The sequence below is a fragment of the Xenorhabdus yunnanensis genome (genome assembly GCF_028598805.1).
Taxonomy (GTDB): domain Bacteria; phylum Pseudomonadota; class Gammaproteobacteria; order Enterobacterales; family Enterobacteriaceae; genus Xenorhabdus; species Xenorhabdus yunnanensis.
Window position 1 is genome coordinate 1 of sequence record NZ_JAQRFI010000012.1, and the last position, 57671, is coordinate 57671.

Here is a 57671-nt window from a genome sequence, read left to right on the forward strand (position 1 = left end):
GCAACAGCGCGGTGGTCCCACCTGACCCCATGCCGAACTCAGCAGTGAAACACCGTAGCGCCGATGGTAGTGTGGGGTCTCCCCATGTGAGAGTAGGACACTGCCAGACATCAATTTATAAGTGTTGCCCATTTGGCAACACTTTTTATTTTTAGCATTTGCTGATATGGCTCAGTTGGTAGAGCACACCCTTGGTAAGGGTGAGGTCCCCAGTTCGAATCTGGGTATCAGCACCATGAATAATATGTTCGGCAAGTAAAACAGAATTTGCTTGGCAGCAATAGCGCGGTGGTCCCACCTGACCCCATGCCGAACTCAGCAGTGAAACACCGTAGCGCCGATGGTAGTGTGGGGTCTCCCCATGTGAGAGTAGGGAACTGCCAAGCTTTAATACCCAGTCAAAAGGCCACTCATATGAGTGGCCTTTTGCATTTCTAGGTTTTTCAACAAGATATAAGTATTGGTCAATTACTTGCTTATCTTTCAAATGTAGAGTCTGATAGACTACGCTCAAATTATCTATTGAGTTTGAAGTGAATGTCTGTTTGTCAATCTACTCAGTTAAAAACGTTAAACACATTTTGTATTTCAGCCAGTGCTGATTATATCGGTATAGCCACCTCTATTGAGTCTCTTCTGGCCTTATGGCAAGAAGCAATAGAAAAGAATCATCCTATTTTATTGCTGGGAGGGGGAAGTAACGTCCTCTTTACTGAGAATTTTAAAGGTACTGTGATTCTAAATCGTATCCTTGGTATTAATATACAAGAATCTGATACTGCATGGCATATTCATGTTGGTGCAGGTGAAAATTGGCATGAGCTGATTACTTATTTATTTAAACAACAAATCTACGGCTTGGAAAATTTAGCCTTGATCCCCGGAAATGTTGGGTCTGCTCCAATCCAGAATATTGGGGCATATGGAATTGAGTTTAAACATGTCTGTGAATATGTGGATTTTATCGAGCTAAAAACAGGCAATCCAATTCGTCTGACGGCGAATGAGTGTCAATTTGCGTATAGAGACAGTATCTTTAAACATCAATATAAAGATGGTTATGCTATCACCGCCGTCGGCTTATGTTTGAATAAGAAATGGGAGCCAATTTTAACGTATGGTGCCTTAGCGCAGTTTTCACGAGAAAATGTTACTCCAAAACAAATATTCGATGCAGTGTGTGAAATGCGTCAGAGTAAACTGCCAGATCCTATGTTGATGGGGAACGCTGGAAGTTTCTTTAAAAATCCTATTGTATCGATTGAATTGGCATACAAAATTAAGTCTGAATATCCAGACTGTCCCCAATATCCTTATAATGAGCAAAGTGTAAAGATTGCTGCGGGTTGGCTTATCGATCAATGTCAATTGAAGGGCTATTCTATTGGTGGTGCTGCCGTACATACGAAACAAGCTCTGGTATTAATTAATAAAGGTAATGCAACGGGACAAGATGTCATTGCTTTGGCTGCTTATATATATAATAACGTTGCCGAAAAATTTAATATTTTCTTAGAGCCTGAGGTTCGTTTCATTGGTAGTGAAGGTGAGATAGATGCCGTGGAATGTATTTCATGAAAGATATTAGTACTCCGTTAAAACTAATTAAAGTGTTATCTGATGGTGAGATTCATTCAGGTCAGCAACTTGGTCAAGAGTTGGGAATGAGTCGAGCAGGAATTAATAAACATATTCAAACTATTCGTGAGTGGGGAGTAGAAGTTCTAACTGTTTCAGGTAAAGGTTACCGTTTTCCTGCCCCAATGAATCTCTTGGATAAAGAAATTATTAAAAATTATCTTCCCAATAATCACATTGAAGTGATACCTGTTATTGATTCTACAAATCAGTATATTCTGGAAAAATTAGCAGAACTCGATTCAGGGGATGCTTGTGTTGCAGAATACCAGTATGCAGGTAGAGGGCGCCGTGGTAGGACATGGGTTTCTGCTTTTGGTCGAAATTTATATCTATCCATGTATTGGCGTTTGGAGCAGGGACCAGCAGCAGCAATAGGTTTAAGTTTAGTAGTAGGTATTGTTATTGCGGAAGTTCTTAACCGCCAGGGCGCAGAGAGAGTAAAAGTAAAATGGCCAAATGATTTATATTTGGATGATAAAAAACTAGCAGGAATATTGGTTGAGTTGACGGGAAAAACAGGAGATGCAGCTCATGTTGTGATTGGAATAGGTATGAATATTTCGATGAGTAACGATCAACAGAAATCAATTAACCAGCATTGGACTAATTTACAACAATCAGGAACGATTATTGAGCGGAATAAGTTGGTTGCTGAAATCATAAAGGAACTTAAAGAATCATTAATTCAGTTTGGAAACGAAGGGCTAACACCTTTCATTCCCCGATGGTTTAAGTTAGATAATTTTATTAATCGTCCTGTGAAATTAATTATTGGCGATCAAGAAGTTCATGGTATAGCCCGTGGAATTGATTGGCAAGGTGCTCTGTTACTTGATATTAATGGGGTTATTACGCCCTATATCGGTGGCGAAATCTCCTTGAGGGGTTGCTGAGTATAAAGCCGGAAATATTTCCGGCTTCAGATTATTGGCAACGTGGTGCTGATTTTTCATCCAGATATTTATAAAAAAGGGTAACATGATTTTTTATAAAGAACTCAGGGAAAGACAACCTCTCCCTGAGTCCCTGAATATTTACTATCAAATCGGTTTCTCTATTAAATCATACAGCTTATCAAGTTGATTAATGCGTATATGGTAACTTTGCAGTAAACAGGCAGTATCTCCCTTACATTTTTGGCGCTGTTTCAGCCATGCAGTTTGGCTGTCATACATCTCGCCTGACACTCCCATGGCAAACAATCCCCGCAGAAAGTGATATTTCACGCTCATTTCCACATCCAGATCATTCAGCTTTAAACTTGAACAAATTGCCTTTTCATCCGGTGTCTTGGCTTTTGCACAGTCAAAACTGGCAGCGAAACTCAGTGGAGAGAAGATTAGTAATATAAACCAGAGATATTTCATTTACTTCTCCTTATTGAGAGGAGCGACAGGCCCTGGCCCGGTTTGCAATTTTGGCGGAACAATTTTTTCAAACTGGAATGACTGGGCTTTGCCGGTTGCATCTAATTTGCAGGAGAATCGAATGTCGAGCCAGCCATCATCCATTCTATATGCGCTTGTGCAAAAGCTGATAATAGTAGACAGCTTGCCCCTAAATAAGTTAAGTATTTTGAGTAAAACATAATGGATACTCCTCGTTTGAGACTAAAAAAGTATGGCACAGATTCTGTACAGATGCCATTGCATGAATATATAAATACTGATCAGCAAGAGTAATGCTAATGAGGATATTTTTTCTTATTTAGAATAAGAAAGTACTTTCCAATTAATAGCTAAAGCGAAAGTCGTAGCCACTGTATCTCTCACATTATCAATAAGAATGATATTCGGGTATACGGTATCTGTGATGTGCTGATAAAGATATTCAACTAATTTACTATTTGCTTTATTTGCCAAATGCTTAATGTCAGAGGAAAGAGTTGTAGCACATGTCGATGCTTGTAAAGGATCTTGGGTCAGGATCCACGATAATTCAAAATATTGTTTTGGAGCATAGTCTTTCATCTTTTTAATTTGATCTGACCCCATTTGAAATGCGCTATTTGTATTAGAATAAAGATGATACATATCTAACTCGCTAAGATAAAAAAAGCCATAATTTTTATATTGCTCCAGATCAATATCAGCTTTCTTGTTTTCTATAAAGAATAAAACGGCTGGGCGAGTTCCATTATTGGTTAAGGAATTCAAAGTTAAGTTGGAAATATTTTCCGTACCATTATGATAGTACAAATGTTTAATGTTAACTAATTGACTGAATAAATCAAACCACTCAGTTTTGTTAAAAGGACGATATTTATGCCAGAAACCTACATCTAAATTGAGGGAATGATCAAGTCTTATCATAATTAACTCATTATGAGATTCTGTAAACAGGTTTATTCCATTAACAATAGATTCAATTGATTCACCATTTGCGCCTTCCCATACAATTATATCTCTATAGTGACCAGTAAAAAATTTCCCATCGCTAAGGACAGGTCTAATATCAAAGTATCTTATACCGAGTTTCAATTGTCCTAAGACATCATTAGATTGAGTTAGAGTGTTGCACTCAGAAACTAAAGTGGTTTTCCATGTTACTGTACTCATTCCTGCATCATGGGAACCCGGAATACAAAGTTTATTAATTGGCAGCTCCCCCAGTATATTGCTATAGTCTTGCATCCAAGATTCAGTATTTATATCAGGGCCTATATAATTACCAACATCACCAATAAGAAAGAAGTGAATCAATCCATTTGGTTTCCAACCAAGACTGACTGTAGAGCCTTTTTTATGGCTTCTTGTTTCTAAATTATCTAGGTGAATTTCCAAATCAAACTTTTCAAGTTCGGTTTTATACCTTCCTCGTATTATAAAACTATTGTTTTCTGAATCTATTATTTGATATTTTATTTCAAAATTACAATTGGTTACATTGTCATCAACGCATATAATGGAGAAATAAAAATCTTCTTTAGATTTGATTGATTTTGGAAAGTTTGAGACATCAACATTATGAAATTTTTTTGAAGTTATTTTCCAAACGGAATTGGTACTGTTAACTAGAATGAGATTTGAAATTTGAAACATGTTTATCTCTCCTTGTTAAAGGGCAATTTTTTTTGTTTCTATATGTTTATTTTTAAAGATATCAGGAGTTATAAAGTATCACATTGAATTTAAAGTCTGTCTTTATTATTTGTTTTAACATTGAGTAAATATGATATTTACTTATGTTTTATTCTGGTTGCATAATTTTGTTGATATTTTTAAGTATACTCTATCTCACCTTGTTTTTAGCGAGATAGAGTATCTAAAGTATTTTGTAAACAACATATTATGACAGATAAATCTGCATAAATAATATTATTGTGTGGATATTAAGTATATTGCCTCATAAGGTTTAATTTTCATTTCATGATCAACCTGTTCGGAAGATGGATAATTACTTATTAATACCTGCCATTCTTTGTTTGAAAGAGAAGGTTCTGGAGACCAAAGTTGTGTTTCATCGCTTAGATTTGCGATGACCAGCAAGGTTTGATCCTGCCAACGCCGTATATAACACCACAGTGATGGGTGCTCTGGCAGCAGATCCAAGTAATCACCATATGTCAGGATAGGCTGTTGCTTTCTTAATTTAATCAAATCGTGGTAGCAATAGAAAACGGAATCTTCATTCTGTAATGCTGCTTCGGCGTTGATTTCTGAGTAATTACTGCAAGGCGCAATCCATGGCGTTCCTGTGGTGAACCCTGCGTTTGCAGAATCATCCCATTGCATAGGAGTTCGGCTGTTGTCACGGGATTTCTGTGCCAAAATTGCCAGTATATCCTCTGGTTGCATGCCTTTCTCAATGCGCTCTTGATACATATTCAGGCTTTCGATATCCCGATAGTCTTCAATATGCATAAAGTGAGGGTTTGTCATGCCCAACTCTTCACCCTGATAGATATAAGGCGTACCCTGCATACCATGCAGCACCATTGCCAGCATTTTGGCGGATATGTTGTGGTACTGATGTTCATTCCCAAATCGAGAAACAATGCGAGGTTGATCATGATTACACCAGAAGAGCGCATTCCACGCTTTTTGGTGCATACCTTGCTGCCATGTTGAGAAAATCTTTTTCAATTCAACATAATCTGGTTTTGCGAGAGTCCATTTTTCACCATTTGGATAATCAACTTTCAAATGGTGAAAATTAAATGTCATGGACAATGCTGTTCCGTCCAGAGCAGCATAGCGCTGACAGTGCTCAAGGCCTGTAGAGGACATTTCACCAACGGTCATCAATCCTTTTGGTTGGAAAACATCACGGCTCATTTCTTGCAGATACTCATGTATCAGTGGGCCATCGGTGTAGAATCGGCGGCCATCACCATGATCATCATCAGGGTAATCTTGCTGTTTTGAAACAAGATTAATGACATCCAACCGCAAGCCATCAACACCGCGATCAGCCCAGAACTCACATATTTTTTTCAGCTCGTTGCGAACTGGTTCATGTTCCCAATTTAAATCGGCTTGTTCTACCGCAAACAGGTGAAGGTAATATTGTTGACTCTCTGCATGCCATTGCCACGCATTACCGCCGAATTTAGATTTCCAGTTACTGGGTAGGGAACCTTCGGAACCATCCCGCCAGATATAAAACTGGCGATAAGGGCTATCAACTTCCTGTGCCGCTTGAAACCACGAATGTTGGGTTGAGGTGTGATTGAAAACCATATCCAAAATGATGCGAATGCCACGGTGATGCGCATTTTGCACCAAATTATCAAAGTCTTCCATAGAACCATAATCAGGATTGATAGCGCAGTAATCAGCGACATCATAGCCATTATCAACTTGTGGCGATGGATAAATTGGGGTTATCCAGATGGCATCAACACCGAGTCGCTGTAGATAATCGAGCCGTTGGGTGATCCCGTTGATATCTCCCACACCTCTACCGGCACTATCCTGAAAACTTTTTGGATAAATTTGATAGATAACGCTATTCATCCACCATGGTTTTTGTTCCGTCATAAATAGATACCTGCAAAATTAATTAGCTAGTTCATTGGGTAAGGCCGCTTTGCGTTCATTTCTACGATAAGCCAGAACGGTCAATAGGAACGGCACGATAATTGCGACGAGCATAGCAATAAGATAAATCATCCAGAATTGCGGCTTGATAGAAAGGATTCCTGGGATTCCCCCAACGCCGATACCATTGGCAGTCACATGATTGAGTCCAGAAATCAGCCCAGCCAGAGCCGCGCCAATCATCGCGCAGAACATTGGGTAATGGTATTTAAGGTTGATGCCGTACATGGCGGGTTCGGTGATACCCAGATAGGCTGAAATTGCCGCAGGAATGGAAACCTCGCGTTCTTTTTGTTTCTTGCTGGCCCAGACAATGCCGACAACAGCAGAACCTTGAGCGATATTAGACAGCGCAATAATAGGCCAGATTGGAGTTCCTCCGGTGCTTTGGATCATTTGCAGGTCGATTGCCAGCGTTGTTTGATGTACACCTGTGATCACCAGCGGAGCGTAGAAGAAACCAAACAAGGCGGCACCAATGGGAGCAAAACTACCAGTCATTAATCCTTTGACAGCCCAAGCAACACCGTCCCCGATAGCGCGTCCGGCCGGGCCAATCAGGGCATGGGCAAGGAAGACTGCCAGTAGCAGAGAAGTCACAGGAACAATAACAAGATAGAGGTAGTCTGGCATCCATTTTTTCAGCCGCGTTTCAATCCATCCCAACGTTAGACCAGCTAATAAGGAAGGAATAACCTGTGCCTGATAACCGACTTTAGAAATGGTGAACCATCCGAAATTCCAAACTTCGGGCGCTTGCTGCCCCAGCAGATAAGCGTTCATCAATTGCGGGGAAACCAGCGTAATTCCGAGAATAATCCCAAGAATTGGCGTTCCGCCCATCTTTTTGACCGCAGACCAACAGATACCTACAGGAAGGTAGAAGAATATCGCTTCACCGATGAGCCAGAGAAAATCATAGATACTGCGCCAAACAGGATAGAGTTGAGCGAGCGATTTCCCCTCACTAAATGGGATATCCCCGATCAGATTACGAAAACCAAGAATTAAACCGCCACTGATCAGGGCTGGCAGTAATGGGAAAAATATCTCAGCAAAATGTGAAATTGCATTTTCATACCATCTCATATTTTGACGAGCAGCTTGTTTAACTTCTTCTTTATTAACGGATTGTTTTCCTGTGGTCTCAAGCAGGGCTTTATAATAGACATCCACATTCGTTCCAATCACCACCTGAAATTGCCCGGCATTGGTGAAACACCCCTTAACCATCGGTAATTCCTCAATGGCTTTGGCATCGGCATTTTCTGGTGTATTAAGAACGAATCTGAGGCGGGTAATACAATGACTGACGGAAGCAATATTCTCTCTTCCACCAATCAAGGTGATAAGATTATCAACATCCTTTTTATTTATTTGTTTTTTTTTCATGCCTTTTCTCCTTTGTATGGCAGGAGTTATAAATAACGGAATCTTTCGATTAACCGTGCGATTAACAGAATGATTACTCTCGTGATGAGATAATGAATAGACTGAAATAATAGCAGATTAATCCTAGACAGATTTTAATATTTTGAATATGAAAAGATGCTTTGTTTGAGTTTTAGATCACATTTTATGCCATTAATTTGAAATTAAAGGATTTTTTATATTTGTAACGCTTATTATTGTAGAGTTTTTAATTACTTTGGTAATTAATAGATGTGGGTTATGGGTTTACCCCGTCGTATGGCAATATAAAGAAAGGTTCGCATTCTACTGAGTCGCAACCATGATAAATAATTTCATCTTCACTGTGAGCTGATACTTTTTTTAATGTGGCTTCACACCAGGATGTAGGTTGGAGTTCTTTCCCAAAACCCCCGAATAGTAATTCCATTGAATTAGAGCCATTCTCTAAAAAAGCCGTTGAATTTATACCGCTCGATTGAGTTCCACTTGGAGAGTTTAAATTATCCATGGCAGTCATGCCATTAATACGTACCAGACAAAAGCTTTGATGCGTATTAAATGAAAGTAAATATTTATATTCCATATCCGTTTTCCCTGATGCAGAAGCGCTAAATAACATATAAGAACACAGTAAAACACTACCCCAAAGAAATCCGATAGGGTGATTTATCTTTAGAAAGTGGTTTTTGAAATACCCATTCACGTCCCGTTCCTTCTTTTTTCTCAATATTTACAGTTGAATTAATTTTATCATCATCGCTAGATTCGTTTTTTCCTATACCAAAAGCAAAATCCAAATCCACCGATGCCTTAATTCCATCATGATAAAGCACCAAATCTAAATTTTTAGGTTTTGATTCCAGTGCGACCAGTAATTTTGCATCAGCCTTGGCCGTCGCGTCCACATAACCGCATATTGCAGAGCCTGCTTTTGTTGAAACCATATTTATATCCTTAACCAATATTTACGCTGCCGCCGCCAATGACCACACCACCACAATCAACGGCATCCCCCGTTCTGGCGGCAGGTTTTCCCTCAATAAACACGGAGCCGGATCCCCCCGCTATCGCCCGTGAGTGCGACGAATGGGGAAATAATGCATCGCCTTGTCTTGCCAGATAAGCTCCATCAACTTTAACCGTGCTGGCACCGCTAATAACGGAAGTGGCTGAACAATCCCCGTGTTCTGTACCGATATCACCGATTTTTACTGCGTTTCCCATGCTGTTTTTCTCCATTTTTTATTAGAGGGGAACCTGACCTAACTCCCGAATCAGAACACTCTATGTTGGACACGGTGTTCTATCAAAATGGAGTGACACCGAAAGTTGCGTTGACGGCGACGGATACAGAGATTATCAAACATTATGTGCGACAGGGGCTTGGTGTTGGAGAGTTTGCCTATTCTTTGATATCGCCCTTGAATGATATCGCGTCCGGTTAGCGCTGTTATCACCGGACGCGGAAAATAATTAGTGCGTTACAAGATTGATAAATATTTGCGCTCCAACCAGAAGGCAGTCATCGTCAATAAAATAAGGATTGGAATGCAGGTAGTTATCGATCCCTTTAGCTTTATTGCCACTACCGAGAAAGAACATTGCGCCAATGCGATCTTTAGTCGCATTAATCATATAGCTGAAATCTTCGCTGCCAGTCATGGGATGGCTATTTGAGTTGATATGCTTGACTGGCAGGAATTTGGCTGCGGCTTCCAGAATACGCTGGTGTGCATATGGGTGGTTTTCCACTGCGGGATAACTATTATAGGTGATGGTTGTTCTGAAGCCTCCAGCTTCGCTGCGTGCAATAATTTCCTGAAAGCTGTTTTTCAGAATTTGATCGGTTTCTTTATCCATTGCGCGGATAGTTCCCCGAGCCTGAACGTGATCGGCTACGGCATTGGGGATAGTTCCACCTTTGATCATGCCACAGCAGAATACTGCGGGACTGAAAGGATCGGTTTTCTTGGCGATGATGTAGTCCATGTAATCAAGGATACGGCTGGCTTCACGAATTGCATCCAATCCTTTTTGGGGCGTGGAACCGTGGGCGGAAACACCATATACATCCAGCGTCCATGTTGAACCCCATGATGACATCACTCCGGTATTGAAACTGATATATCCGGTATCCTGTGCGCCATTATTATGCAGGGCGTACACCTCATTAACTCTTTCCATGCAGCCCAGTTCAACCATTTTATCCGCTCCCGGAATACGCATGTCTTCTTCAGCCATTTGGAAGATAAAACGCACGTTGGCATTCATTTCATCCCGATGCTGTGACAAATAATTAGCGGCAGTCAGGGCGATGGTCATATGGGTATCATGACCACAGTTATGGGCACACCTGTCATGAACTGAGCTATATTCATTGTTAGTCATATCAGGCATGGCAAGGGCATCCATATCAGCACGGAATGCAATCAGGGGTTTTGTTGGATCAGTGATTAAATCAGCAATAAAACCGGTATAACCCTCATAGAATGTGATGGCATAACCAAAACCGCTCATTAAGTCACGGCAATATTGGGATGTTTTAAATTCCTGACCGGATAATTCAGGGATTTTATGTAAATCCTGACGTGTCTTTTTGCTGAATGCGTTCAATTCAAACAGTTTTTCACTGACGTTATATTGATTCTTATTCACTAGGTTACCCCTTTTATGCTGAATCCAATTTGAGCAATGATAGAAGCACCGAAGAAACTGCAGGTGGAAACGACCATGAAAATGACGATAACTTTCCAAGACATTTTTTTCAGCTCTTCCAACTGACCGCCGACAGATAAACCAGCAAAAGCCAGTAGCGGGACACAGCAGGATAAAAAAGAGACTTTACCAATGGCGTGGAGAAAAAACGTTCTTATTGCTGTGTCTGGCAGGCAAATTAAAATACCGATAATCGTGGCATAAGCGAATGCTGGTAGTGATGAAGGCAAATAGTGTTTTGCCACAAGAGAGAGAAACACGACGAGGGACATTGCAACAAAGCTATCCCACATATGATGAATGATGATCCCTGATGTTAGTGTCTGGGTAAACATAGCGAGTATGACTGCCACGAAAACCAGTTTCATATCGATAATGATATTTCTCATACGGTTTCCTCTTTGTTGAAGATTTTGTAAATCTTTTCTGAAAGAGGCAGGCCAAGATAGGTCAGAGATAGCGCCCCCAGAGCGGACGATAACAGATTAGAGGCAGCGGCGACACTCAATACCTTTTGTGCCATTGCTTCATCCAACCCATGAATCAGTGCTCCGGATGCGGCACTTAGCATAGATCCTGAACCTACACCGGAGCCGGCTGCCAGTGCCTCGCCAACGGAATGGCAATAAATATCGGCAGTAAGTTACCAATTTCCTGAATAAATAGAGGGATACCAATACTTAATATCATTTTAATATTGGGTACGATCATGCCGGCATATTGCGTTTCCAAGACTAACAGACCAATTCCGACCATTTTCCCACAAAAGTCTTCTTCCTTTTTAGTGAAAAACTTACCCCATAATTTTAATTTTTTGCGAGTGAATTCAGAAGGAATTATCATGCCAATAATTACCGAAAATAACATGGGTAAAATTGGTATGATGGAAATGCCAATTTTTATTTCTCTTTTGCCAATGACATATTGAGAAATGAAAATTAAAAACATAGTGGTAATTATACTGATAAAGAAAATGTTTATCTGGCGTCTGTTATTATCCATTCTCTATCTCCGCCTTATCAGGCGTGGAGATTATTGTATGTCAGGAATAGATCTTTAGCATGATGGCGATCATGTTTATTCCATATCTATTTTTCATGGGGAATGAAATAAAGGAATTGCTACAATGCGTCTAATATTATAGTGTTTTGTTCAGATGTTTTTAAATTTAATTGAATGCCAAATTTATTTTTTATAATTATATGTTTCTATTTTCTTCTATGAAATGTAGAAAAATTTTAGAGCATAACTAATGAGAGAGGGATTTATTGTATGCCATGATGATATAGAAATTTTTTATCTTGAGTATATAACGCTTGACTCAAAATAACACAGGTTATCGATTAATGTATCTTGTATTAAGAGGGCAGTTTCGTGTCCGTTGGTTGGTTGATATTCATGACGAATGGATTAAAAATCTACTCATAAAGATTAAGATGATCGCCATGTGGGCGCAGTGACTATTATGGCTCATGCTGAGGCGATCATCATATTCAATTTGAAAGATTTTCCTGATGAAGCTTTAGCATCTTATAAGATTAAAGCCATTCATCACCACTCGCCTAAGCTCCGTTACAATCGTATCAAGTTGCATTGATGTCACACTGCGGATATCTGCTTCGATTTTGCCTTCATTGGCTTTGTATTCCCGAAAATAGATCGCAGTATTGCCTTGCCGGAGTTGTGCCAGAATATCGAATGTATTTTTACCGATTTTCTGTTCATCAAATATGATCTCAGTACGGGCGATATCGCGGCCTGCACTGTCCCAAACGACCTTGGCGGAGATTCCTGTAATACGATTCAGGCTTTCAATAAATGGTGTCATTCTTACCACCATTTCTGCTCCTGTTTCTTTTGTCCCATTCAGATATTTTTCGATAGCCAGCGTCAGGCCGAGAATACCTTCTTTACCGATCTTCATGGCGCGCCCGATGCCGTGACGTTGCTTTTTGACCCACTCCACATAAGGCTGTTTGCCAATCACCAGTCCACTGGTAGGCCCTTCAATTGCTTTGGCACCGCTGTAAATCACCAAATCTGCACCTTGCTGATAATAGAGCGCTAAATCTTCCTCGGCAGCAGCATCCACAATCAGAGGCAAATTGTGTGCTTGTGCAACATGTGCGGCATCTGCCACGGTCAACATACTTTTTTGCACGGTATGATGTGACTTGATATAGAGAATGGCAGCGGTGTACGGCGTGATTTTATCGGCTATTTGTGCTGCACTGCATTCGTTGGCAAATCCCGCTTCAATGATTTTACCTCCTCCCAGTGTAATCATGGTTTCAACTGGAGCGCCAAAATTTACGTTATGGCCTTTGGGCAGTACGATTTCACGGGGAACTGATTTATCAGACGACTTATGTGAATTGTGCAAGTTAAACAGTAGGTCATTATCATTTCTGACAATAACCGCTGCCACAGATTGGGTGATTCCGGCAGAAGCGCAAGAAACGATAACAGCACTTTCCACGTCGAGTAATTTGGCGATGTAATCACCGGTTTTGTCCACCAAATCATCCATCTCAAAATAGTGCCTCAGTCCTGCTGTAACCTGCTCAATAACGTGATCGGAAGGCGTGGAAACACCTAACGCCGTCATACGTCCGGCGGCGTTGATTACTTTACGTAACTGGTATTTTTCATAGAGGGATGCCATTGATCCTGCCCCTTTTCTTCACGGCATTATTTATAGATATGCTTTCTATACTTCCCGATGCTGTATTTTCTGCTACGACAATATGAACGCCTGCAATGATGGCTGCGATGGGAATAAATTGTTGCGTGCCAATCTTGATGTGACCGTCTGCATCGACAAGTTCAGTGCGTTGTTTTTTCAGTTCAAAAATCGTGATATCACCGTCACGACCGCGTTCCAACCGACCTTTGCGTGGCAGATGAAGTAAATTGGCCGCGTTGATTGTCACGCAGTTAAGAATGTATTCGGCAGACAATCCCATATTGAGGAATTTCGTCATTACGCTAGCAAGGCTGTGAACAGGTCCTCCAATGCGGTTTCTTTGGTAGATATCGGAACTGATCATATGAGGATAGGCACCGAATTTGATGGCTTGTTCAGCTACGGTGAAGCTAAGGCTTTCTGTACCATGTCCGACATCCAGAATAACGCCTCGCGCCAGTGCCCGTTGCATGGCAAGTTTCAGATTGCCATTATCATCCAGAATACGATTTGGCTTGCCGTTAAAGCAGTGGGTGATGATATCGCCTTTGGTTAGCAGATCAGCTATTTCCTCCAGATTGGGAGGAGTATTGCCAATATGCACCATCAGTGGCAATCCGTTCGTTTCTTGCATGGTTTTGGCTTGAATAAGTGGCTGGAGGCTATTTTCACCAACCACGCTTTTACTCATGCGGGCTTTCAGTCCGATAACAAAGCCTTCGTGACGTCTGACGGCATTTTGCAGTTGCTTATTATCAATCTGAACCATGTCAGCTAATTCATTTTGGCAACAGATACCGGTACGGGAGATATTCAGGAAAGCATAGACATTTGTTTTGGCTTTACGCGACACGGCATAAAAGTCATCAATATCATCCGCTCCCGTACTGCCGGCATCCACAACTGTTGTGACACCGCAGGCTGCACCAATTAAATCGGGTTCATCAAAATAGAGGGGAGAGTGTGGGTAACAATGAGTATGGGCATCAATCCAGCCGGCGCTGATATAATAATGACCATGTAAATCAATTTCCTTGATAGATGGCAACCCGGTTGCGGCAGAAGGGCCAATGGCGGTGATCCTGCCATCATTAATCACAATATCAATGAAACCCCCGTTAATGAGCTTTCCTTGTTTAATAATTAAATCATTCATAAGATACCTGTCCTTATTATTATGTTACGACAGGAAAAAAATAGCCGAGTAACATCGCTCCCAGAATTGCACCTCCTGCCACGGGTTTTTTCCACATATAAAACAGCAGTGCGCCAATCAATGAACCCAGGCCAATAGGAATGGAAGCTGCCATAGCAGCCAGAATAATGAGAGGCCCAAGGAAACGCCCTGATGCGTTACCCGCGCCCATCATGACATCTGCGCCAAAAGTAGAGTTTCCCTGTGCAACGGTGAATTTACGGGCGAGAATGATCACCAGACCAACAGCAACACCTAGCAGCATGCCGGTGATCAACGATGCCCAGAAGTTGGTGACTAAAAAATCAAAACCTCCTGCCAGCAAGAGTGCAGGAATACCTAAACCGATACCAGTTTGCAGAGCACCGCCGATATCCAGAATCCCAACCAATGAGCCTTCGACGATACGGGCAAACAGAAAGCTGGCACCAAATGCCGCAACGGCACCATAAACACCGGTATCAATACCGGAACGCAGCATCGCGACAAATGCCACTTCATTAAATGCACCAAATCCGTACACCACATACATATGTGTACCAGCAAAAATTCCCGCTGACAGCAGGCCAACAAACAGGGGAAATGTCCATTCTGCGTACCAGAAATCATGCTTGTTCAATTCAGTCTTCATGGTTATTTCCCACCCAGAAATTGATGGATATGATGCAGCCAGTTTGGTACATCCAACATGAAAGATTGCAGGAACTTTATATCGAATCCCCGGAAGAATCCGCTGAGGATAAACAGCAAAACGACGGCGATCAGTAGGATGCGGGTGATTTTGTTCCAGCCGTTATCATCGACACCTTTGCCGATCAAAATACCCAGTACCAAGCCCGGAATAGCATTGCCCATGATGAGTTGGGCGCAACCGCCGAAGAGAGTAGCCCAGAAACCAGAACGGCGACCGGCATCCATCGCGGCGAGCCAGAACAGCACGGGCATCACGGTATTGACCAGCAAATTGGCGGCCGGGACGAGTACATTAGTGGCGGTGGTCTGCAACGCTGCGGGAACGGCGGAAGCCGTGGTATTCAGGAACGCCACCAACAGCGCCCCGACAATTCCGCAAGCAATCGCCATTTTTTTCGGATTGTGCAGAGTTTCCGCTATGTTGCGGTTTCTGATCATCAGGACCGCAGCACCCCAATTGGGAATGATGCGATGATCCACATCCTGCGTGAACGCGCCGACGGCAACCGATGACGCCCAGGCGTTAAAAAAGAAACCAAGGCCAAAAGAGAAATGGGAGGCCGGATCACCTTCACAGGCATTCAATTCACCTAACGTGCGAAATGCCCCCATGCCCTGAATGGTCGGCGCATGGAACATCCGTGCCGCTCCGGCACCAAGGCCAAAACCGCATAGTCCACCAATAACTAGCGACATGCCCAGTATTTCGATAAAAGAGGCCGTAGTACTCATCGTTTCTCCCTCCATCATGTTCTGCCAGTATGACGTTTTTCTGTGGTGCTATTTTTCTTTGGCATACATGAATTGCTTGAAATGGATGAGCTGAAATGGATAGCCTCGACATCCAGTAAAGTGACATTGACGATCACATCCAGCACCACTGAATAGTGTTCGCGCTGACGGGGAAGAAAGAAGAACAGAAATTTTTCTATGGTGATTTCGCTGGTGGCGCTGACAACAGCAATATCTTTGGGTTCGATGCGCAGGATAATGTGAGCAGTTCCTTGTAATATTGTGCGCTGCACTGCATTCAGGGCATCAGCGATGGCTTTTTGGCGGGAAGCACCGGAGCCACTGACGCGAACAGAGGTTTCAAGCAATTCTTTCATGATTTTTCCCCCTGCTTTTTGATAAAGGCACGCACAAGACGCTCGCCCAGCTCGGCTTTGTCCATAAAGCCAAAACCAAGCACCGTACAGCCTTCACGGATCGCCGTTTCGCCCTCTTCAATAGAGCGCATACCGTAACGAACTGAGTAGCCGTATTTGTTTTGCGCCGTGATCGCACCTGCGCCGCCACTACCACAAAACGAGATGCCAATATCGGCCTGTTCTCGGTGCATGATATCGCCCAGTTTCATGTCTGCCGCCACGCCCGGAATCACAATGGCTTTTCCGCCAGCGGCTTCAATGCCTATGGCAACGTTTTGTCCTTTACCCAAGCGATCACCGATAACGACGACGATTTGTTTTTCGCTCATGGGCTCTGCCTCCAAATATTCAAGGATTGGAACGTGCAATTTCAAAATGCACGGATAGCAGATAAACCTCTTCGACAGACAGATTGGGCAGGGTTTCGACGATTTGTGCAGCCAGTATTATGGACTCTAGTGAAATCTCATCAAACAGTGAAATATCCACTTCTGGCAAGGATTCTCCTGTCTTGGCTCTCTCTACCATTGCCTTAATGTGGGAGACCAGCATTTGTTGCTGAACAGGTGTGGTGTAAGCCTCTTCTGCTGCCAGATATTTCTTTATGAGAGCCAATATTTCTTGGCTGACCGTTTCGGGATCAAGGCTTCCTTCTGCCATATTGAAATGTATTGAGGGATTATTCATAAAAGTTTCCCAATCAAATCGACCACGATAAATCGCTGCCCTATCACAAACGAATACAGTTTTGTTTGCTGAAATGACCTTATCGATTTTATTTTTGGCTTTGGAGTGGGCTAATTTCCGTTTCAAAGTGGAAATTCATTAAAAACAGGGTGGTGCGGCGCAGAATTGTGGGCTTTTTGAGTGAGAAAATGCGTAAAAAGCGGAGAAAATGATTTTCTTAACCTTTGAGGATGGTCACATTATAGCCAATGATTTTCTTTGATATTTTGGCAGTTGATATTTTAAAAATGTAGAAAACTAAATTACCCTTCCAAGGCTGTCTTTTGCGATCACCTGAAAATCATCGAAATTCCGGCTACGTAGCAGCCTTTTGACGGCTTTCTCCCTAACGAATGTGACGAAAAGGTCGTAAATGGACATTGCTTCTTCATAATCTTCTTTGCTGATGGCGAGCAAGAAAATCACGTTGGCTCGCTCTTTGGTTTCTTTACTCCATTCAATTCCATTGGGGGCGAGGATAGTGACGACAACAGTTTTCAGTGCCAGTAATCCCAACGAATGGGGCAAAGCGATATTTTCTCCCGGCATATTCCCTCCCAACGTATTTTTCCCCAACGTATTTTTTCTAAACAACGTGGAGAGAATGGATTCCCGTTCAATTAACGAGGGAAGAAAATCATCGTTGACATAGCCATCTGCTTGTAGTTTTCGGCAGACTTTTTTGAACAGTGCTTCCTGAGTTATTTCTTCCTTAATCACGATGAAATAACGTCGGTCAAAGAAGCGTTCAAGAATGGAAGAACGGGTTTGATCCACCATTGTGAGCCGCCCGATCAACTCTAGCTGGTAAGGGGTAGGGAAAGGGGAAATTTTAACGACAGGTTTATTTTTCTCAGTCAGACGCAGAGTTGTAATGACGAAATTCTCTTCCACATAGGCTAATTTGTTGTATTCATGGCATGGCAGTATGCGCTGGAGCTTGAGTTGTGAGAATTCGCGGGTAATTTGTGCCTCAATCATACGCTGGATTGCGTTGCCTGCATCAGTGACAAGCAAAACCGGAATGGGGCGGTTATTGCCTGTGCCATAATGACGTTCCAGCCCGACACCGATATGTACGGCCAGATATCCCAACTCATCTTCATTGATGATATAAGGAAGCTGATCTCCAATGCGCGTCAGTGCGCTGACGGTGACATCATAGGCGAAAGGGTAATAGTGTTTGATATCCGCCAGCAGGGGATTTTGGGTGCTGATTTGGTGCTGCAACCGACTGATTAACAGGCTTAAATGCATCGCCAAATCGTTTCTCAGCCGGTTGTCATGGCGTAAATCATAGTTATAGGATTCATTGATATCGTTAAGAATATCGTCGGCCCAGCGCTGGCTTTCAAGAATGCTGAAAACGGAATCGCCATGTTGGGGAATACGCTGTACGGCAATTTGTCTGCCGAGGTAATGGATCTCTGTGGGAGGTATTCCATTTTCTACAAATCTGGTAAATGAAGCTGAAATTTCCTCTGCTACCTTCTGAATAGTTTTATCTAGTTGAAATTTATCCAATTGAAGTTTTTTGTTATGTGTTATCGACCCCTGTGTTATCGACTCCTGTGTTATCGGCTCTTGCGCTATCGGGTTCAGCCCTATCATATGATGGCGACGAATTCTCAGCAGGGAAGCCGCACAGTTGAAGATCAGATATTGGCGGCCTGTATTGGTTAATTGGATATCAAACCGATTGAGGTTGTTTTGTAGGGTTTCTTCAATATGGAGCAGGTCTATATGGGGTAAATCTATATGAATCAGATCGATATGCGCTAAGGTATCAATCTTGATTTGATCAAGTGGCAGTTCCATTTCCTGCAAAAAGCGATGTAGTAATATGTCGGTCAGGCAGGCACGAATTAAGCGTTCATCACCATTCAATTTGGTGCCGAAGCGAGGGATGCTTTCCAGTTGCAAGGCGTATTTGCCAAGCCTTTCGCGCACTGTGCTCATATCATGTTGCAACGTACCACGGCTGATGCACCATGCTTCGGCAATATTATCCAGTTTGATGGGATCTGGTTCTAATAATAGTTTCAGCAGCAATGTGTCGGTGCGATCGCGTGCGGTTCTGGGGATCGTCTGGATCGCTTTCCGTTGTTTTGGCAGGGTGGCAAATAAGGTTTGATCATCAACATGGAGAATATAACCGCTCCCTCGTTTATAAAAGATCTGCGCCCCGTAACGGTGCAGAATGTCATTCAATTCGCTGATATCCGTACGAATGGTACGGCTGGAAACATTAAAACGTTTTGCCAACTCATTTTGTGGCAATTGTTCTGCCTGAATCATCTCAAAAAGACGGGCAAGGCGTGGAGAGGAAAACAGAGCCATATGGATACCCTGAATTCATAGTTATTTCGTTAACTTAACATCCATGACGGTTTCAATTGCGCCACTGTGCAAACATCGTTGCTTATGAGGCGTCTTACCTTTGGCTGCGATTTTTGCGTTTTTGGCAATATCCTTAGGGTTTTCTTGAGTGACAATGGCATTAATGTCAGCAGAAATCGTTAGGTTTCTTGAGGAGAGGATAAAGGCAGGAATATCCTGATATGGCCATTCATCTTTTGCATTCTCCATAATCCACTCATAGGTTCCAGCCCCCATAATCGCGGCACCGATATTTTGATAAAATTCTTCATAAGGTGTGGCGTCATCACTCAGCGGACAATCATATAACCAACCTAATTCATGGTTTTCAGTAGCAATGTAACCATCCATTGTGGCAGCGACATAATAAATGAGCTTCGACATGATTTTTCCTTATTTTTACACGTGATTCTTGCATGTATGGCTAATGAATCAGGGTGAGATTACAGTGCCTGATCAGAAAATAATGATGATAAATAAACCTATTACCCTAGCAGGCCGGCAAAAAAATGATTAGTCCTTTTGAGCGATCATGATCGAAAATTCTATCGATATAGCAAAAAGTAATAGAATATTAAATAAAGAAGTTATTGCATGGAGAACAGAGGAGTCTAAATCTCCGGGGCCAAATTTTACCAAACTATTCTCGTTGTAAGGATAAGAATTTTATAAATTATCAGATGATTACCTTAGATGAGAGATTGTATATGAAATATTTCATTGGTTTTATTATTATTTCATTCTCTCTTACTGTTTTTTCAAAGAATGAATTTGAGCGAGTTGTTATTTGTTGGAAAACTGCTAATCGTTTGATTAATTGGGAAATTCCAGATGGAGACTATGATGAATTATATAGGTTAATTATATTCAGTAAGCCTTTTATTGATATAAACGAATATGTTGTTCCTTATTAAGGAAGCCATGAATCATCAGGCTTTATGGGCTAAAGAAGGCATAATTCAACTTATTGATGATTGTGAATTGCATGGGCAGAAAATCATGATAAAGCCTTCTGAGGTGCTTGATATCAAATAATAATGAATCTGCCCGCAGTCTGCGGGCAGTTTGGTAAAGGCAATGATTTGAAATCAATACCTAAATCTATATTTAATGGATTTGGGTATCGGTGACTTATTTTCCCTCTTTTGCCCTTAAAAGGGCTGTCGAAGTAGTTTTTCATAGGGTGTTTGTTATTATTCGGAATCTATTAAAATTAGACGCTCATTCCACTGCGCAATCATTTTTCTATGTAAACTACCAAACCGTCGGTAATACGCTGCGGTGGGTTGAGGTAGTTGACCGATGGTTGTTTCACAACGTTCACTGACGTAACGCGTCGCTGCAAGGTCAATGTGCTGATAAATATTTATACACAAGTTACGGGCAATCAGCCCTTCCCATTGTGTGGGCAGCAGCGCGTCCGGCAGCATTGGATCACGCAGTACTATGCGGCGGTAAAAATGAATTAACAACAGGCGCAATTGGAAACAACGTTCTGGTGTCAGGTCGGCTTCATGGCAATCCCGCAGCAGGGCCATTAATGGGCGGAAGGAAACAATAAATTCGTGATAGTGCTGCGATATCTGTTCCAGTGACCAATTGATAGAGACAAGTTCTTTCAGGCTCTGTTCCGAACGCGGGTAAGGATAATCAGCACGGAAGTAGATGACGGAATCGCTGGCGTTCAGTTCCCCCAGCAGGGCGGGGATATCTCTTTGGGTACTGCTTGGTGCGGCCATCAGGGTGGTGTTGAGTTGCGCAAATCCAAGCCAGTCCAGCTCTTTTTTCAGGCGGTTACGCTCGTTTTTAGCAACTCTTTCGAGTAGCAGTAGATCCCATTTTCCATCCCATTCCGGTTGCTCACTGAGATAAATTTTGCTCTCTGCATAACGAAACTGATTCATGCCTCGTTCAGCGATGCGGTAATAACTGCGTCGTCCCAGCTTTTCTACCGCAAGCCACCCCTCTTTTTGCAGCCTGAATACGGATGTTCTCACAAAACGGTCACTGAACCCCATCGGTTCCAGCAAGAGACTCAAACTGCCAAGCCAGACTTCACCTCCTCGGTGACTGAGCGCATCTCCATATAAGGAGATGATCAGCGATGTTCCGCTGATAGGCTGTGCATTGAGGGCGTGCCGGATAAAATCGTCGAGTTTGTGTGCCATATTTTCTGTGATCTGCTCAAAAGTGTGTCATGACATTAGCATAACTATAAGGCCACCGCCGTTTCACATTATTTAACTTGCGGTGGCAAAAGGTTATTCGCGTGGCCGGTTGTCGATGACCCGCACCGCCTTGCCTTCTGAGCGCGGAATGGCACCACAGTTGACGATGCTGACATCAGTATTGAGTCCTACCATCGATTTTATGTGATGGCGCAACTGATGACAGAGGTTGCAACTTTGTTCATGGTTTAGCAGGTTTGGCTCTTTCAGTTCAACTTTGACTGACAGGCAGTCATGGTTGCCCTTGCGATGTATTTCCAGCTGATAGTGAGGAGAGAGTTCCTTAAAGCGGATAATCTGTTCTTCTACCTGTGATGGGAACACGTTGATGCCACGGATAATCAGCATGTCATCGGAACGTCCGGTGATCCTGTCCATACGACGCATATTACGTGCTGTACCGGGCAATAAGCGTGTCAGGTCGCGGGTACGGTAACGGATCACGGGCATGGCTTCTTTGGTCAGGGTTGTGAGAATCAGTTCTCCGGTTTCGCCATCGGCCAAGTTATTCAGATTGTCAGGATCAATCACTTCAGGGTAGACATGATCTTCCCAAATGGTGGAGCCGTCGGCGTATTCCAGTGATTCCATCGCAACGCCCGGCCCCATGACTTCGGACAGGCCGTAGATATCCAATGCCTTGATACCCATGCGTGTTTCAATTTCCGCCCGCAAAGCGGCTGTCCAAGGTTCTGCGCCAAAGATACCAATACGCAAGGAGCACTTGCTGGCATCCCCACCCATTTGATGTTCCAATTCATCCAGTAAAGTCAGGCAGTAAGAAGGGGTCATCATGATAATGTCAGGCTTGAAATCCATAATCAGTTGCGCCTGTTTTTCGGTGTTGCCGCCAGACATAGGAATGACCGCTGCTCCCAGTCGTTCGGCACCATAGTGCGCTCCCAGACCGCCCGTGAACAGGCCATAACCGTAGGCGACGTGGACTTTGTCTTTGGCGCTGGCTCCCGCAAATCGCAGGCTGCGGGCGACCAGCTCTGACCAAATGTCGATATCCCGTCGGGTATAACCCACCACGGTTGGACGTCCCGTTGTGCCGGATGAGGCGTGAATGCGCACAATCTGCTCCATTGGTACGGCGAAGGTGTCAAAAGGATAGTGTTCCCGCAGATCTTGTTTGGTAGTGTAAGGAAATTTGGTGATGTCATCGAGTTGCTTGAAATCACTCGGATGGACACCTGCCGCATCAAATTTGTGGCGGTACATAGGAACGTTATTGTAGGCGTGATTGAGAGTCCATTTTATCTGTTTAAATTGCCACGCCTGAATCTCATCACGTGAAGCAAACTCAATGGAATCCAGAGGTTGTTCAGGGGATTTTTTTAGATTTTGTACGCTGTTGCTCATAGTTGCCTGTCCTTTTCTTGACTTGTTTGTAACAGGTTGTGTTTATCGTTATGTGCAGGTGCTGGTTAAGTCAGGTAATCGCGTATCAATTGCTGCTAAGAAAATCGGTACAGAAAAAATCGTTGTTATGAAATACGTTCAATAATCATGGCGATGCCCTGTCCCACACCAATGCACATGGTGCACAAGGCATAACGACCGGCGCGTCGCTCCAGCTCAAGGGTGGCGGTTAGTGCAAGGCGGGCTCCGCTCATGCCCAGAGGATGCCCCAGTGCAATTGCCCCTCCATTCGGGTTTACGTGTTCTGCATCATCAGGTAATCCCAGTTGGCGCATAACAGCCAGTGACTGGGCGGCGAAAGCCTCATTCAACTCAATGACATCCATTTGGTTTAGGTTTAAGCCTGTCAGTGCCAGTACTTTGCGGGTTGCAGGCAATGGCCCGATCCCCATGATGCGAGGTTCAACGCCACATGTTACTGTTGCGACGATACGTGCCCGTGGTGTCAGCCCTTGGTGTAATGCTGCTGTTTCTGAGGCGATGATAAGCGCCGCTGCGCCATCGTTGACGCCGGAGGCGTTACCTGCGGTAATCGTACCGTCAGTACGAAATGGCGTTTTGAGCCGTTGTAACTGTTCGAACGTCGTTTCTGGTCGGGGATGTTCATCCTGTGAGACGACGGTTGCTATGCCTTTTTTATGGATTGGGGGCAGAGTGACAGGGAGGATTTCTTCGGCCAGTACACCGCGTTGTTGCGCGCTGGCGGCACGTTGCTGGCTGCGTAAGGCGAAGGCATCTTGGTCATCACGGCTAATTTGAAACTGTTCTGCAACATTTTCTGCCGTTTCTGGCATGGAGTCTGTGCCGAACTGTTGTTGCATCAAGGGGTTGATAAAACGCCAGCCGAGTGTGGTATCAAAGATCTCAGCCTGTCGGCTGAATGCACTGTCTGCTTTGCCCATCACAAAAGGGGCACGGGTCATGGATTCAACCCCGCCCGCCAAAATCAGTTGGGCGTCATCAGATTTAATGCTGCGAGCGGCGAAGGCCAGTGCATCCAGACCGGAGCCACACAATCGATTAACCGTTGTGCCAGAGATTGTATCTGGCAATCCCGCCAGCAATAAGGCCATACGTGCGACATTGCGGTTATCCTCTCCTGCCTGATTGGTGCAGCCGAGGATGACATCATCAATTTGTCCCCAATCCAGTGCCGGATAACGAGCCATTAATGCCCGCAGTGGCAGGGCGGCCAGATCGTCAGCCCGCAGGCTGGATAGCGAACCGCCATATCGTCCGATGGGGGTTCGGATTCCATCACAGATAAATGCGTGGGTCATGATTGTTTTCTCTAATCCAAATTGCTCTCTAATCCAAAACAGGCTGGCTGATACGATGGGAATGACCGCGGAAAATAGCCACGACTTTGCCGTTCTGGTTGATGATTTCCACATCGTACAGGCCGGTTTTTTTACCTTGATGCCGAACAGAAGCGGTGGCGGTAAGCTGATCACCAACCAAGGCCGGACAGATGAAGTTAATGCTGCCGCCGGAAGCGACTGCTGCCAATCCTTCACTGTTGCAGGCGTAGGCGAAAGCAGTATCCGCCAGACTGAACAGAATGCCACCGTGACAACTTTGATGACCGTTGAGCATGTTGGGCATGATCTTCATGCTGAGTCGGGCGAATCCGACATCAATATGCTCAATGTGCATACCCATTGTTTGGGCGCAGACATCCTGAGCATACATGGTTTCAACGTGGTGGCGGGCCAATTGACTTGCGGCATTATCTTGCATGGGTATTCCCTTTCTTATGGTTTCCGACGGGCGGGAGGGATAGTTGGGCATGTCCCGCCGCTAGTTGGCGCAGCAGGGGAGCAGGGCGATAACGGGATTCCCCATAGAATTTCTGCAAGTTTTCCAGCGTGCTGAGAATATGTTTCCAACCCAGTTGATTACCCCATGCCAGTGGGCCGATAGGATAATTCACACCGTGGTACATCGCCAGATCGATATCTTCAGCACTGGCGATCCCTTTGTTGATGACATCCAGTGCTTCGTTGCACAGCATAGCGACGGTACGCATCGTTAGCAGGGCAGGGTAATCCGGCAAGTGAATCACTTGCTTGCCGAGAGATTGCAGAAAGCCGATCACTTTTGCTGTTTGCTGCGGCGTATTCTGGCAGGCAGCACTTAGTGTAATAATGGAAGCCGATTGGTGATTGGCAGAAAGATCAAACTGCATCACGGGTGCTCTGACTTCGTCGGCAATCTGGGCGCAGGTTCTTCCCTTGGTCAGCGCCAAGAGTACGTCATTAATCTGTAAGGTCGGGGAATGGAATCGGTCATTTTTGCTTTCTTCGAAGATGATTCCGTATTGCTGCAATTCTGGTTTCTGTAGCAGGGTAACGAAATGAGGCAATGTTGCCCAATTTCCCGTTGCTTTGATCCGCAGCGGCTGTTTTTGGGTTCTGCTCTGTTTCGGTTCTATTTTGGGTTGTGGCTGAGCATCTTTTCTCTTTACGTCATAGACGTAGAAACCGCGACCACGTTTGCGTCCGAGATGATTGGCATCTACCAGCTCTTTCTGCTGCAATGAAGGCTGGAAGCGGGGATCGCCGTGGAAAGTATGGAACAAGGATTCAGTTACGGCGTAGTTAACATCGTGGCCGATTAAATCCATCAGTTGTAATGGTCCCATTGCGAAGCCACCAGACTCTTTGAGAATTGCATCCAGCGTGGCGGGAGCTGCAATTTGCTCTTCCAGTGCACGCAAGGCTTCTGCATAGAATGGACGGGCGATGCGATTGACGATAAACCCCGGTGTAGAACGGCAAATCACAGGCTGTTTTTTCCAGCCAGTCACGAGGGTTTTTAGCGTTGCCACCGTCCGGGGGGACGTTTCCAGACCCTGTACGATTTCTACCAGCCTCATCAGGGGAGCCGGGTTGAAAAAATGTAATCCAGCCATGCGTTGTGGTATAGACAGGACACTGGCAATGGCGGTAATCGATAATGATGAGGTGTTGCTGGCAAACAGGGTTTGGTTTGAACAAATGGATTCCAGTTGTTGGAAGAGATTCTGTTTAGCTTCCAATTGCTCGACAATGGCCTCAATCACCAGCCCACATGATGCCAGTGCATGTAATGCATTGACCTGTGTGATGCGCTGTAACAGGGCTGCTGTTGTACTGGCTTCTGCTTTGCCTGCTTCTACACGTTGATGCAGGCGGGTGCGTAGATTATCCAGTGCCTGACTGACTGCTTCACCATTGACATCAAACAGCAGGACGGAATGTCCTGCTTGAGCCGCGACCTGAGCAATGCCGATACCCATTGTTCCCGCCCCAATGACGGCTATGGGACCGTGGAGCAGAGGCGTGGTCATGATTATTTCCCCCTGAACGTTGGCTGGCGTTTTTCCATGAATGCACTGATACCCTCACGGAAATCTTCACTGTGTCCGCAACGACGCTGTAAATCACGTTCGAGATCAAGCTGTTGATCCAGCGTATTGGATACTGCGGCATAAGTCGCTTGCTTGATGCAGCCAAGTGCTACGGTGGGTTGGGTGGCAAGGTGTCGGGCGAGTTCCTGTGTTTTATCTTCCAACTCTTCGGGTTCGAGGACTTGCCAGATCATGCCCCAAGCCAGTGCTTGTTCAGCGCTGATTTTTTCTCCCAGTAAGGCCATTCCCATGGCTCGTGCTTGTCCAATTTTATGGGGCAGGAACCAGCTACCGCCAGAATCGGGTGTCAGACCAATGCGACAGAAAGCCTGAATGAAGCTGGCTGTGCGGGATGCGATGACAATGTCACAGGCCAGGGCGAGGGAGACACCCGCGCCTGCGGCCACACCGTTGACGGCGCAGATAATGGGTTTGGGTAGGGAAGTCATGCGCCGGATCAGCGGATTATAGTAGCGTTCAACGGATTGGCCGAGGTCGGGGGTATCACCATTAGAGATGATGGAATTGCGATCACTTAAATCTTGCCCGGAACAGAAGCCGCGTCCGGTGCCTGTGAGCAGGACACAGCACACGGATTCATCCTGTTCAGCAATGTCCATTGCCTTGCTTAATTGTTGGTGTAGTTCCTCGTTAAAGCTATTGAGGCATTCTGGACGGTTGAGAGTAATACTCAGGACACCTGCATTTATATCAGTGAGTACTATTGGCGTGTTTTCCATCTATCAATATCCTTTGAAAATTGGTTGACGTTTTTCCAGAAAGGCAGTAATGCCTTCCTGCCGATCGGTTGTTCCTGCCAAAGCAACAAAGTGTTGGCGTTCGGCGAGCAACCCTTGTGACAGGCTTGTTTCTTGTGCGACTTTGAGGGCGGCTTTGGCTGCCCGCAGTGCCAAAGGGGAAAACTCACTGATGCGTTGTGCGATCTGCTCTGCACGTTCTAACGTCAGGGCATCAGTGCAAACCTCGCTGACCAGCCCTGCTTCTTGGGCTTGATGGGAACCGATAGCTTCTCCGGTTAGTATCATCTGGTAAGCAAGTGCTTTGCCAACACTACGTATGAGTCGTTGTGTTCCCCCCGCCCCCGGTATCAGCCCCAAGGTGATTTCTGGCAGACCAAAACGGGCGTTTTCTCCACAAATCACTAAATCACAAGCTAATGCCAGTTCGCAGCCAGCCCCAAGCGCGTAGCCATTTACGGCAGCGATCAGAGGCTTGCTGATATGGTGTAAACGTTGCCAGAGTTGCGGACGGAGATCAGTGATGGCTGTAGCAACGCTTTGTTTTTGTAGTTCTTTCAGGTCTGCGCCGGCAGCAAAACAGCGCATTGATCCCGTAATAACAATCACTCCTGTTCCGTTATCTGCATCTGCCAGTTCCAATTGCTGGACGAGTTGTTCGAGGCAATCATTGCTGAGAGCGTTGCGTACTTCTGGTCGGTTTAGGGTCAATGTGCGCACTCTTTGCTGCTGGTGGCATAAAATCCATTCCTGATTCATGGCGGCTCCTCACTATCTATTAGATATCACTTATTAGATATCACTGTTAGATATCGCGGCTAGACATCAAAATCGACAACCACGTCATCGCCTTTTGGCCATGACTGGCAACTTAAGATATAACCGGAAGCCAATTGATCGGGTTCGAGGCTGTAGTTCACTCTCATGTCCACTTCGCCGGATTTAAGTTGGCATTTACAGGTAGCACATACCCCTCCTTTGCAGGCATAAGGCAAATCTGCGCCCTGGCGCAATGCGGCATCAAGGATGCTGTCATCTTCGGCGTTCATGGCAATGTTGAGGATGCGGCCATCCAAATGGATCTCAACACGGGTTTCACTGCGTTCTGCGAGATTGGCAGGGCGGGAACCCGCCGCGGCTTTGTGGATGCGTCCGGTATTGAAACGTTCACTATGGATGCGCTCAGTAGGTATTCCCGCCTGCTCCAGCACAGAATAGGCATCATCTAACATAGCTTCAGGACCACAGAGAAAAGCATGGTCAAACTGAGCAAAATTAAGCAGAGTTTTGCCGATGCGATGCAGGTGTTCAGTATCAATGCGTCCGTTAAACAGTGGGCTATCGGTGGTTTCCTGACTGAACAGGTACAGCACCTGAAAACGGGTCAGGTAGCGATTTTTGAGATCGGCCAACGCCTCTTTGAACATGACGGAGCGGCTGGTGCGATTGCCATAGATCAGGGTGAAGGTGCTATTCGGTTCCAGTGCCAGCGTACTTTTGATGATAGATAGAATGGGGGTGATACCCGAACCGGCGGCGATGGACAAATAATGTCCCTGTTGGTCTGTATTGGGGCGATGACCAAAACTGCCTTGTGGCTGCATGACTTCCAGCTTATCCCCGACTTTTAATTGCTGGTTGATGAAGGTCGAAAAACGGCCTTGATAGATGGCTTTGACGCCAATTTGTAATACGCCATCCAACGGTGAGCTACAGATGGAGTAGCAGCGGCGTAGTTCTTCATTATTCACTTTCGCCTTGAGTGTCAGGTGCTGACCGGGGTGATAGCAGAAATGTTTTTTCAGTTCATTGGGAATATGCAGGGTAACGGTGACGGCATCTGGTGTTTCCCGTTCGATGGCGGCAATGCTTAGGTGGTGAAAACTATAGCGGTGAAAGCTATGACGATGAGAATCATGGCAGTGAAAACCATGCGAGTGTGCTTGATGACGAGCTTGATGAACAGTAGACATCTTCTACTCCCTCGGTAAATCCCTCGTTAAATGCATTTGAAATAATCAAACGGTTCCAAACAATCTCGACAGCGATAAAGCGCTTTACAGGCAGTGGAACCGAATTCGCTGATTTTTTCTGTTTCATGACTGCCGCAGTACGGGCAGGTGATAGGTTCCATGTCCGCCGTTTTTTCACAAGCCAATCCCTGAGGTGGTGCAATACCGGATTCTCGCAGGCGTTGTCTGGCATCGGCCTTTATCCAGTCGGTTGTCCAGGCAGGGGCCAGACTCACTTCGATATACACCGGAGAAAAGCCGGCTTGTGCCAGTGTTTCTTGAATGGTTTTGATTAGGTATTCCGTTGCAGGGCAGCCGGAATATGTCGGGGTAAATGTTACCCGCCAGCCGTTTTGTAATGACGTGACAGCCCGTATCATGCCAAGATCGGTAATGGAGAGCGCAGGCAGTTCTGGATCGGCAATTTGGTGCAGACATTGCCAGATTTGGTGAATTTCCGGCGGTTGAATTTCTGAATAAAAGCGTGTGTTGCATTGCTGTTCCATGATTTCTCCCATTGCTATCCGTTTTGCCATCCGTTTTTGCTATTTATTTTTTACTACCCATTTTTACTACCCATTTTTGCTACCCATTTTTACTACCAGTTGCAGTCGGGATAGGTGTGTTGCAGGTACTGCATTTCTGCCAATATGTATCCCAAATGTTCTGTATGCAGTCCTTGCTTTCCGCCTTGTCGATAAGGTGACTCCTGTGGCATTTCTAACGTGGCTTCGGCGAACGTTTCCTTGATGATTTGCAGCCACGGTTCATGCAAGGTGCTGGGATCAACGGCAATACCTTCTTCTGCCAGTTGCTGCTCTATTTCGTCGCAATGGAATAGTTCGCCGGTAAAGCGCCACAGTTGGTTGATGGACTGCTGGCTTTTTTCATGGCTCAGTTCTGTTCCATCCCCCAATCTAATCATCCAGCCCCGGCTGAATCGCAGGTGATATTCCACTTCTTTTAATGACTTGGCACTGATAGCTGCCAATTGGGGATCACGGCTTTGTCCCAGGGCCTGATGCAGCAGGACGTGATAGGCATCGATAAAAAACTGGCGCACCAATGTGTCGTTAAAGCCGCCATTGGGTTGTTCCACCAGCAGCAGATTGAAGAATTCACGCTCATCGCGCTCAAATGCCAAATGATCTTCATTCAGCCCGTTTCCTGAAAGGGTCGCTGCATAACTGAGGAAATGGCGTGCTTGTCCCAGTAGATCGAGGCCAATATTGGACAGGGCTAGGTCTATTTCCAGCTCTGGCGAGTGTCCACACCACTCGCACAGGCGTTGTGCCAGAATCAGTGGGGTATCTCCCTGACGAAGTACGTATTTGAATAGAGCATGCTTGGGTGATGAGACGCTGTGTATATTCATATATCCCGTCTCCTACATATTCTTGATGCCATCAGGAATGGCGTAGAAAGTCGGATGGCGGTAAATTTTGTCCTCTGAGGGTTCGAAAAAAGCACCGCGTTCTTCCGGTTGTGAAGCCACCAGATGGATGGATTGCACGACCCAGATCGAGCAGCCTTCATTGCGTCGGGTGTAGGCATCGCGTGCGTTCTCCAGTGCCATTTGATCATCTGCCGCGTGGAGGCTGCCAACATGGCGGTGTGCCAATCCCTGTTTACTGCGGACGAAGACTTCATACAGTGGCCAATCGGTATCGTTCATTAGATTCACTCCCTTCGATACTGTTCAGATAAAGCAAGCAATTAAGCGGCACGATTTTTAGCGGCTATTTTCTTGGCGTGAACAGAAGCCGCTTCACGTACCCAACTCCCGTTTTCCCAAGCCCGGCGTTTGGCTTCCAGACGTTCGTGATTGCATATCCCCTGTCCTTTCAGCACTTGATAGAATTCGTCCCAGTTGATTTCACCAAAACGGTAATGCCCTGTCGCTTCATCCCAAGCCAGATCAGGATCGGGAGCTGTCATGCCCAAGGCTTCCAACTGGGGTACGGTGTTGTCGATGAATTTTTGCCGCAGTTCATCATTGCTGAATCGCTTGATTTTCCATGCCATGCTCTGGGCGCTGTTGGGGGAATCACTGTCATTGGGACCAAACATCATCAATGTCGGCCACCAAAAACGATTAATGGCATCTTGTAACATTGCTCGTTGGGCTTCGCTGCCTTTCGCTAGTACCATGACTGCCTCATAACCTTGTCGCTGGTGGAAACTTTCTTCCTTGCAGATTTTCACCATCGCGCGGGCGTAAGGGCCATAAGAAGCGCGGCACAAGGCCACCTGATTGACAATTGCCGCGCCATCCACCAGCCAGCCAATCACACCAACATCTGCCCAACTGAGGGTGGGATAGTTAAAGATCGAAGAATATTTCATCTTGCCATCCAATAGCTTTTGGTAGATGTCCTGACGGGAACAGCCCAGAGTTTCGGCGGCGCTATAGAGATACAGCCCGTGCCCTGCCTCATCTTGTACTTTCGCCAGCAATACGGCTTTGCGACGCAATGTCGGGGCGCGGGTGATCCAGTTGGCTTCTGGTAACATACCGACGACTTCTGAATGTGCGTGTTGACCGATCTGGCGTATCAGATTTTGGCGATAGGCTTCAGGCATCCAGTCTTTGGCCTCAATCGAAAGGTCTGCTGCTATTTTTGCCTCAAAGCTCACTTGACGTGGATCAGTTGTCATATGCGACTCCGTTATGATTCTTATTTTTTGATATGAAGCATAAAAGCGAATCACTTTTGTAACTACAAATCTACAAACCAGCAACAAAAATATCAAACATAAAAGTTGTATATTTGTTGTTCACATCACAATATTGATTTTTATTTCTTATAAAACAAAAGATTAATTATTTTTATTGGGTGGCTGCAAGAATATTAACAAGTGACTTAGTGCAAATGTTTTTATTTTGTTAATTTCATGAGTGGTTTTGTCAATCATATATATGATACATAAATAGCATGCTGTTACTTAATGATTGTTTCATTGGTTAAATCGGTGGAGAAAAAAATGCAACATTTAATGAGTTACATTTGTGGCGCTTGGGTTTATGGGCAAGGCAACACCAGAACCATCCATCATGCAGTAAGCGGTGAAGCTTTGTATCAGGTATCTTCGGAAGGCTTGCCGTTAACAGAAAGTTTAGAGTATGCCCGTGAAAAAGGCGGAAAGGCGCTGGCTGCGATGACGTTCCAGCAACGTGCGCAGATGATGAAAGCGGTTGCAAAACACCTGCTTGCCAACAAAGAAGCACTGTATGCCATTTCCACAGAAACAGGCGCAACCCGTGCCGATGGTTGGGTGGATATTGAGGGAGGAGTGGCGACACTTTTCTCTTATGCCGGATTGGCCGGGCGCGAATTGCCGGATGATACCCTGTGGCCGGAAGATGAGATGATCCCGTTGTCTAAACAGTCTCAGTTTGTGGCTCGTCATGTACTGACTTCCCGTCCCGGTGTTGCTCTGCATATCAATGCGTTTAACTTTCCTTGTTGGGGAATGCTGGAAAAATTGGCACCAACATGGATGGCGGGTATGCCGGCGATTATCAAACCTGCTACGGCATCCGCCCAATTGACACAGGCGATGGTGAAAATGATCATCGACAGCGGTCTGGTGCCGGAAGGGGCATTGCAATTGATCTGTGGTGGCATTGGTGATCTGTTTAATCATCTCGATTATCAGGATGCCGTGACTTTCACTGGCTCGGCACAAACGGGGCAGAAATTGCGTGCTCATCCCCGACTGATAGAAAAATCCATTCCCTTTACGATGGAAGCGGATTCCCTCAACTGCTGCATTCTAGGTGAGGATGTTACGCCTGATATGCCGGAATTTGGGGTATTCATCAAGGAAGTTGTCCGCGAAATGACAGTAAAAGCTGGTCAGAAATGTACGGCTATCCGGCGCGTTATTGTACCTGCCAGTCAGATGGAAGCAGTCAAACAAGCGCTGCTCAAACGGCTGGCTGGTGTGACAGTCGGTGATCCTATGTTGCCGGAAGTGCGTATGGGGGCGTTGATTAATCTGGAGCAGCGAGATGAGGTGCAGGCAAGAGTCAACGAATTGCGCAATAGCGGTTGCGAGGTTTTGTGTGGCGGTTCATTGGATAAAGGTTCATTGGATAAAGGTTCATTGGATAAATTAGTGCTGACAGGTAGTAGCAATAGTAATGGGGCATTCTACCCACCGACGTTGCTCTATTGTGCTGATCCAATGACAAATCAGGTGATACACAGCACGGAAGCTTTTGGGCCGGTTTCTACGTTAATGGCGTATCAGGATACCGAGCAGGCGATGGCATTGGCGATGATGGGACAAGGTAGTTTGGTGGGATCGTTGGTGACGGCAGATGAGCAGATTGCTGTACAGGTGATCCGTGCGACAGCCTGTGCACATGGGCGTATGTTGGTGCTGGATGAAGCGGCGGCTGCGGAATCCACGGGACACGGTTCTCCGCTGCCCATGTTGGTACATGGTGGGCCGGGGCGTGCTGGTGGTGGAGAAGAGTTGGGTGGTTTACGTGCGGTGAAACATTATATGCAGCGCACAGCGATTCAAGGCAGCCCAAGTATGCTGGCAGCGATTGGTCGTGAGTGGGTTCGTGGTGCGAAAGTGAAGGAAGAGGCGATACATCCATTCCGCAAGTATTTTGAGCAGCTCGAAATTGGTGAAAGTTTGCTGACTGCTCGCCGGACAGTGACAGAAGCGGATATCGTGAATTTCGCTTGCCTGAGTGGAGATCATTTTTATGCCCACATGGATAAAATTGGTGCGGCTGAGTCCCTGTTTGGTGAACGCGTGGCACACGGTTATTTTGTCGTATCCGCTGCTGCGGGCTTGTTTGTTGATGATGCGGTGGGACCAGTGCTTGCCAACTACGGTATGGAAAATCTGCGTTTCATTGAGCCAGTCAAAATCGGCGATACCATTCAGGTTCGTTTGACCTGCAAGAAGAAGATCAAGAAAGTCCAGAAAACCCCGGAAGATAAGCCGCATGGTGTCGTGATGTGGGATGTGCAGGTATTGAATCAGGAGCAACAGCCTGTGGCGCTTTATAGCATCCTGACACTGGTTGAGCGGCAATTGGGAGATTTTTCGGCGTCTGTGTAGGAATACTTGAAAATAAGAATGCAGAAAATAAATTAATCTGACTCATTAAACCAAGGGAATGGAAGCGCCTGAGGGTATTTGCCAGTGATAATGGAGAACCTCAGGCTTTTTTCTAAAGTTCAAATTCAGGTTGAATGTTATCGGCAGCATATGTGAGTTACCACTTTTGGAATATCTCATTAAGTATTAAGTAAATGGATCTTCATCTGAAGATGTATTATTTCTAGTTTTAACGACAGACCAATCTCCCACATCATTGACATTTTTAAAAACACTATCATTTTTATTTTTAGACATGAGTTTATACTTATTGGGAAAATCTATTTTTTGTTTAGGATTAAGAAAATTATCAATAAAATCAGGCCCAGTTAGTTTTGTCGTGTACCTTATTCGTCTTTCCTCACGATCAATTTTATCATTACTGTAATGAGAGCTAAAGCTTGTTCTCCATACGGGGTCTTGTATGCTACATTTCATATCCATATTGATTTGATGAGTGTCTTTAAGCTTTCGTGCTAAATCGACTCTTTTATCAAATTCATAATGTTTATTGTGTTTTTTAGAAGATCTTTTTATTTTGCGGAATTCATCACATTTAGGTGATTGATACATTTGGATACCGAGATGATGTATTTTCATCATAGTAGCCATATCTAATAGAAGTTTGAAAATGCTTTTTGATTGTGGTATGGAGGCAATAATCGCATTTCCAATTTCATTATATGAAGTATCAGAATACCAACCTGATCCAGAACAATCACCTATACCGATATCAGACTGAAGGCGCAAATTGTCAAGTGGGGAAATTTTTCCTTTCTGTGTGTTTTTTATATCTATATCACTCAATTCGACATCAACATCCAGATATATTCCTCCTTCCATATATAAAATAACTAAGCGCGCAATATCACTGGAACATGCATAATTATGATGATTAATGCCTTTGGTATTCAATCGGTATATATGATGTAAATAATTCATTAAATCAACATAACTCCCATATCGAATGGTGTTTTTTCTTTCTTTTAAGCGGCTTATGCAATTCAATATGGAATATTCAAGATGATTAGCTTGTTGGGACAGGAATCTGAAGGCGGATTCAACATTCTTATAATTGAAATTGATAGGGATTTCACCAATGTCAAGTTCGTTTCCTTGATATTTAAATTTTATTTTTCTTAATGTATTTATAATTAATGAATTACTATCATTTTCTCCCCAAATATTGACTTCAAACCCTGGGTTTTTACTTTTAATTTCAATAATATTTCTCAAGTCTTTTTCTGGTATATTACTGCCAGCCCAGAAATAATGGATTTTTTTAGGGATATGCATAAGTTACCTTCCTTTTACAATAAACGAACAAAATATTTCCAAGACTGAATACTAACCTAATATTATTATATTTTTGTGATGTATGTCACAATAGAAATTATTCATCATATTCTATTAATTTACTATTATTGTTTACACAGTTGACTTATTGATGATTTTTAATAACTTATTGATAATAAGTTTTTTTATTAAAAATAAGAAATGAGTTACATTTATATTTATAAAGTAAATTGACCTAATGAGGGTTGGATGCTAGTACTTAATGTAAACTAATTAAAGTTATTAACGCCTGATTCTGTTTTGGTATCATTAATTCAAATCTATGGGTAGATAATAAAAACAAGTGAAATACCTTATGTAATGTAGTGTGTAACAAGAAGTTTGTGGGTTGATTTTAAAATGATAATCAGGCGTTATATTTTTTAATATCAAGGAAATTGTTGTCAATTCTTTCACTTCTCATTTTTCAATCGGCAGCTTTCTCGTAAAATGCGCATCACGGTGTCAGCTCCGCTGCGATTGGGGTTGATGCGGATCATACGTTGTTCCAGCGTGGGGTCTGTTTGACGAAAGGTACCGGAAATGCGGTAAAACAACGGCGGGATTTCAAACTTTGACTCTGCACCTACCGGATAAGGTAGTGCACCGAATGTGTGGGCTGCAGCGAGTACGCTTTCTGCGATGAGATCGTGAAATTCTACTAATAATACCTTTGATTGGGCATTGGCGAGGAAGGCGTGTTTTACCTGTGGCACCTCTCCTTGGTTCAAACGAGTGACCAGTTCGTCATTCACTTCTGCCTGTACTGCGTGCATGACTGATGCGAATACCATACCACGCAAGGCTTCCATTGCCTGATAGCCTTGTATCTGGCAGCCGCCGGAATACATGCTGTGGCGTAGGTTATCAATGATTGCCTGTTTTCCGACTATTATCCCAACGCCTTGTGGTCCCAATAATTTGAAGCAAGAGAATGTGGAAAGTGTTGCACCGTACTGACAACCAATTTGTGCCACTTTCATGGCGGCGTAGTTGTCGTCTATCAACGAAGGGATATCATGTTGATTTAGTGTATTGATAACTTCTTGTAAAGAATAACGGTCAGATATTTTCTGGCGTGTATGCTGAACAAGGCTGGCGGTTGGTTGGTATTGCTGGATGGCAGCCACAATTTGTTCTGTGTGGTTGAAATCCGCCTGAACGACACGAAGCCCCATTTGTTCAATTGATGCTTTAGTCGTGGGGTAAATGGGCGCGTTATGCACAAGCAACGTTGAATTGGGGCTGACCAAGGCAGCCAGTCCCGCGCGCAATGCACCTGTTCCAGCTCCATTGACAAAGGCCGCGTTTTCAGCGCCAAAAAACTCCGCAATCACCGCTTCAATGCGTCGGGTCATCCGTGGTTGATGGAGATCTGGGACTAAGCCCAGATCGCCTTGCGAAAGAAAATCAGCACCCGGAAAGTGACGACAGATAATATCCACCAGCTTGAACTGTTGTTGCTGTGCTTGTGCCATCGTCATACTTTGCAATGGGTAGGTTTTCATTTTCTTATTTTATTCCCAGCAGAAAGAGCAAGTTTGCAAGAATGCCCACGGTGATTGTCGCGATTGGGCCGATAGCCATTTCTACTAAAGGACGTTTGGAAGTTCGGTTGAGCAGGTAGATACCCGCCACGATCATAAAGCCCATACCCGGCAGAATGGCGTTGGAGGCAATCATAGCACCAACCAGCAAGGCAACTTCGAGCATTTTGGTGATCGCGGTACGAATATGTCCGCTACATGCTTTCACACCAGGATATTTATCCAACCAGATAGCGATTTTTGCCAGTAGCTGGATTTCAATAAACATGGTGATCCCACCTGCGATAAAGGCAATCCACGGGTTGTTGGTTGCCAGCCCCGCCACAAACACAAATTTCATGCCATTAGGACTGTAAACGCCCGTGGCTATGGCCGTCGTACCCACTAATGGAATAAAGCTGATGGCACGTGCCAGTGCGACCAGCAATGCATTGGTTTGCTCTCCTTGTGCCATCAATTGGAGAGAAACAGGGCCTTCCGCCAGCAAGCTGAAGGACATGGTAGCGGCACTGGCAGTCAGGCCACCACACAGGATCAACAACCATTTGTTTTTCTGGATGCGTTCTATGCGGGTTGAGAACAGGCCGACCAAGACTTCATTGGCCCCTTTTTGCTCTGCGGACTGTGTTGGACGTTCACGCATTGCAAAGTAGAACATGGCAATCATCGACAGCAATAGCGCGGCGCCGTTAGGGTCAATGCTGACGGGTTTTTCGATCATGTCTCCAAAGCTCAGCGGGCCAATTGCTTTGGTTGCCAGATAGCCGACCAGTGCGGTGAGCATGACCAAAAGCCCTTTGCGATAGCCGTATTGGTAGCCGACGACCATGGCAGGAAACAGGGCAAAACAGGCTACTATCGGATCGCCCACTTTCTTGAGATCGTCGGTGAAATTAACAGGCAGTATGGCAAACAGTTCTACCACTGAACGCAGGCCAGCCAGCAAGGCGATGGCATACAGGGCACCGATGATGCCAGAGGCGATAAAACCTCTTCGGCTGTTGGCGCACCAAATTCCGATCATGTCTGTACCAAGTAACAGGCTATGAACCAACACAATTGGGGCAGTGAGTGAAAAGGGAATACCGAAGCCGACAACTAAACCTATGCTCAGGGCGAAGCTGGTTGCGGCGAGCGCTTTGCGGCTCATACGACCTTCAAGGTATTCCGGCAAAAGTGGACGCAGGCCATCATGGAAAACGGCGATACCACGGTTTGCCATCATGGCGGCAATGGCTCCAATAGTTGCCAATAACCCCGCTTTTAAAGGATCTACCTCCATCAATCTCATCAGGAACTCATGGAAATGTTGCATAATAGCTTCCTTACAGTGAGATGATGGTGTCGATGATCACCGGCAGGACGATATCAATATCCTGACCAGTAAAACCAAATGCCTTCTTGCCTGCTTTCACATGGGCAATGATCTCTTCATCAGACAGGATTTTTCCCGGCATGCCGATAGTGGCACATTGATCCAATCCGATAAGGGCAATTGCGATTGCCAAAGCACCTCCCCCACCGGTATTGCATGCGCCAAGATAGTAATCTGCTTCGCCATTTTTTATTGCCATTGCCGCTTCAATGTCATTCATGATGGTAATGGAAGTGGCTTTGTTTCCCGCTAATTGACGAATACTCTCGGCTATTGCCTCTTTCTCTATTTGTCCACCAACGACAAATCTCATGCTGTTATCCCTCCCTTTTTATCTTCTATCGGATTGCTTTTTGAAAAAGCTATGTTTTATAAGTTTGTTTTTTTATTCAATTCTGCCGTGGAAAAATCGCGCAGGATTATCGCGCAGCATTTGATCTATCTGTTTTTGGGAAAAGCCAGCTTTGAGCAACATAGGAACGAATACAGTTAACAGGTAATCGAACCCATTTCCCCCATTGTTTTTCAAATGAGATCGACGCGTGATATCTTGGGAAAGCATCACCCGATCAAGCAGCCCGCGTCTGACAACCTCTTGCAACATAGTAATGCGCCGATTGTCGGGATAGTAATTATTCTTGCCGATTGTGTCGAATTGTACCCATGCCCCGGCTTCCAGCAGTGGAATGATGGTGTCCAGGTTATCTCTCAGATCACAATGGCCGATGGCTACATGTTCGGGAGAAACGCCAAACCCCTTTAGCAGGGCCAATTGTTCACACCCCATTGTGCTTAATGTGGTATGAGTGGAAATGGAACATCCTGTTGTCTTGTGTGCCAATGCCGCAGCTGCAAACACCTTTTGCTCAGCTTCTGTGATTTGATCGAGGCTAGAGCCGATCTCTGCAATCACTCCCGCTTTTAACTTGGTGCCATCAATGCCAGTTTCAATTTCAGCGATCATGTCATCGGCGATGGCTTGTACACTCAACTCACTGAAATGGGCAGGGAAGAAAGGTTGTTTATAGTAGCCGGTCGAGGCAATGATATTGATGTGGGTATCACGCATCAGATCCAGCAGAAAAGCCGCATTGCGTCCCATATAACGATTGGTCATCTCTACGATGTTTCTTACCCCAAGAGTGTAGAGGTGACGAAGTTCATCTACGATCAGATCGTATTGATCCAATCGACAATCGAGGCTTCCTTTCACATCAGAGAGATCAATGTGCAAATGCTCATGCACATAGGTGTAGCCTGTAACGTCAATGAAGTTATTTGTCTTTGTTGACAAATGGTGATTACCGGCTTGATTTTTTGATGAAGATTGCAGTGTATCCCCCCGATGTTCAACTTGATATCTCTGATATCCCGCAGCTCGAGTGTGCCTTCAATTGTATCAATGCTGTATGAGGAATTTTATAAATAACATCATGATAAATAAACATCATTTAGAAAAGATTAATTTAGAAGGTCATTATTTTATAAGTAGCTATTTTATAATGTGATGATTATACAAAATAGCCATTTCATAAACCATTCCATAAAATAGGGTGCGCAGAATCATGCGGTAAATCCACTATAGCGAAAATAACATTATTTAATGATGGAATAATATTATCTGTAATACCTAGACTGAGGGGTTATTTATGATAGCCACTATTTTTCCAGTTTCCTTGACTGTCATAAATACCTTCAAGTTTTGGTGAGCCAGACTGAATACCCGAAACGAGGGCAACATCACTACGTGTTATGAAAATCTGGGGCCGGAAACACATAATCACAGGGCTACCAATCGGATGAGTGCCTGACAGCGGAAGGTGGTAGTCAATGCAGGGTTCACCCAAACGCAGTATGCGCACTTTTTTAGGAGAGATGGCTCGTTCAGGAAAAACCAACGCATGTTTCATATGTCCGCGTTTATAGGAGCCGCCACCATAGCAGTAACTATTGCCATCATGGTGATGAGAAACTTCGGTGAGATAGACCATCGCAATACGTTCCGGCTCTCTACCACTGACGTTGGCGGGGACGGTTCCGGTCAAGGCATGGCCTGGTTCTAAGTGGGTGGCACCGTATTTGGCCAGTAATGGTATGGTGCTACAGCTTGAGGCTGCCGGAGCATTGATTTGTGAAAGTTTAATTCCGAGTTGTTCAAGCCGGTTCCGCGCACGAATGAGAGTCAGTAAATTGGTCGTGGGTAAGGTTGTCTGATACCGAGAATCCCATGATAGGCAGGGAAAATGAGTCAGTCCGCTCAATTTGATACCAGGCATGAGCTTTAAAGCATCCACGACGGTATCGAGTTCACTAAAGGTGATTCCTGCTTCTTGGCCGGGAAAGGTAATATCTCGTTTATCAAATATTTTCAGCATGATAGGCTGAATTCGTCCCAATTTCTCCGCCATATTTGAAATGGCTTGTGCTTTTTCAAGGGAGAATACGGTAATGATATTCGGATTATGCTTGAGCATAGTTTCTATTAAATGGGTTGGCGTTTGTACCAAGTGACCTATGTGGCACAGCGGTATATCATGCTGGCTCAGGCTATAAGCTTCCCTGAAATCGACAGCCACAACGCCGCGATAACCGAGTTCAACCAATTTCTTGGTCAGCCATGGATTACGCCCAATTTGTTTGGTCATCAAATAGAGTTCAATGTCGTATTGCTCTGCAACTTGCAGCAAGCGACGACCATTGTCTAAAACCTGGTCGACATCAATGACGTAAGTATCTGGCAAGATTGCACCTTGATGCCAAAGATTTTTTGCAACTTCAATCAATTTGGAGTTCTGTTTTGTTAATGCCTCAATAAACATAGGGTTCTCTTTATTCCTGCAAAGCAGCAAAGCTGTGTGAAAACCGAAAATTTTTGCACAGGTAAATCTTCATTTTTTTGAATATTTATATAGGAATCAAAAGCTAATCTTTTTCGAGTGGAAGCATTAAACCATATAAATTTGCTAACAGGTAGCCTTCTTCATTGGGGTGTAATGCCACTGTAAATTTTCTGATTAGCGAGCGATGAACTGTAAGTAATTGATTGTAATTTTCAGATTGCTCGAATTTTACCAAGATTTCTTTATCCAGTGGGGAAACTCTTTCTCCACGGCGTGAGCGCATGAAAGCACTTGCCATATGGGTAAGTACCATTTCACCTTGTGGATGACGGATAGGGATAAGCCAGATATCTTCCAGAACATGCACAACTTCCAGCATGTTATCGTAGATATCTTGATCTATAACGCCACCTTGTAGCAGGATAGTTAGCCGTTGTTCTATCATTGCTTTTTGATATACGTAGGTGTTAATAAACAGTTTATTTTGGCTGTTCGAGTTTCAATAAACGGGTTCGATGATACCTGCTACTACATTTTGTTGATGGGTCAGCAATAGATCCCGGTCAACCATAGTATGCAGGAGTTGCTGGATGGGAATATTATCCTTGCGGGCAAGAATAACGGCTTCAGAAGCCTTGATAAAACATTCACTGTCGTCGGGGAGTTGTGTCATCAGGCCTTGTGCTATCAGTTTATGACCTTGCCCAACATTCCAGATAGCCGCATCAATGTGACCTTTTATGATTTGATTTAGGCATTCATGATAGGAAACCTCGACCAATTCAATATCTTTTCCAGCAAAGTATTGCTTTGTCATTATTTTTTGGTCTGCTGAGGTACTATCTAATCCAACGCGGCGAATGGATTCCATTTCGCCATGCCGAAAGATTAACCTATGCCTGTCGGTATAACTTTGTGTCCCTAGTGAAAGCGCAATATATAGATCTTTGTTTTCTGGGTGTTGCTCTGCAGCAAGCCTTGACGTTACTGCTAAATCGTAGACGCCGTTCAGCAAACACTCAATGCGGATATCCGAGCCACGCATGTGTGCAAAGTAAAAAGGAACACCTGCACACAATATTTTTAAACCACTTGCCAGCCCTTCATAAGCACGGGTATAGGGGAGCGGCATTGCACAAACTACATTGCCAATATCGGCATACTCCAGAAGCAATTTGTGGTTTATCTGTGCAAGAAAGCTACCATTACGACCACGACGCTTAATTCCAACCGCTTGTGCCTGCTCGAGAGATTTTAATGCTGCTTGCATCAAACCCACGGACAATTCACATTCTTTAGACAGTAATTCTATAGTTTTCAGGCGATTGCCGCATTTCTCAGAGAGGAGATAGCGAGCCAAAAATGACTGTGCGATCCCCTCTTTCTTAATGAATGTTTGACTCATCATTGCAAGTTTTTATCCATTCTCTTTTATCTTCATAAATTTGAACATAAATCGCAATAAGCGAATTAAAGAAAGGGGATTAATATCACAATTGCAAAAAAAATGAAAATTTAAAAAATAACAAAGTCTAATATTATCAATATTTTGAATATATATTTTGATTTTGCATTGAAGATATAAAAACCGTCATCATGGGAGAATATAGGGGATATGTAGGGATTATTTATATTTGCTCACTGTATTTTTCTGTATGGATGGTGATTTTTGCTACACTATTTATCACGTGACAGAATAATTAGGTTACATTCTGCATCTTATTCTTGCATGAATCAATAAAATATCCTATCGAGTGGATCTTATTTCAAAGCATAAAAATTTAGCTTTTTCTATTTTCATAATCAATAATAAATCTGGATTATTTCTGATTTATATCCATATTTTCAGCCAGTTATATATAACCAATAGATAGAAATATATTAGTTTTATGTGTGATTATAACTTTTTGTTATTTTATGTTTTCTTCATGAAGGGAGTAGGATTAATAATCCTACTTCTTTAGTGTTATATAGGAGAATATTTTGCTTAGGTGGAAAAAAGAACCAAAGCGTCGAGAAATCTCGACGAGTGATCTCAGAAGTAAAGGAATAGAGATCATAAAGCATCAGGAAATGAACTTTTTAGATTATTATCATGATAATAGTTTTGTCTTATCCAATTGTTATATTTTGGGTATTCATATTAAATTGCTTGGGAAACAGGGGGATATCCATAATGAAACTAAAATGAAGTATATTAATTCTATTAGTTACGCTCTTAATAAGATTAACAAAAAAGTGAGAAATTTATCTGGAGTGGTGAAAAACATTAATGTTTATGTAGCGGAGGGAACAGGAAGAACTGAAGTTAGATGGCCGAAAATAGAAGACGAAAATACGTATAATAAATTGATTTCGAAAGGAGTATGGGTTGAAAGTCCATGTCTTCATATAAATGATAAGCAAATTACGCAAGTGAATAAAATTAAGTCTCTTCCTTCTTCTTCCTGGGGAAACCGTTGGCTTAGAAATAAAAATCACTCGGGTCAAGTTGGATTGAATGTGTCTGGTGTCTCCGATCAACTTCATCAGGAATCCATATCAGGAAAAAGGAAATTATTGGAATCTAATCCCGAATGTTCAGCTAGGGTTATTGCTTCTATCGTACATGAAATTGGACATATACTTCATGCGCAGCGCATTGAATCAGAAAGAAAATTTTGGTGTGCTAGAAGGACGAATGAGCAAGGGGAATATACTATCCCAGCGAAGATTGTTGAACAGGTGAGTGATTATGCTATACAGAAAAATAATTCGAATGAATTTGTTGCAGAAGTTTTTACTGGTTTAGTATATGGGAAAAAATACAGTAAAAAGGTATTAGAATATTATCAATATTATTTGGGACCTGAACTCATCGGTGTAGAACTGCCCAAATTACCAAATAATTGGAGTCCTTAATCTCTTGATTTTTATATCCCGTCAGTAAAAAAGTATTTTACTGGATTGTGAGTTAAAATTTATTGAGCACCAGATCTAATCGGATAGATTCTTAACCATTATATATATTGTGCTTTGCTGTTTTGAGTTGGTAAAAGTCGTACTTTTTTGCCACGCCATTCCCTTTCTGACATAAAATTTAATGGCAGATGTGTTCTGCTCCAATACTTCTAACCAAAGCCACTTTTGCCCCTGCTTATGAGCAAGTTTCACTATATGGTTAAATAATTGATCTCCATATTTTTGTCCGGTCAGATTTGGCATTAAGTGGAGCTTATGCAAATAGATGCCAGAGAAGTCTTTATCAGGAATAGGTTGATTGCAGATGATTTTACTAAAGCCAACGATATTGGAATTATTTGTCTTTGAATCGACAACATGAAGGGATTCGGCAATAAACCATTTGTGATTGGGAGCTTGTAGTGAATTCGATATTTGCTCTACTGAACACTCGCCTACGATATACTCTTCCAATTCACCCTGATCATGCCATAAATAAGAAAAATGAAACCGGTAGCTTGTTTCAATTAACTGGGACAGTAGCATAGCATCTTCTATAGTTGCATCCCGAATAGTCAACATAGATATTTCCAAAGCTGTTGTGTTAGATGACTGTGTTAGATATATGCCAATTTGGTTTCTAACATACTATCACGATGACAAAAATATGTATTTTAAAATAACCAGTTGAATTAAGTGAAAAATAATGGGATTTCAATAGGAAATAGGGATGGTTGATTTCGAAAATTCACGGTCAATTTGGGGACGTTAATGAGCGGGAAAAAACTCATATGATAGGAATAAATTATGATTGGAATGAATAGAAACGAAAAATGGCGATAAAAATTATCGCCATTTTTACGCTGAATCAATCTCGCAATTAAGCAGCTTTGGCGTTTTGTGCCAGCCAGTCAGCTACGCGTTGTTTTTGTTCATCGTTGAGCCACATACCCAGTTTAGTACGGCGCCAGATAGCATCATCTAACTGTGTTACCCATTCGTGCTCAACTAAATAACGCAATTCAGTTTCATACAAACCATGACCGAAAAATTCGCCAAGATCAGTCAGTGCTTCAGCGCCTTTCAGGATGATTTGGCTGTTGCTGCCGTAAGTACGGGCATAGCGCCGTGCCATACCTTCCGGCAACCAGTTGTGACGCTGACGCAGCAGACGCGCATAACCATCGCGATCGCAGCCTTCCAGCTCTCCACCCGGTAATTTGCCATTTTTAGTCCATGCCTGACCCGCGTTGGGGTAGTACTGTGCCAGTTTATCCACGGCGTGTTCAGCCAATTTACGATAAGTTGTCAGTTTGCCACCGAATACGGACAGTAATGGCATCTGACCTTGCTCATCCCGCACATCCAGAGTGTAATCACGGGTAATCGCTTGTGGTGAATCGGATTCATCATCACACAGAGGGCGGACGCCAGAGTAAGTCCAGACAATATCATCGCGGACAAGTTGTTTCTTGAAGTGGTCGTTATAGACTTTCAGCAAATAGTCGATCTCTTTATCGTCAATTTTGACTTCTTTTGGATCGCCTTTGTATTCAACATCCGTCGTACCGATGATCGAGAATTCGTCATTCCATGGAATAACAAACACGATGCGATTATCTTCATTTTGCAGGATATAAGCCTGTGGTTCATCGTGAACGCGAGGAACAACAATATGGCTGCCTTTGATCAAGCGGATGCCATAAGGCGATTTCAATTGCAGGCCGTTATCGAAGAAATTTTTCACCCAAGGGCCAGTTGCGTTGACTAAACCTTTTGCACGCCATGTGTTGGTTTCGCCTGTCTTGAGATCTTTGGCTTCAACCATCCAGTAACCATCCTCACGCCATGCGCGGGTCACTTGGGTACGGGTACGTACTTCGCCGCCGTGTTTTTGAACTTCCTGTGCGTTCAGAACAACCAGACGCGCATCATCAACCCAACAGTCGGAGTATTCAAAGCCACGAGTGATAGAGGGTTTCAATACTGAGTTTGCACCAAATCTCAACCCTTTACTGCCTGATAAGCTAACGCGTTTGCCTAAGTTATCGTACAGGAACAGGCCAATGCGGATCATCCAAGCTGGGCGCAGGTGTGGTTGATGTGGTAGACGAAAACGCATCGGGAATGCAATATGGGGAGCCAGTTTTAAAAGCACTTCACGTTCTGCCAGTGCTTCACTGACTAAACGGAATTCATAATGTTCCAGATAGCGCAAGCCACCGTGGATTAGCTTGGAGCTGGCAGATGAAGTTGCGCTGGCCAAGTCTTGACCTTCCAACAGCAGGACAGAAAGTCCCCGGCCAGCAGCATCTGCCGCAATACCAGCGCCGTTAATTCCGCCGCCGATTACAATCAAGTCTTTGGTTTCCATTGCATCCCCTTTGAAATGTTCGAAACAGTTCTTTAATGTTCGTTTTCGCTCAAGGATTGTAATCAAAAATTCATCAATCGCCAACTATTAACTCAGAAAAAACATATTCACGTGATACAGGTAACAAATCCTGATCATATGCATAAGATTAATAAGGATTTTGTGGGATACAAATTTGAGAGAGAATTTTGAGAGGGAATATTTATGAGAAGGAGTCCCATTTGAAAAGAAACCCCACCAGAATTTCAGGTGGGGGGATATTATCACGAGATTACTGCGTAAAAAGTAATTAGCACAGTTCCAGCTTAACGTTATATTGCTCAATGACTTTCTGGACGTTGGGAGGAGGTGTTTTATCCGTGAACAAGAAATCAATCAGGTTCATGTTACCGAGATTAACCATGGCACTGCGGCCAAATTTTGAATGGTCGGCAACCAGCATGACACAGCGGGAGTTTTCGATAATAGCGCGTTTGGTACGGACTTCGTGGTAATCGAATTCCAGCAATGAGCCATCACTATCAATACCGCTGATCCCAAGAATGCCGAAATCAAGGCGGAACTGGGAAATAAAATCCAGCGTTGCTTCACCAATAATGCCGCCATCACGGGAACGCACTTCACCACCAGCCAAAATGAGCCGGAAATCTTCTTTGCCCATAAACAATGTTGCGACATTGAGGTTGTTGGTGACAATCCGTAAATCGCGGTGGTTTAGCAGGGCATGTGCCACAGCTTCTGGGGTTGTTCCAATATCAATGAACAGGGTTGCGCCGTTTGGAATTTGGGTAGCAACGTGTTGTGCAATGCGAGCTTTTTCATCCGACCACATTATCTTGCGGTCATGATAGGCGGTGTTGACAGAGCTGGATGGCAACGCGGCACCGCCATGATGGCGCTGGATTTTATTTTTATCAGCCAGATCATTTAAATCACGCCGGATGGTTTGCGGGCTGACATCAAAATGTGCAACCAGCTCTTCAGTGCTGACATAACCTTGAAGGCGCACCAACTCGATTATTGCATCATGTCGCTGAGTTTGCTTCACAACATTCCCCTAATGTTTGCATAGATAGATTATAGTTGCCCAAAATTATCCCTCTCTATTTCAAGTCGTTATTGCAACATGAACTCTGTTGGGCGTCTTCTGGAGTTTTATTGGTTTTTTTGTTTACGCAAATTCAAATTATCCCATAGCCCCATCAATAACCCGATAATTAACCCTGAAATATGGGCGGTATTGGCGATGTTGAGTGAAAATAGATTGAGATAGCCAACCAATAACCAAATGATAGAAATAGCGATTAACCCTCTGGGAGCACTTATTCCACGTTTAGGTGACATTTCACCTGTTAGCCAGACATATCCGATCAGTGCGTAAACCACACCAGACAGTCCCCCGAAATTAGCTCCGCTGAACAATGATTGCGCCCAGCCACTGAAAAATGCTGAGACTATTGTGATTTCAAAAAGTTTGCTGCTGCCAATTTTTTGTTCTACCTGACTGCCGAAATACCACCATAATGCAAGATTAAAGAGGATATGTGTCAGAGAGAAATGTAGCAGGGCAGGGCTGATCCAGCGCCATAATTCCAGATATTGATCACTGTTAGTCGGCCACGCCAGCCAGTTCATGACATCAGGAATGCTCGTCATTGTTATCCAAAGATAAACAAGGATACAGAGCATCGTTATAGCAATTGTCAACGGCCCAGACTGACTTTTTAGCGTCTGCAAGTTCAGGCTGTTGTGGTACTTGAAGGAGCTGGCTGGTTTACCCGTTTGCCAACTGGCAGCCTGATAGCGTTCATGGAACGGATCGCGGGTAAAGTGGTGAAGTTCCTGCTCAACCCGGTTTAGTTGGTTGTCATCTTCTAACCAGAGTTCAACGGGTGACGACTCATTGTTGAGCCGCATGGTCAAATGAATGTCCTGAGTCGCCATATAATCAATAAAGGCCTGAGCCAGTCGAGGGTTGGATATTGAGGTTACATGGATCATTGCTCGTCTTATCTCTGCCTTAAGTTGAAGTTAATTGTACAGGGATTAATTGTGTTGATATCAGTGCGTTAAAGATTCATTGAGTATGGACAGCGTGAGGATACTCTCTTTTCCAGACTTCAAAGCCGCCATTGACACTATAAACGGTCTCAAACCCTATATTGATCAGGTACTGTGCTGCACCCTGACTGCTATGGCCGTGGTAGCACATTACTATGATCGGTTGGTCAAAATCTGCTTCCTGTAGAAGGCTATTAATTGTTTCATTTGTCAGGTGAAACGCACCTGTTGCGTGTCCAGAACGGAAGCTTTGTGGGTCGCGGATATCAACCAAGACTGCGGTTTTGTCGAGCCAGTGTTGGTAAGCCTGTTCAGGGTTTATCGTTTGAAAATGGTCCATAAATACTCAACGTAGTTTCTAAAGTTTTCATTTTCAATATATTCATTTCTCAATAGTCGTCTGGTATGACCTTATCGCCTTTCCAATGTAAATATTGGAAAGGCGGGAAATGCAGATAGAAAATATTAGAAACAGAAAAATGGTAAAAACTATAATGTTTCCAAAAAGCATAATGTTTAAGAAAACATCAAAACAAGAATGAAAAATCAGTAATATGAATGTTCACCGCGCTGGTGTTCAGTCAGATCTTTCACACCTTTCAATTCAGGGAACATCTGTAGTAACTGTTTTTCAATCCCTTCTTTCAGGGTGACATCGACCATTGAACAGCCGTTACACCCACCACCGAATTGCAGAATGGCATAACCTTCATCGGTGATTTCCATCAGGCTGACACGACCACCATGCCCCGCCAACTGTGGATTAATCTGTGATTGTAGGAGATATTCAACACGCTCAATAAGTGGAGCATCATCAGCCACTTTACGCATTTTGGCGTTCGGGGCTTTCAGGGTCAGTTGAGAACCTAGTTGATCGGTCACAAAATCAATGACAGCTTCTTCCAGGAAAGGTGCGCTAATTTCATCAACATAGGCGGAGAGTTGGTCGAACTTCAGTTCGGTGTCAGTGGCTTCAACAGCATCCGGTGGGCAATAGGAAACACCGCATTCAGCCGTCGGTGTTCCTGGATTAATGACAAAAACGCGGATCTGTGTGCCCGGTTCTTGATTTGCCAGTAGTTTGGCAAAATGCGCTTGCGCTGCTTCAGTAATATTAATCATGTCATTTGCTCAATAGTTGACTGTCCTAGTTGGTTATAATACGCCCATTTATAAAGGAACTACAAGGTTCGGCATATTGCCCAAGCCTGTACAGAGCGAGCCCCCGCACGAATTAACAACTGTGAAGCTTCATGCAGTGTTGTGCCCGTGGTGATCACATCATCGAAAATCGCGACATGTTGATCGGCAAAATCGCCCTGTAATTGAAAGACCCGCTTAAGATTGGTTTTCCTTTGGGCGGCAGATAAGCCCCGCTGTGTGAGTGTAGCACGTGAGCGTTGCAAAAAACCGGGGTGATACGGGCATTGCAGCCAACGTGAGAGAGGGCGGGCAATAAGTTCAATCTGATCGAACCCACGTTGCCAGCGTTTTCTGCTGTGCAGAGGAATACCCAGTATACGATCCGGCTTATGCCAGAGACCTTCTCGATAGCCTTGTAACCAATGCAGCAGGAACAAGCGTGCCAGCACTGGCGCGAGTTGCGGAGTACCGTGATACTTATACCGTTTAATAAGTTGGCTTAATGGCGGAGTGTAATCTGTGATGGCGATCAGATGTTGCCATAGAGGGGGATTTTTCATGCATCGCCCACAGGGAAGATCGCTGGATTCAGAAGGTAGGGCACAGCGTGGGCAGACATGTTGCTGCCACTTTAAGTGATGATGGCAGATGCAGCAGATTCCATGATGGGCAAAATACAAATTTTGATGGCATAGCCAACAGTATCCAACCATTGTTAGCATAGTTTCCTTCCTTGGTGATAAATAAAGTGAGAATAACAATGAATCAGTTGTCTTGGCAGATAATCGGAGATGCACCGCATGATCTTGTGATGCTGCACGGATGGGGATTAAACGCTGAGGTTTGGCGTTCAGTGGAAACGCGATTGGTTTCGCATTTTCGTTTGCATCTGGTGGATTTACCGGGATATGGTCGTAGCCAATCGTATCCGGCAATGTCATTAGCGGATATGGCAGATACAGTATGGCAGCAAGCGCCAGAAAATGCCTTGTGGCTTGGCTGGTCTTTAGGGGGATTGGTGGCCAGTCGGATTGCTTTAGATCATCCGACGCAAGTTGCGGGCTTGGTCACTGTGGCTTCCTCACCAAAATTTAGTGCTGATGGAGACTGGCCGGGCATTAAGCCAGAGGTTTTGCGTGCATTTGAACGTCAATTGAGTGCGGACTTTCAGAAGACAGTCGAACGTTTTCTGGCTTTGCAGACACTGGGAACAGACAGCGCACATCAGGATGCCCGTGTACTGAAATCAGTGGTATTGAACCAGCCGATGCCGACAGTCGATGTATTAAATGCTGGTTTGGAAATCCTGCGCACTGATGATTTAAGGGAAGAGTTGTCTCGGCTTCAATTACCTTTCCTGCGTCTTTATGGTTACCTTGATGGTTTGGTACCACGTAAGATTGCTTCGCAGCTTGATAGTGCATTGCCACATACGCATTCCATTATTATGCGCAATGCAGCTCATGCACCTTTTATTTCTCATCCTGATGAGTTTGTCGAAATATTAACGAACTTTGCTTCCGGTATGGAATGGTAATTTATGCTAAAAATTACCCATAACATGAACAATTATGGGTAATAAACCTATTATTTGACAGGATAAACTTCAGTCACAATTTCTGGTGTATTAACGATAGTGTCGAGAACAGGGCAATGATTTTCGACAAAAGTAATAAAATCTCGGATCTCTTGTTCGGTATTATCTGCTTTAACATAAAATTTGGAGGTAATTTTTGAAAACCCCAGTTTGGCGTTTTTATTTATACCTTTGATTCTGTCGAGATCTAATTCACCTTCTAGTGTGATCTTGATATCAATCAGATTTATTTTCTGTGCACTGGCAAAGACTTTCGCCACCATAGCCTGGCAGGCGCCGAAAGCGGAAAGTAATGCTTCTACCGGAGTCATTGCTTCATCTTCCCCTCCTAAGCTTTCTGGTTCGTCTACATGGAAGGAAAAGTTTCGTGAGGAACATTTCATTTTAAGAGGCCCTGCAGACTCTATAGTTGCAGTAAATAACTCTTTAGACATATTGGTATCCTTAGGTTATTAATAATGACAGAAATACAATTCAGATAATAAGGAGCGGTTTTTTATTTTTCAATTTTAATGAAACTAATAAAATTTAATTCCGAGTAACAATATAAATTACATTAAAACAGTGAGTAAACTTGTTCTGGTAAAAAGATTATCAGGGTAAAAATGAATTTTTTATCCTCGTTTTTCATGTAAATCTTACTTTACATATTCTCCTTGACAGGTTATCAGTGTGATAATATTGCTACTTCTAAACAGACATAATAACCCTATGTGAATGGAGCTATTAGCCTTGTTACTATTGGTTGACTGCACATGGTTGACTGCATATCGGCTAAAAGATTAATGTAGAGAAGATTGCAAGTTAAGGTTGACTACATTCACTCACTGCTTTGTTGATAAGGATTGAGGCTATGCTATCAAATATTCCGGCTGCCCCTAGGTTTATCCAGCAATATAAACATGCTACTAGTGAATTAAACTTTCTTTACAATGTTTCAACTGAGTGGCATCAACATCCCTGTATTCAACTCAGCCTATCTTTACATACACATGAATCGTTAGCCTTATCAATACAGGATGAGACTCACTCCACTCATGGTTTTCTGATTCGCTCAAACGTAATGCATAAGATGGATTCCTCCAATACCTGTAGTATTACATTGCTCATTGAACCGATTGATGAACACTACCATTTATTTAGCCATCTCACAGAGAATGTGGAAGTAATTTTGCTGGAGCATGATGATATTGTGGCAGTAACAGATTACCTGGTTAAGTCGTTCCTTTGTGGCGAAAAACCAGACACATTCACTGTTTACTTGTTACTTAGCCCATACCTGTCATGTCACTGTCAATTTGATAAACGTATTTTGAAAGCTGTTTCGTTTATCGAATCGCTATCAGTAAAGCGGATTTCATCCCGTCAAGTGGCTGATAAAATTTACCTTTCTGAAAGCCGTTTTTTACATCTTTTCCGTGATCAAGTGGGAATTAACTTCCGGGCTTACTTACTATGGTTACGCTTAAGTGATGCTATTGAGGAGATTCATATGACTGATTCCTTAACCTTGATCGCTAATAACTGTGGTTTTTCTGACACTGCTCATTTTAGCCGGACATGTAAAATGGCTTATGGGATACGCCCTTCTGATCTTAAGCATATAATTCAGCAGAATTTACAATTCAATTGTCATACGGCTCAGTGCCTCTATAACATCAATAAACAGATAATAAATAGTATTCATCATGAAGAAGAGGCTAATCTCCAAATTACGTAGACGACAAATTCGATCTGGAAAACCAAAGAATCAAGATTAGTGCCAGAAAAATAAAACCAAAGAGCCAGAAAATTTCGTTAGCGGCCAGAATTAAACTCTGGTTGGTGATCCTCTTCACCAGAAAAACGGTTGCTTGTAAGTCAGATAATCCCAAGAGTTTAATATCCTGATAAGCTAAATCGACAAGAACGTTATTTTGTGTGATGTGCTCAGTGAGCTGGGAATGATGAACCGCTTCACGTTGAACCCATAATGTATTGGTTAACGATGTACCTATCGATATGGCTAATGTTCTAAAGAAGTTAAACAAACTTCCGGCTGAGGCAACTTTCTCCTGAGGAATATCAGATAAAATAATCACGTTGAGTGGCATAATAAAACAGGCAATCGCTATCCCCTGCACAAACTGTGGCCATGCTGCGCTGGAAAAATCCATTCCAGACTCAAAAGTATATGCTCGCCAAAAAAAGCAGAAAGAGAAGACAATAAAGCTAAGGGTAACCAGATAGCGCATATCAATTTTAGCACCAAATCGGCCAATGACTGGGGCTAGAAAAATAGGAAGAATACCGAGAGGAGCTAACGCGAGTCCCGCCCAAGTGGCGGTATAACCAAAAACTGTTTGTAACAACTGAGGTTGTAAGACCAGGACACCGATATGCAATAAAAATGCCAAACTAATACAAATCGTACCAATCGTAAAATTGCGTGATTTAAACAATGATAAATCAACAATGGGGTTATCATCAGTCAGTTCCCAAATGATAAATAGGATAATCCCTATCGTTGCAATAATAGCCAGCGAGATGATCTCATTGGAGTTAAACCAGTCGAGTTCTTTTCCTCTGTCTAACATGAGTTGTAGGCAACCCACACCGACAATGAGTAGAACCAACCCCACCTTATCAACTGGGATAACCTCAGTTTTTGTTTCACGCTTCTTCAATAACAAGTAAGTAATAAAAATAGCGGCCAGACCGATGGGAACATTGATCAAGAAAATCCATCCCCAGTGATAGTTATCGCTAATCCATCCACCGAGGATTGGACCACAAACCGGGGCAATAATGACGGTCATAGACCAGATGGCCAAAGCCATACTGTGTTGTTTCTTAGGAAAGTTTGCTAAAAGCAAGCTTTGTGATAAAGGTATGATGGGGCCTGCAACAGCACCTTGTATAACCCTTGTAATAATTAGCATTTCAAGACTATTGGATATGCCACATAGCCAGGAAGAAATGATAAAAAGCAGCGTCGAAATGATAAACAGCCGTACTTCCCCCACCCGTTTTGCCAACCAGCCAGTCAAAGGGATAGAGATCGCATTAGCAACACCAAATGACGTGATAACCCAAGTTCCTTGTGACACGGATGATCCAAGATCACCTGCAATGGTTGACAATGCTACGTTAGCAATTGTCAGATCCAATATTTGCAGAAAAGCGATAATCGCCAGAGACAGAATTAGCCACCAGCGTTGGCTGGCTGATAAAGGTTCCATAGCTGTGTGATCCTCAATTGTCATCACTTGCGTTGCTTTTTATGATTTGCTCAATGATTTCATCTATCTCATTATTATTGAATGAAAGGACATCAGTCTGATAAATAACCCTTTGTGGAGTTTTGTCAGCCAGAGTTGTGCCTGCTGTTTCTCTGGTATCAATCGTTACGTGCATAGATAAACCGATTCGCAATGGATTGAGGGCTACTTGTTTCGGATCTAATTCAATGCGTACAGGGAGGCGCTGAACCACTTTAATCCAATTACCTGTCGCATTCTGAGCGGGGAGGATAGAAAAAGCGCTGCCGGTTCCCATATCCATACCCGTAATACGCCCCTGATAAGTAACACTATCGCCATAAAAATCGCTGATTAACTTGACGGACTGCCCCAGACGCATATCAGTGAACTGTACTTCTTTAAAATTTGCCTCAACCCATATCTGGTCAGGGGGGACGATAATCATCAATGGCGTAGATTGATTGATTTGAGATCCAACTTGAACACTGCGGCGTGATACATACCCACTTACTGGAGCGTAGATTTTGGTACGTTGTAAAGACAACCAAGCTTCACGTAAATTGGACGCTGCCTTTTCTATATTTGGCAGCTTGTTTAGTGGCGTTCCCATCACCAAAGCCTGATTGATTTTATACTGCTGCATGGCGACTTTTAAATCTGCCTTAGCAATGTCAACAGCCTTACGAGAGTGATCCAGTTCTTCAACAGCGATGACATTGACCTTACCCAACTTTTCCCGTCGTGTTAGATTACTTTTTAACTTGTCTAAAGTAAGCTGTTTTAATTCTACATTGGCCAGGAGCTTGGGATTACTGAGGATGGTTTCTCGTGTTTCACGCACTGCCTGGGCTAATGCATACTTACTTTTCTCGAAGGTATTCTTAGCGTCAGCACTATCTAATGTTAGTAAAAGGTCACCTTGCTGAACAAAATCGGTATTATCAACATAAATATTTTTCACACTGCCATGGGTTTGAGACATGACTTGGATCTGATTACCGACAACATAGGCGTTATCTGTTGATTGGTAGAAACGTAATACTGTGTACCAGTAAAACATATAAGCTAAACCAGCAAACAAAAAAAGTAATACAACAAAAGAAAGTATTATTTTACGTTTTTTCTTATTATTTTCTTCTTGTGGTTGTTCAGGCATTGTTTCAATTTGGTTATTTCCCATACTCAACTCCGATTCATTGAATGAATAGGCATATCCAAAAACTTATACTGATATGCTACCTCCAGACATCCGTATTTGCCCTATCACAGGCTTACCACTCTCCTCAAATGAGAAACCAACTCAACTAGATATCCCCTATATCACCCTCTTAGCTTTATCGTTTCATATGACTTAAATGAAAACACCGTTCATAGAGTGAATTTCATACTTAGAAATTCTGCCTGCCAACACCTTAAAAATACTCGGAATATTCACTTTATAACTTATTGGCGCGATTGGATTGAATAATCTGGCTGAGGTGTATGAAAGATAATGTTAAGGGAAACTTATGTAATTATGACGGACAGTCATGTATTCCATACCAATTATTTACAAAGGGACGAAATTAGCCAGTTTATTCAAGCAAAATTAAAGCACCATCGTTAGATTTGCGTTTGCAAGAAATTACTTATACGAATTACTTATTTCTTATGCGTATTTGATAAAGATATTCGTTAAACGATGGTAAAAAATATATATTAACTATAAGGATAGATGATATGTTCAACTCGACTGAGTTGTATGAAAAAATAAAGGAAGTAAATGGTGACTCTATAAAATGGTTAATCACAAATAGTAACTTTCTCTATAGCCTTCCAACTGAAGAACAACAAGAATTAAAAACTCACATTATTAGAGATGCATTTAAATATCATTTTGAAAATAATATTTACTACCGTGAACAATGTGAAAAGAAAGGTGTGAAACCCAGTGATATCCAAAGTTATGCGGACTTGATAAATATTCCTGTTATTCCGGTATCCACTTTTAAATCTGAAAATAGCCATCGCCTGTTAAGTAAACCTCTTTCCAGCATTGAGCATGAGATGCGTTCGACAGGTACGAGTGGTATTCCTAGCGTTGCTCGTCGATGCGATGAAACAATGGACTATGCTACGATAGGTCTCTATAACTCATATCGCGATATGCTTAAACTTTCCAGTGGTGCAGGACTTTGTTTATGTCCTTCTACGGAAGAAATTCCTGAAATGGGAATGATAAAAGCATTCAACTGGTTGACTGGATTGCTGGATACCAATCGCTTTATGGTTAAAGAAGAACGTTTTGTTCCAGAAGAAGCTGTTAGTCAATTAAAAGAATGGGAAGGAAAATTCACTCGCCATCTGATAGGTCCCCCGTTTCTTATTCATCGCTTTATCAGCTTCTTAAAAGCCACGAACACTAAACTGGAATTGGATAGTGGAAGTATGGTCATTACACTCGGTGGCTGGAAACGTTTCACTGGTGCCATGATCTCTCGTACCGAGTTTAATCAAGAACTGGAAACTTGGCTGGGCATTCCTGCTAGCCGTAACCGTGATATGTATGGACTTGTTGAAGCCAACTTCCTGGCGATAGAAGATGAGTTCAATCAAAAACATGTACCACCTTATATTCACTTCTCTGTTCGTGATC

General features: G+C 43.6%; 59 protein-coding genes, 1 tRNA gene, 2 rRNA genes and 1 pseudogene (1 of these 63 running past the window's edge). 12 read left to right on the forward strand and 51 right to left on the reverse strand.

Annotated features, from left to right (window positions below; genetic code table 11):
- From rrf (PSI23_RS06900) to birA, 5 genes are all read left to right on the forward strand, one after another.
- A 5S ribosomal RNA gene (gene rrf / locus PSI23_RS06900) occupies positions 1-109 on the forward strand; the annotation flags it as partial.
- Between the two features lie 51 nt (positions 110-160).
- Positions 161-236 (forward strand) — tRNA-Thr (locus PSI23_RS06905).
- A gap of 34 nt (positions 237-270) precedes the next feature.
- Positions 271-386: ribosomal RNA gene (gene rrf, locus PSI23_RS06910) — 5S ribosomal RNA — on the forward strand.
- A 151-nt stretch (positions 387-537) separates the two neighbouring features.
- On the forward strand, positions 538-1578 hold the full coding sequence (gene murB, locus PSI23_RS06915) for a UDP-N-acetylmuramate dehydrogenase (RefSeq protein ID WP_273554392.1): 1041 nt from the start codon (positions 538-540) through the stop codon (positions 1576-1578).
- Positions 1575-2534, forward strand: coding sequence for a bifunctional biotin--[acetyl-CoA-carboxylase] ligase/biotin operon repressor BirA (gene birA / locus PSI23_RS06920; RefSeq protein ID WP_273554393.1), 960 nt, complete (start codon positions 1575-1577; stop codon positions 2532-2534). Before murB ends, birA begins: the two co-directional genes overlap by 4 nt.
- 147 nt (positions 2535-2681) lie before the next feature.
- Here birA and PSI23_RS06925 read toward each other — a convergent pair whose 3' ends face one another.
- From PSI23_RS06925 to PSI23_RS06960, 8 genes are all read right to left on the reverse strand, one after another.
- Positions 2682-3008: a lysozyme inhibitor LprI family protein gene (locus PSI23_RS06925; protein ID WP_273554394.1), complete on the reverse strand. Its 327-nt coding sequence runs from the start codon at positions 3006-3008 to the stop codon at positions 2682-2684.
- Positions 3009-3152, reverse strand: coding sequence for a hypothetical protein (locus PSI23_RS06930; protein ID WP_273554395.1), 144 nt, complete (start codon positions 3150-3152; stop codon positions 3009-3011). It lies immediately after the preceding gene.
- A gap of 192 nt (positions 3153-3344) precedes the next feature.
- Positions 3345-4682: a PI-PLC domain-containing protein gene (locus PSI23_RS06935; protein WP_273554396.1), complete on the reverse strand. Its 1338-nt coding sequence runs from the start codon at positions 4680-4682 to the stop codon at positions 3345-3347.
- A gap of 276 nt (positions 4683-4958) precedes the next feature.
- Positions 4959-6623 carry an alpha,alpha-phosphotrehalase gene (gene treC, locus PSI23_RS06940; RefSeq protein WP_273554397.1) on the reverse strand — a complete coding sequence of 555 codons (1665 nt, stop codon included), beginning with the start codon at positions 6621-6623 and terminating at the stop codon, positions 4959-4961.
- 18 nt (positions 6624-6641) lie between these two features.
- On the reverse strand, positions 6642-8075 hold the full coding sequence (treB, locus tag PSI23_RS06945) for a PTS trehalose transporter subunit IIBC (protein ID WP_273554398.1): 1434 nt from the start codon (positions 8073-8075) through the stop codon (positions 6642-6644).
- 277 nt (positions 8076-8352) lie between these two features.
- Positions 8353-8679 carry a hypothetical protein gene (locus tag PSI23_RS06950; protein WP_273554399.1) on the reverse strand — a complete coding sequence of 109 codons (327 nt, stop codon included), beginning with the start codon at positions 8677-8679 and terminating at the stop codon, positions 8353-8355.
- 55 nt (positions 8680-8734) lie between these two features.
- A complete protein-coding gene (locus PSI23_RS06955) occupies positions 8735-9040 on the reverse strand; it encodes a hypothetical protein (protein WP_273554400.1) in 306 nt (101 codons plus the stop codon).
- Between the two features lie 10 nt (positions 9041-9050).
- A complete protein-coding gene (locus PSI23_RS06960) occupies positions 9051-9320 on the reverse strand; it encodes a PAAR domain-containing protein (RefSeq protein ID WP_273554401.1) in 270 nt (89 codons plus the stop codon).
- Between the two features lie 62 nt (positions 9321-9382).
- Here PSI23_RS06960 and PSI23_RS06965 point away from each other — a divergent pair, with 62 nt between their 5' ends.
- Positions 9383-9541, forward strand: coding sequence for a type 2 periplasmic-binding domain-containing protein (locus tag PSI23_RS06965; protein WP_273554402.1), 159 nt, complete (start codon positions 9383-9385; stop codon positions 9539-9541).
- 28 nt (positions 9542-9569) lie between these two features.
- On the opposite strand, the gene PSI23_RS06970 is transcribed toward PSI23_RS06965, so the two are convergent.
- From PSI23_RS06970 to PSI23_RS07030, 13 genes and pseudogenes are all read right to left on the reverse strand, one after another.
- Positions 9570-10751, reverse strand: a complete 1182-nt coding sequence (locus PSI23_RS06970) for a M20 metallopeptidase family protein (RefSeq protein ID WP_273554403.1) — start codon at positions 10749-10751, stop codon at positions 9570-9572.
- Positions 10751-11200 (reverse strand): hypothetical protein, encoded by a 450-nt coding sequence (locus PSI23_RS06975; protein ID WP_273554404.1) that lies wholly within the window; start codon positions 11198-11200, stop codon positions 10751-10753. Before PSI23_RS06975 ends, PSI23_RS06970 begins: the two co-directional genes overlap by 1 nt.
- On the reverse strand, positions 11197-11382 hold the full coding sequence (locus tag PSI23_RS06980; protein WP_273554405.1) for a DUF3100 domain-containing protein: 186 nt from the start codon (positions 11380-11382) through the stop codon (positions 11197-11199). The genes PSI23_RS06975 and PSI23_RS06980 overlap by 4 nt, the downstream gene beginning before the upstream one ends.
- Before the next feature lie 11 nt (positions 11383-11393).
- Positions 11394-11813, reverse strand: coding sequence for a DUF3100 domain-containing protein (locus tag PSI23_RS06985; protein ID WP_273554406.1), 420 nt, complete (start codon positions 11811-11813; stop codon positions 11394-11396).
- 520 nt (positions 11814-12333) lie between these two features.
- Positions 12334-13476 (reverse strand): DgaE family pyridoxal phosphate-dependent ammonia lyase, encoded by a 1143-nt coding sequence (locus PSI23_RS06990; RefSeq protein ID WP_273554407.1) that lies wholly within the window; start codon positions 13474-13476, stop codon positions 12334-12336.
- Positions 13460-14653 carry an amidohydrolase/deacetylase family metallohydrolase gene (locus PSI23_RS06995; RefSeq protein ID WP_273554408.1) on the reverse strand — a complete coding sequence of 398 codons (1194 nt, stop codon included), beginning with the start codon at positions 14651-14653 and terminating at the stop codon, positions 13460-13462. The genes PSI23_RS06990 and PSI23_RS06995 overlap by 17 nt, the downstream gene beginning before the upstream one ends.
- A gap of 19 nt (positions 14654-14672) precedes the next feature.
- Positions 14673-15323, reverse strand: a complete 651-nt coding sequence (locus PSI23_RS07000; protein ID WP_273554409.1) for a DUF4310 family protein — start codon at positions 15321-15323, stop codon at positions 14673-14675.
- Positions 15324-15325: 2 nt separating this feature from the next.
- A complete protein-coding gene (locus tag PSI23_RS07005) occupies positions 15326-16117 on the reverse strand; it encodes a DUF4311 domain-containing protein (protein WP_273554410.1) in 792 nt (263 codons plus the stop codon).
- An 89-nt stretch (positions 16118-16206) separates the two neighbouring features.
- Positions 16207-16494, reverse strand: a pseudogene (locus PSI23_RS07010) (DUF4312 family protein); the annotation flags it as partial.
- On the reverse strand, positions 16491-16865 hold the full coding sequence (locus tag PSI23_RS07015) for an SFCGS family glycine-rich protein (RefSeq protein WP_273554411.1): 375 nt from the start codon (positions 16863-16865) through the stop codon (positions 16491-16493). The gene PSI23_RS07015 and the pseudogene PSI23_RS07010, both read right to left, overlap by 4 nt.
- A 19-nt stretch (positions 16866-16884) precedes the next feature.
- Positions 16885-17223 carry a PRD domain-containing protein gene (locus tag PSI23_RS07020; RefSeq protein ID WP_273554474.1) on the reverse strand — a complete coding sequence of 113 codons (339 nt, stop codon included), beginning with the start codon at positions 17221-17223 and terminating at the stop codon, positions 16885-16887.
- A gap of 297 nt (positions 17224-17520) precedes the next feature.
- Positions 17521-19602, reverse strand: a complete 2082-nt coding sequence (locus PSI23_RS07025) for a BglG family transcription antiterminator (protein ID WP_273554412.1) — start codon at positions 19600-19602, stop codon at positions 17521-17523.
- A gap of 21 nt (positions 19603-19623) precedes the next feature.
- Positions 19624-20025, reverse strand: coding sequence for a dihydrofolate reductase family protein (locus tag PSI23_RS07030; RefSeq protein WP_273554413.1), 402 nt, complete (start codon positions 20023-20025; stop codon positions 19624-19626).
- 323 nt (positions 20026-20348) lie between these two features.
- Here PSI23_RS07030 and PSI23_RS07035 point away from each other — a divergent pair, with 323 nt between their 5' ends.
- Positions 20349-20555 (forward strand): hypothetical protein, encoded by a 207-nt coding sequence (locus PSI23_RS07035; protein WP_273554414.1) that lies wholly within the window; start codon positions 20349-20351, stop codon positions 20553-20555.
- 279 nt (positions 20556-20834) lie between these two features.
- On the opposite strand, the gene paaX is transcribed toward PSI23_RS07035, so the two are convergent.
- The 12 genes from paaX to paaA form a co-directional block, all read right to left on the reverse strand.
- On the reverse strand, positions 20835-21809 hold the full coding sequence (gene paaX / locus PSI23_RS07040) for a phenylacetic acid degradation operon negative regulatory protein PaaX (RefSeq protein ID WP_273554415.1): 975 nt from the start codon (positions 21807-21809) through the stop codon (positions 20835-20837).
- Between the two features lie 93 nt (positions 21810-21902).
- Entirely contained in the window at positions 21903-23234 is a 1332-nt protein-coding gene (paaK, locus tag PSI23_RS07045; protein WP_273554416.1) for a phenylacetate--CoA ligase PaaK, read from the reverse strand.
- 125 nt (positions 23235-23359) lie between these two features.
- Positions 23360-24574, reverse strand: coding sequence for a 3-oxoadipyl-CoA thiolase (gene pcaF / locus PSI23_RS07050; protein WP_273554417.1), 1215 nt, complete (start codon positions 24572-24574; stop codon positions 23360-23362).
- Between the two features lie 28 nt (positions 24575-24602).
- Positions 24603-25034 carry a hydroxyphenylacetyl-CoA thioesterase PaaI gene (paaI, locus tag PSI23_RS07055; RefSeq protein ID WP_273554418.1) on the reverse strand — a complete coding sequence of 144 codons (432 nt, stop codon included), beginning with the start codon at positions 25032-25034 and terminating at the stop codon, positions 24603-24605.
- Positions 25024-26625, reverse strand: coding sequence for a 3-hydroxyacyl-CoA dehydrogenase (locus tag PSI23_RS07060; protein WP_273554419.1), 1602 nt, complete (start codon positions 26623-26625; stop codon positions 25024-25026). Before PSI23_RS07060 ends, paaI begins: the two co-directional genes overlap by 11 nt.
- A gap of 2 nt (positions 26626-26627) precedes the next feature.
- The gene (gene paaG, locus PSI23_RS07065) at positions 26628-27425 is read right to left on the reverse strand and encodes a 2-(1,2-epoxy-1,2-dihydrophenyl)acetyl-CoA isomerase PaaG (RefSeq protein WP_273554420.1); all 798 of its coding nucleotides are present in this window, start codon (positions 27423-27425) and stop codon (positions 26628-26630) included.
- 3 nt (positions 27426-27428) lie between these two features.
- Complete coding sequence (gene paaF / locus PSI23_RS07070) at positions 27429-28202, reverse strand: 2,3-dehydroadipyl-CoA hydratase PaaF (RefSeq protein ID WP_273554421.1); 774 nt, start codon at positions 28200-28202, stop codon at positions 27429-27431.
- Between the two features lie 59 nt (positions 28203-28261).
- Positions 28262-29416: a 1,2-phenylacetyl-CoA epoxidase subunit PaaE gene (gene paaE / locus PSI23_RS07075; RefSeq protein WP_273554422.1), complete on the reverse strand. Its 1155-nt coding sequence runs from the start codon at positions 29414-29416 to the stop codon at positions 28262-28264.
- A 26-nt stretch (positions 29417-29442) separates the two neighbouring features.
- Entirely contained in the window at positions 29443-29961 is a 519-nt protein-coding gene (gene paaD / locus PSI23_RS07080) for a 1,2-phenylacetyl-CoA epoxidase subunit PaaD (RefSeq protein ID WP_273554475.1), read from the reverse strand.
- A 92-nt stretch (positions 29962-30053) separates the two neighbouring features.
- Positions 30054-30830: a 1,2-phenylacetyl-CoA epoxidase subunit PaaC gene (gene paaC / locus PSI23_RS07085; RefSeq protein WP_273554423.1), complete on the reverse strand. Its 777-nt coding sequence runs from the start codon at positions 30828-30830 to the stop codon at positions 30054-30056.
- Positions 30831-30842: 12 nt separating this feature from the next.
- Entirely contained in the window at positions 30843-31130 is a 288-nt protein-coding gene (gene paaB / locus PSI23_RS07090; RefSeq protein WP_092519764.1) for a 1,2-phenylacetyl-CoA epoxidase subunit PaaB, read from the reverse strand.
- A gap of 41 nt (positions 31131-31171) precedes the next feature.
- Positions 31172-32113, reverse strand: coding sequence for a 1,2-phenylacetyl-CoA epoxidase subunit PaaA (paaA, locus tag PSI23_RS07095; protein WP_306309530.1), 942 nt, complete (start codon positions 32111-32113; stop codon positions 31172-31174).
- Positions 32114-32440: 327 nt separating this feature from the next.
- On the opposite strand from paaA, the gene paaZ reads away from it, so the two are divergent.
- Positions 32441-34543 (forward strand): phenylacetic acid degradation bifunctional protein PaaZ, encoded by a 2103-nt coding sequence (paaZ, locus tag PSI23_RS07100; RefSeq protein WP_273554424.1) that lies wholly within the window; start codon positions 32441-32443, stop codon positions 34541-34543.
- Positions 34544-34729: 186 nt separating this feature from the next.
- Here paaZ and PSI23_RS07105 read toward each other — a convergent pair whose 3' ends face one another.
- The 8 genes from PSI23_RS07105 to yhfZ all read right to left on the reverse strand — a co-directional run bounded on the left by PSI23_RS07105 (position 34730) and on the right by yhfZ (position 43084).
- Positions 34730-35878 carry a TcdA/TcdB catalytic glycosyltransferase domain-containing protein gene (locus tag PSI23_RS07105; RefSeq protein ID WP_273554425.1) on the reverse strand — a complete coding sequence of 383 codons (1149 nt, stop codon included), beginning with the start codon at positions 35876-35878 and terminating at the stop codon, positions 34730-34732.
- Between the two features lie 452 nt (positions 35879-36330).
- A complete protein-coding gene (locus tag PSI23_RS07110; RefSeq protein WP_273554426.1) occupies positions 36331-37425 on the reverse strand; it encodes an aminotransferase class V-fold PLP-dependent enzyme in 1095 nt (364 codons plus the stop codon).
- A gap of 4 nt (positions 37426-37429) precedes the next feature.
- A complete protein-coding gene (locus tag PSI23_RS07115) occupies positions 37430-38779 on the reverse strand; it encodes a YhfT family protein (RefSeq protein WP_273554427.1) in 1350 nt (449 codons plus the stop codon).
- A gap of 10 nt (positions 38780-38789) precedes the next feature.
- Positions 38790-39152, reverse strand: coding sequence for a DUF2620 domain-containing protein (locus tag PSI23_RS07120; RefSeq protein ID WP_273554428.1), 363 nt, complete (start codon positions 39150-39152; stop codon positions 38790-38792).
- A 72-nt stretch (positions 39153-39224) separates the two neighbouring features.
- On the reverse strand, positions 39225-40133 hold the full coding sequence (locus PSI23_RS07125) for a phosphotriesterase-related protein (protein WP_273554429.1): 909 nt from the start codon (positions 40131-40133) through the stop codon (positions 39225-39227).
- Positions 40134-40482: 349 nt separating this feature from the next.
- The gene (locus tag PSI23_RS07130; RefSeq protein ID WP_273554430.1) at positions 40483-41658 is read right to left on the reverse strand and encodes a YhfX family PLP-dependent enzyme; all 1176 of its coding nucleotides are present in this window, start codon (positions 41656-41658) and stop codon (positions 40483-40485) included.
- 103 nt (positions 41659-41761) lie between these two features.
- On the reverse strand, positions 41762-42124 hold the full coding sequence (locus PSI23_RS07135) for a PRD domain-containing protein (protein ID WP_273554431.1): 363 nt from the start codon (positions 42122-42124) through the stop codon (positions 41762-41764).
- Between the two features lie 54 nt (positions 42125-42178).
- Positions 42179-43084, reverse strand: a complete 906-nt coding sequence (yhfZ, locus tag PSI23_RS07140; protein ID WP_273554477.1) for a GntR family transcriptional regulator YhfZ — start codon at positions 43082-43084, stop codon at positions 42179-42181.
- 578 nt (positions 43085-43662) lie between these two features.
- Between yhfZ and PSI23_RS07145 the strand changes: the two genes are divergently transcribed.
- The gene (locus PSI23_RS07145) at positions 43663-44580 is read left to right on the forward strand and encodes a hypothetical protein (protein ID WP_273554432.1); all 918 of its coding nucleotides are present in this window, start codon (positions 43663-43665) and stop codon (positions 44578-44580) included.
- Between the two features lie 75 nt (positions 44581-44655).
- On the opposite strand, the gene PSI23_RS07150 is transcribed toward PSI23_RS07145, so the two are convergent.
- The 7 genes from PSI23_RS07150 to gntX form a co-directional block, all read right to left on the reverse strand.
- Positions 44656-45201 (reverse strand): GNAT family N-acetyltransferase, encoded by a 546-nt coding sequence (locus PSI23_RS07150; protein ID WP_273554433.1) that lies wholly within the window; start codon positions 45199-45201, stop codon positions 44656-44658.
- Between the two features lie 298 nt (positions 45202-45499).
- Positions 45500-46993, reverse strand: coding sequence for a glycerol-3-phosphate dehydrogenase (glpD, locus tag PSI23_RS07155; protein ID WP_273554434.1), 1494 nt, complete (start codon positions 46991-46993; stop codon positions 45500-45502).
- Between the two features lie 289 nt (positions 46994-47282).
- Entirely contained in the window at positions 47283-48041 is a 759-nt protein-coding gene (locus PSI23_RS07160) for a DeoR/GlpR family transcriptional regulator (RefSeq protein ID WP_273554435.1), read from the reverse strand.
- A 107-nt stretch (positions 48042-48148) separates the two neighbouring features.
- Positions 48149-48994 (reverse strand): rhomboid family intramembrane serine protease GlpG, encoded by an 846-nt coding sequence (gene glpG / locus PSI23_RS07165; protein ID WP_273554436.1) that lies wholly within the window; start codon positions 48992-48994, stop codon positions 48149-48151.
- Between the two features lie 76 nt (positions 48995-49070).
- Complete coding sequence (glpE, locus tag PSI23_RS07170) at positions 49071-49394, reverse strand: thiosulfate sulfurtransferase GlpE (RefSeq protein ID WP_273554437.1); 324 nt, start codon at positions 49392-49394, stop codon at positions 49071-49073.
- 206 nt (positions 49395-49600) lie between these two features.
- Positions 49601-50176: a Fe-S biogenesis protein NfuA gene (gene nfuA, locus PSI23_RS07175; RefSeq protein WP_273554438.1), complete on the reverse strand. Its 576-nt coding sequence runs from the start codon at positions 50174-50176 to the stop codon at positions 49601-49603.
- Between the two features lie 59 nt (positions 50177-50235).
- Positions 50236-50919 carry a DNA utilization protein GntX gene (gene gntX, locus PSI23_RS07180; RefSeq protein WP_273554439.1) on the reverse strand — a complete coding sequence of 228 codons (684 nt, stop codon included), beginning with the start codon at positions 50917-50919 and terminating at the stop codon, positions 50236-50238.
- Between the two features lie 38 nt (positions 50920-50957).
- Here gntX and bioH point away from each other — a divergent pair, with 38 nt between their 5' ends.
- Entirely contained in the window at positions 50958-51734 is a 777-nt protein-coding gene (gene bioH / locus PSI23_RS07185; protein WP_273554440.1) for a pimeloyl-ACP methyl ester esterase BioH, read from the forward strand.
- A 50-nt stretch (positions 51735-51784) separates the two neighbouring features.
- Here bioH and PSI23_RS07190 read toward each other — a convergent pair whose 3' ends face one another.
- The gene (locus PSI23_RS07190) at positions 51785-52228 is read right to left on the reverse strand and encodes an OsmC family protein (protein WP_273554441.1); all 444 of its coding nucleotides are present in this window, start codon (positions 52226-52228) and stop codon (positions 51785-51787) included.
- A gap of 419 nt (positions 52229-52647) precedes the next feature.
- Between PSI23_RS07190 and PSI23_RS07195 the strand changes: the two genes are divergently transcribed.
- A complete protein-coding gene (locus PSI23_RS07195; protein WP_273554442.1) occupies positions 52648-53514 on the forward strand; it encodes a helix-turn-helix transcriptional regulator in 867 nt (288 codons plus the stop codon).
- Here the strand turns inward: PSI23_RS07195 and PSI23_RS07200 are convergent.
- Together PSI23_RS07200 and emrA are read right to left on the reverse strand one after the other, a co-directional pair.
- Entirely contained in the window at positions 53507-55039 is a 1533-nt protein-coding gene (locus PSI23_RS07200) for a DHA2 family efflux MFS transporter permease subunit (protein ID WP_373567288.1), read from the reverse strand. The two genes, PSI23_RS07195 and PSI23_RS07200, sit on opposite strands and share 8 nt — an antisense overlap.
- Positions 55029-56216 carry a multidrug efflux MFS transporter periplasmic adaptor subunit EmrA gene (emrA, locus tag PSI23_RS07205; RefSeq protein ID WP_273554444.1) on the reverse strand — a complete coding sequence of 396 codons (1188 nt, stop codon included), beginning with the start codon at positions 56214-56216 and terminating at the stop codon, positions 55029-55031. Before emrA ends, PSI23_RS07200 begins: the two co-directional genes overlap by 11 nt.
- Before the next feature lie 539 nt (positions 56217-56755).
- Here emrA and PSI23_RS07210 point away from each other — a divergent pair.
- Positions 56756-57671: the 5' portion of a LuxE/PaaK family acyltransferase gene (locus tag PSI23_RS07210; protein WP_273554445.1), read on the forward strand. The gene runs 266 nt beyond the window's last position; 916 of the gene's 1182 nt are visible here — the first part of the coding sequence; its start codon is at positions 56756-56758; its stop codon lies beyond the right edge, outside the window.

What these genes read in the sequence shown, in the direction of transcription:
- PSI23_RS06990 (WP_273554407.1), bottom strand. Translation starts at nt 13,476, where the DNA reads ATGGCATCCCTCTATGAAAAATACCAGTTACGTAAAGTAATCAACGCC.
- treB (WP_273554398.1), bottom strand. Translation starts at nt 8,075, where the DNA reads ATGAAAAAAAAACAAATAAATAAAAAGGATGTTGATAATCTTATCACC.
- PSI23_RS07130 (WP_273554430.1), bottom strand. Translation starts at nt 41,658, where the DNA reads ATGTTTATTGAGGCATTAACAAAACAGAACTCCAAATTGATTGAAGTT.
- PSI23_RS06925 (WP_273554394.1), bottom strand. Translation starts at nt 3,008, where the DNA reads ATGAAATATCTCTGGTTTATATTACTAATCTTCTCTCCACTGAGTTTC.
- yhfZ (WP_273554477.1), bottom strand. Translation starts at nt 43,084, where the DNA reads ATGAGTCAAACATTCATTAAGAAAGAGGGGATCGCACAGTCATTTTTG.
- paaX (WP_273554415.1), bottom strand. Translation starts at nt 21,809, where the DNA reads ATGGCACACAAACTCGACGATTTTATCCGGCACGCCCTCAATGCACAG.
- PSI23_RS07150 (WP_273554433.1), bottom strand. Translation starts at nt 45,201, where the DNA reads ATGTTGACTATTCGGGATGCAACTATAGAAGATGCTATGCTACTGTCC.
- PSI23_RS07200 (WP_373567288.1), bottom strand. Translation starts at nt 55,039, where the DNA reads ATGACAATTGAGGATCACACAGCTATGGAACCTTTATCAGCCAGCCAA.
- glpD (WP_273554434.1), bottom strand. Translation starts at nt 46,993, where the DNA reads ATGGAAACCAAAGACTTGATTGTAATCGGCGGCGGAATTAACGGCGCT.
- nfuA (WP_273554438.1), bottom strand. Translation starts at nt 50,176, where the DNA reads ATGATTAATATTACTGAAGCAGCGCAAGCGCATTTTGCCAAACTACTG.
- paaF (WP_273554421.1), bottom strand. Translation starts at nt 28,202, where the DNA reads ATGAATCAGGAATGGATTTTATGCCACCAGCAGCAAAGAGTGCGCACA.
- PSI23_RS06995 (WP_273554408.1), bottom strand. Translation starts at nt 14,653, where the DNA reads ATGAATGATTTAATTATTAAACAAGGAAAGCTCATTAACGGGGGTTTC.
- glpE (WP_273554437.1), bottom strand. Translation starts at nt 49,394, where the DNA reads ATGGACCATTTTCAAACGATAAACCCTGAACAGGCTTACCAACACTGG.
- glpG (WP_273554436.1), bottom strand. Translation starts at nt 48,994, where the DNA reads ATGATCCATGTAACCTCAATATCCAACCCTCGACTGGCTCAGGCCTTT.
- PSI23_RS06955 (WP_273554400.1), bottom strand. Translation starts at nt 9,040, where the DNA reads ATGGTTTCAACAAAAGCAGGCTCTGCAATATGCGGTTATGTGGACGCG.
- PSI23_RS07035 (WP_273554414.1), top strand. Translation starts at nt 20,349, where the DNA reads ATGAAATATTTCATTGGTTTTATTATTATTTCATTCTCTCTTACTGTT.
- PSI23_RS06975 (WP_273554404.1), bottom strand. Translation starts at nt 11,200, where the DNA reads ATGAGAAATATCATTATCGATATGAAACTGGTTTTCGTGGCAGTCATA.
- PSI23_RS07120 (WP_273554428.1), bottom strand. Translation starts at nt 39,152, where the DNA reads ATGAGATTTGTCGTTGGTGGACAAATAGAGAAAGAGGCAATAGCCGAG.
- birA (WP_273554393.1), top strand. Translation starts at nt 1,575, where the DNA reads ATGAAAGATATTAGTACTCCGTTAAAACTAATTAAAGTGTTATCTGAT.
- paaC (WP_273554423.1), bottom strand. Translation starts at nt 30,830, where the DNA reads ATGAATATACACAGCGTCTCATCACCCAAGCATGCTCTATTCAAATAC.
- PSI23_RS06980 (WP_273554405.1), bottom strand. Translation starts at nt 11,382, where the DNA reads ATGCTAAGTGCCGCATCCGGAGCACTGATTCATGGGTTGGATGAAGCA.
- PSI23_RS07060 (WP_273554419.1), bottom strand. Translation starts at nt 26,625, where the DNA reads ATGACCACGCCTCTGCTCCACGGTCCCATAGCCGTCATTGGGGCGGGA.
- paaB (WP_092519764.1), bottom strand. Translation starts at nt 31,130, where the DNA reads ATGAACGATACCGATTGGCCACTGTATGAAGTCTTCGTCCGCAGTAAA.
- paaI (WP_273554418.1), bottom strand. Translation starts at nt 25,034, where the DNA reads ATGCAAGATAATGCCGCAAGTCAATTGGCCCGCCACCACGTTGAAACC.
- emrA (WP_273554444.1), bottom strand. Translation starts at nt 56,216, where the DNA reads ATGGGAAATAACCAAATTGAAACAATGCCTGAACAACCACAAGAAGAA.
- PSI23_RS07030 (WP_273554413.1), bottom strand. Translation starts at nt 20,025, where the DNA reads ATGTCGAAGCTCATTTATTATGTCGCTGCCACAATGGATGGTTACATT.
- PSI23_RS07015 (WP_273554411.1), bottom strand. Translation starts at nt 16,865, where the DNA reads ATGAGCGAAAAACAAATCGTCGTCGTTATCGGTGATCGCTTGGGTAAA.
- paaD (WP_273554475.1), bottom strand. Translation starts at nt 29,961, where the DNA reads ATGGAACAGCAATGCAACACACGCTTTTATTCAGAAATTCAACCGCCG.
- paaG (WP_273554420.1), bottom strand. Translation starts at nt 27,425, where the DNA reads ATGGAAAACACGCCAATAGTACTCACTGATATAAATGCAGGTGTCCTG.
- PSI23_RS06985 (WP_273554406.1), bottom strand. Translation starts at nt 11,813, where the DNA reads ATGGATAATAACAGACGCCAGATAAACATTTTCTTTATCAGTATAATT.
- PSI23_RS06965 (WP_273554402.1), top strand. Translation starts at nt 9,383, where the DNA reads ATGTTGGACACGGTGTTCTATCAAAATGGAGTGACACCGAAAGTTGCG.
- paaZ (WP_273554424.1), top strand. Translation starts at nt 32,441, where the DNA reads ATGCAACATTTAATGAGTTACATTTGTGGCGCTTGGGTTTATGGGCAA.
- bioH (WP_273554440.1), top strand. Translation starts at nt 50,958, where the DNA reads ATGAATCAGTTGTCTTGGCAGATAATCGGAGATGCACCGCATGATCTT.
- gntX (WP_273554439.1), bottom strand. Translation starts at nt 50,919, where the DNA reads ATGCTAACAATGGTTGGATACTGTTGGCTATGCCATCAAAATTTGTAT.
- PSI23_RS06950 (WP_273554399.1), bottom strand. Translation starts at nt 8,679, where the DNA reads ATGGAATATAAATATTTACTTTCATTTAATACGCATCAAAGCTTTTGT.
- treC (WP_273554397.1), bottom strand. Translation starts at nt 6,623, where the DNA reads ATGACGGAACAAAAACCATGGTGGATGAATAGCGTTATCTATCAAATT.
- PSI23_RS07105 (WP_273554425.1), bottom strand. Translation starts at nt 35,878, where the DNA reads ATGCATATCCCTAAAAAAATCCATTATTTCTGGGCTGGCAGTAATATA.
- PSI23_RS07000 (WP_273554409.1), bottom strand. Translation starts at nt 15,323, where the DNA reads ATGAAGACTGAATTGAACAAGCATGATTTCTGGTACGCAGAATGGACA.
- PSI23_RS07020 (WP_273554474.1), bottom strand. Translation starts at nt 17,223, where the DNA reads ATGAATAATCCCTCAATACATTTCAATATGGCAGAAGGAAGCCTTGAT.
- PSI23_RS06930 (WP_273554395.1), bottom strand. Translation starts at nt 3,152, where the DNA reads ATGGATGATGGCTGGCTCGACATTCGATTCTCCTGCAAATTAGATGCA.
- PSI23_RS07195 (WP_273554442.1), top strand. Translation starts at nt 52,648, where the DNA reads ATGCTATCAAATATTCCGGCTGCCCCTAGGTTTATCCAGCAATATAAA.
- PSI23_RS07110 (WP_273554426.1), bottom strand. Translation starts at nt 37,425, where the DNA reads ATGAAAACCTACCCATTGCAAAGTATGACGATGGCACAAGCACAGCAA.
- PSI23_RS07115 (WP_273554427.1), bottom strand. Translation starts at nt 38,779, where the DNA reads ATGCAACATTTCCATGAGTTCCTGATGAGATTGATGGAGGTAGATCCT.
- paaE (WP_273554422.1), bottom strand. Translation starts at nt 29,416, where the DNA reads ATGTCTACTGTTCATCAAGCTCGTCATCAAGCACACTCGCATGGTTTT.
- PSI23_RS07025 (WP_273554412.1), bottom strand. Translation starts at nt 19,602, where the DNA reads ATGGCTCTGTTTTCCTCTCCACGCCTTGCCCGTCTTTTTGAGATGATT.
- PSI23_RS07005 (WP_273554410.1), bottom strand. Translation starts at nt 16,117, where the DNA reads ATGAGTACTACGGCCTCTTTTATCGAAATACTGGGCATGTCGCTAGTT.
- PSI23_RS06935 (WP_273554396.1), bottom strand. Translation starts at nt 4,682, where the DNA reads ATGTTTCAAATTTCAAATCTCATTCTAGTTAACAGTACCAATTCCGTT.
- pcaF (WP_273554417.1), bottom strand. Translation starts at nt 24,574, where the DNA reads ATGACCCACGCATTTATCTGTGATGGAATCCGAACCCCCATCGGACGA.
- paaA (WP_306309530.1), bottom strand. Translation starts at nt 32,113, where the DNA reads ATGACAACTGATCCACGTCAAGTGAGCTTTGAGGCAAAAATAGCAGCA.
- murB (WP_273554392.1), top strand. Translation starts at nt 538, where the DNA reads ATGTCTGTTTGTCAATCTACTCAGTTAAAAACGTTAAACACATTTTGT.
- PSI23_RS06960 (WP_273554401.1), bottom strand. Translation starts at nt 9,320, where the DNA reads ATGGGAAACGCAGTAAAAATCGGTGATATCGGTACAGAACACGGGGAT.
- paaK (WP_273554416.1), bottom strand. Translation starts at nt 23,234, where the DNA reads ATGAGCAACAGCGTACAAAATCTAAAAAAATCCCCTGAACAACCTCTG.
- PSI23_RS07190 (WP_273554441.1), bottom strand. Translation starts at nt 52,228, where the DNA reads ATGTCTAAAGAGTTATTTACTGCAACTATAGAGTCTGCAGGGCCTCTT.
- PSI23_RS07135 (WP_273554431.1), bottom strand. Translation starts at nt 42,124, where the DNA reads ATGATAGAACAACGGCTAACTATCCTGCTACAAGGTGGCGTTATAGAT.